The 57671-nt window shown below is 64.1% G+C and carries 44 protein-coding genes and 1 pseudogene (1 of these 45 running past the window's edge); 30 read left to right on the forward strand and 15 right to left on the reverse strand.

What is annotated here, in order from left to right:
* Positions 1-55: 55 nt before the first annotated feature.
* Both pobA and C8N35_RS15815 read left to right on the forward strand, forming a co-directional pair.
* Positions 56-1225 (forward strand): 4-hydroxybenzoate 3-monooxygenase, encoded by a 1170-nt coding sequence (pobA, locus tag C8N35_RS15810; protein WP_107990684.1) that lies wholly within the window; start codon positions 56-58, stop codon positions 1223-1225.
* Between the two features lie 141 nt (positions 1226-1366).
* Positions 1367-2125, forward strand: a complete 759-nt coding sequence (locus C8N35_RS15815; protein ID WP_107990685.1) for an SDR family NAD(P)-dependent oxidoreductase — start codon at positions 1367-1369, stop codon at positions 2123-2125.
* Between the two features lie 243 nt (positions 2126-2368).
* On the opposite strand, the gene C8N35_RS15820 is transcribed toward C8N35_RS15815, so the two are convergent.
* Complete coding sequence (locus tag C8N35_RS15820; RefSeq protein ID WP_146177416.1) at positions 2369-3388, reverse strand: coiled-coil domain-containing protein; 1020 nt, start codon at positions 3386-3388, stop codon at positions 2369-2371.
* Positions 3389-3993: 605 nt separating this feature from the next.
* Positions 3994-4614, reverse strand: coding sequence for a DUF1134 domain-containing protein (locus C8N35_RS15825; protein ID WP_245926818.1), 621 nt, complete (start codon positions 4612-4614; stop codon positions 3994-3996).
* Positions 4615-4830: 216 nt separating this feature from the next.
* On the opposite strand from C8N35_RS15825, the gene C8N35_RS15830 reads away from it, so the two are divergent.
* The 8 genes and pseudogenes from C8N35_RS15830 to C8N35_RS15865 all read left to right on the forward strand — a co-directional run.
* The gene (locus C8N35_RS15830; RefSeq protein WP_107990687.1) at positions 4831-5478 is read left to right on the forward strand and encodes a YHS domain-containing (seleno)protein; all 648 of its coding nucleotides are present in this window, start codon (positions 4831-4833) and stop codon (positions 5476-5478) included.
* A 151-nt stretch (positions 5479-5629) separates the two neighbouring features.
* On the forward strand, positions 5630-6268 hold the full coding sequence (gene chpT, locus C8N35_RS15835) for a histidine phosphotransferase ChpT (RefSeq protein ID WP_107990688.1): 639 nt from the start codon (positions 5630-5632) through the stop codon (positions 6266-6268).
* A 142-nt stretch (positions 6269-6410) separates the two neighbouring features.
* A complete protein-coding gene (locus C8N35_RS15840; protein ID WP_107990689.1) occupies positions 6411-9173 on the forward strand; it encodes a hybrid sensor histidine kinase/response regulator in 2763 nt (920 codons plus the stop codon).
* The gene (locus C8N35_RS15845) at positions 9170-9670 is read left to right on the forward strand and encodes a chemotaxis protein CheW (protein WP_107990690.1); all 501 of its coding nucleotides are present in this window, start codon (positions 9170-9172) and stop codon (positions 9668-9670) included. The genes C8N35_RS15840 and C8N35_RS15845 overlap by 4 nt, the downstream gene beginning before the upstream one ends.
* Positions 9671-9713: 43 nt before the next feature.
* Positions 9714-10079, forward strand: a complete 366-nt coding sequence (locus tag C8N35_RS15850; protein WP_107990691.1) for a response regulator — start codon at positions 9714-9716, stop codon at positions 10077-10079.
* A gap of 23 nt (positions 10080-10102) precedes the next feature.
* Positions 10103-11275: a protein-glutamate methylesterase/protein-glutamine glutaminase gene (locus C8N35_RS15855; RefSeq protein ID WP_170122123.1), complete on the forward strand. Its 1173-nt coding sequence runs from the start codon at positions 10103-10105 to the stop codon at positions 11273-11275.
* Entirely contained in the window at positions 11272-12144 is an 873-nt protein-coding gene (locus tag C8N35_RS15860; RefSeq protein ID WP_107990693.1) for a CheR family methyltransferase, read from the forward strand. Before C8N35_RS15855 ends, C8N35_RS15860 begins: the two co-directional genes overlap by 4 nt.
* A 796-nt stretch (positions 12145-12940) precedes the next feature.
* Positions 12941-14935 (forward strand): annotated as a pseudogene (locus C8N35_RS15865) (methyl-accepting chemotaxis protein); the annotation flags it as partial.
* A gap of 327 nt (positions 14936-15262) precedes the next feature.
* Here the strand turns inward: C8N35_RS15865 and ctrA are convergent.
* The gene (gene ctrA / locus C8N35_RS15870) at positions 15263-15958 is read right to left on the reverse strand and encodes a response regulator transcription factor CtrA (RefSeq protein WP_107990695.1); all 696 of its coding nucleotides are present in this window, start codon (positions 15956-15958) and stop codon (positions 15263-15265) included.
* A 379-nt stretch (positions 15959-16337) separates the two neighbouring features.
* Between ctrA and fliI the strand changes: the two genes are divergently transcribed.
* Together fliI and fliJ are read left to right on the forward strand one after the other, a co-directional pair.
* Positions 16338-17660: a flagellar protein export ATPase FliI gene (gene fliI / locus C8N35_RS15875; protein ID WP_107990696.1), complete on the forward strand. Its 1323-nt coding sequence runs from the start codon at positions 16338-16340 to the stop codon at positions 17658-17660.
* 31 nt (positions 17661-17691) lie between these two features.
* Positions 17692-18105, forward strand: coding sequence for a flagellar export protein FliJ (gene fliJ, locus C8N35_RS15880; protein ID WP_107990697.1), 414 nt, complete (start codon positions 17692-17694; stop codon positions 18103-18105).
* A gap of 79 nt (positions 18106-18184) precedes the next feature.
* Here the strand turns inward: fliJ and C8N35_RS15885 are convergent, their stop codons facing one another.
* The 5 genes from C8N35_RS15885 to C8N35_RS15905 all read right to left on the reverse strand — a co-directional run bounded on the left by C8N35_RS15885 (position 18185) and on the right by C8N35_RS15905 (position 24877).
* Complete coding sequence (locus C8N35_RS15885) at positions 18185-18616, reverse strand: paraquat-inducible protein A (protein WP_107990698.1); 432 nt, start codon at positions 18614-18616, stop codon at positions 18185-18187.
* Between the two features lie 88 nt (positions 18617-18704).
* A complete protein-coding gene (locus C8N35_RS15890) occupies positions 18705-20546 on the reverse strand; it encodes a diguanylate cyclase domain-containing protein (RefSeq protein ID WP_170122124.1) in 1842 nt (613 codons plus the stop codon).
* 575 nt (positions 20547-21121) lie between these two features.
* Positions 21122-22435 carry an NAD-dependent dihydropyrimidine dehydrogenase subunit PreA gene (gene preA / locus C8N35_RS15895; protein WP_107990700.1) on the reverse strand — a complete coding sequence of 438 codons (1314 nt, stop codon included), beginning with the start codon at positions 22433-22435 and terminating at the stop codon, positions 21122-21124.
* Between the two features lie 14 nt (positions 22436-22449).
* Positions 22450-23802 (reverse strand): NAD(P)-dependent oxidoreductase, encoded by a 1353-nt coding sequence (locus tag C8N35_RS15900; protein WP_107990701.1) that lies wholly within the window; start codon positions 23800-23802, stop codon positions 22450-22452.
* A gap of 433 nt (positions 23803-24235) precedes the next feature.
* Positions 24236-24877, reverse strand: coding sequence for a TetR family transcriptional regulator C-terminal domain-containing protein (locus tag C8N35_RS15905; protein WP_107990702.1), 642 nt, complete (start codon positions 24875-24877; stop codon positions 24236-24238).
* Between the two features lie 494 nt (positions 24878-25371).
* On the opposite strand from C8N35_RS15905, the gene aptA reads away from it, so the two are divergent.
* The 14 genes from aptA (at position 25372) to C8N35_RS15970 (ending at position 41035) form a co-directional block, all read left to right on the forward strand.
* Positions 25372-26691 carry an omega-aminotransferase AptA gene (gene aptA / locus C8N35_RS15910; protein WP_107990703.1) on the forward strand — a complete coding sequence of 440 codons (1320 nt, stop codon included), beginning with the start codon at positions 25372-25374 and terminating at the stop codon, positions 26689-26691.
* 388 nt (positions 26692-27079) lie between these two features.
* Positions 27080-28348: a Zn-dependent hydrolase gene (locus C8N35_RS15915; RefSeq protein WP_107990704.1), complete on the forward strand. Its 1269-nt coding sequence runs from the start codon at positions 27080-27082 to the stop codon at positions 28346-28348.
* The gene (locus C8N35_RS23705) at positions 28345-28905 is read left to right on the forward strand and encodes a hypothetical protein (RefSeq protein ID WP_146177417.1); all 561 of its coding nucleotides are present in this window, start codon (positions 28345-28347) and stop codon (positions 28903-28905) included. The genes C8N35_RS15915 and C8N35_RS23705 overlap by 4 nt, the downstream gene beginning before the upstream one ends.
* 412 nt (positions 28906-29317) lie before the next feature.
* A complete protein-coding gene (locus tag C8N35_RS15920; RefSeq protein ID WP_107990705.1) occupies positions 29318-29794 on the forward strand; it encodes a GNAT family N-acetyltransferase in 477 nt (158 codons plus the stop codon).
* The gene (locus C8N35_RS15925) at positions 29791-30273 is read left to right on the forward strand and encodes a hypothetical protein (protein ID WP_107990706.1); all 483 of its coding nucleotides are present in this window, start codon (positions 29791-29793) and stop codon (positions 30271-30273) included. Before C8N35_RS15920 ends, C8N35_RS15925 begins: the two co-directional genes overlap by 4 nt.
* Positions 30274-30318: 45 nt before the next feature.
* A complete protein-coding gene (hydA, locus tag C8N35_RS15930; protein ID WP_107990707.1) occupies positions 30319-31776 on the forward strand; it encodes a dihydropyrimidinase in 1458 nt (485 codons plus the stop codon).
* Between the two features lie 10 nt (positions 31777-31786).
* Positions 31787-32284 carry a hypothetical protein gene (locus C8N35_RS15935; RefSeq protein ID WP_107990708.1) on the forward strand — a complete coding sequence of 166 codons (498 nt, stop codon included), beginning with the start codon at positions 31787-31789 and terminating at the stop codon, positions 32282-32284.
* Positions 32285-32428: 144 nt separating this feature from the next.
* Positions 32429-33217 carry an ABC transporter ATP-binding protein gene (locus C8N35_RS15940; RefSeq protein WP_170122135.1) on the forward strand — a complete coding sequence of 263 codons (789 nt, stop codon included), beginning with the start codon at positions 32429-32431 and terminating at the stop codon, positions 33215-33217.
* A 438-nt stretch (positions 33218-33655) separates the two neighbouring features.
* The gene (locus tag C8N35_RS15945) at positions 33656-34537 is read left to right on the forward strand and encodes an ABC transporter permease (RefSeq protein WP_107990710.1); all 882 of its coding nucleotides are present in this window, start codon (positions 33656-33658) and stop codon (positions 34535-34537) included.
* An 8-nt stretch (positions 34538-34545) separates the two neighbouring features.
* Positions 34546-35703, forward strand: a complete 1158-nt coding sequence (locus C8N35_RS15950; RefSeq protein WP_245926819.1) for an ABC transporter permease — start codon at positions 34546-34548, stop codon at positions 35701-35703.
* Positions 35704-35747: 44 nt separating this feature from the next.
* On the forward strand, positions 35748-36749 hold the full coding sequence (locus tag C8N35_RS15955) for an ABC transporter substrate-binding protein (RefSeq protein ID WP_107990711.1): 1002 nt from the start codon (positions 35748-35750) through the stop codon (positions 36747-36749).
* A gap of 180 nt (positions 36750-36929) precedes the next feature.
* The gene (locus C8N35_RS15960) at positions 36930-37355 is read left to right on the forward strand and encodes a BLUF domain-containing protein (protein WP_170122125.1); all 426 of its coding nucleotides are present in this window, start codon (positions 36930-36932) and stop codon (positions 37353-37355) included.
* A 229-nt stretch (positions 37356-37584) separates the two neighbouring features.
* Positions 37585-38790: a ferredoxin reductase family protein gene (locus C8N35_RS15965; protein WP_170122126.1), complete on the forward strand. Its 1206-nt coding sequence runs from the start codon at positions 37585-37587 to the stop codon at positions 38788-38790.
* 220 nt (positions 38791-39010) lie between these two features.
* Complete coding sequence (locus C8N35_RS15970) at positions 39011-41035, forward strand: bifunctional DedA family/phosphatase PAP2 family protein (RefSeq protein WP_170122127.1); 2025 nt, start codon at positions 39011-39013, stop codon at positions 41033-41035.
* Positions 41036-41211: 176 nt separating this feature from the next.
* Here the strand turns inward: C8N35_RS15970 and hpaR are convergent, their stop codons facing one another.
* Positions 41212-41730, reverse strand: coding sequence for a homoprotocatechuate degradation operon regulator HpaR (hpaR, locus tag C8N35_RS15975; RefSeq protein WP_146177419.1), 519 nt, complete (start codon positions 41728-41730; stop codon positions 41212-41214).
* Between the two features lie 464 nt (positions 41731-42194).
* Here hpaR and C8N35_RS15985 point away from each other — a divergent pair, with 464 nt between their 5' ends.
* From C8N35_RS15985 to C8N35_RS15995, 3 genes are all read left to right on the forward strand, one after another.
* Positions 42195-43424 (forward strand): lytic murein transglycosylase, encoded by a 1230-nt coding sequence (locus C8N35_RS15985; protein ID WP_245926820.1) that lies wholly within the window; start codon positions 42195-42197, stop codon positions 43422-43424.
* A 461-nt stretch (positions 43425-43885) separates the two neighbouring features.
* The gene (locus tag C8N35_RS15990) at positions 43886-46498 is read left to right on the forward strand and encodes a PAS domain S-box protein (RefSeq protein ID WP_146177420.1); all 2613 of its coding nucleotides are present in this window, start codon (positions 43886-43888) and stop codon (positions 46496-46498) included.
* A 180-nt stretch (positions 46499-46678) separates the two neighbouring features.
* Positions 46679-47371, forward strand: coding sequence for a fumarylacetoacetate hydrolase family protein (locus C8N35_RS15995; protein WP_107990718.1), 693 nt, complete (start codon positions 46679-46681; stop codon positions 47369-47371).
* Between the two features lie 161 nt (positions 47372-47532).
* On the opposite strand, the gene C8N35_RS16000 is transcribed toward C8N35_RS15995, so the two are convergent.
* From C8N35_RS16000 to C8N35_RS16015, 4 genes are all read right to left on the reverse strand, one after another.
* The gene (locus C8N35_RS16000) at positions 47533-48363 is read right to left on the reverse strand and encodes an ABC transporter permease (RefSeq protein ID WP_210203562.1); all 831 of its coding nucleotides are present in this window, start codon (positions 48361-48363) and stop codon (positions 47533-47535) included.
* A gap of 7 nt (positions 48364-48370) precedes the next feature.
* The gene (locus C8N35_RS16005; RefSeq protein ID WP_107990720.1) at positions 48371-49138 is read right to left on the reverse strand and encodes an ABC transporter ATP-binding protein; all 768 of its coding nucleotides are present in this window, start codon (positions 49136-49138) and stop codon (positions 48371-48373) included.
* A gap of 302 nt (positions 49139-49440) precedes the next feature.
* Complete coding sequence (locus C8N35_RS16010; protein WP_210203555.1) at positions 49441-50466, reverse strand: ABC transporter substrate-binding protein; 1026 nt, start codon at positions 50464-50466, stop codon at positions 49441-49443.
* 302 nt (positions 50467-50768) lie between these two features.
* Positions 50769-52259, reverse strand: a complete 1491-nt coding sequence (locus C8N35_RS16015) for a glycosyltransferase family 39 protein (RefSeq protein ID WP_107990721.1) — start codon at positions 52257-52259, stop codon at positions 50769-50771.
* A gap of 225 nt (positions 52260-52484) precedes the next feature.
* Here C8N35_RS16015 and recQ point away from each other — a divergent pair, with 225 nt between their 5' ends.
* On the forward strand, positions 52485-54341 hold the full coding sequence (gene recQ, locus C8N35_RS16020) for a DNA helicase RecQ (protein WP_342753510.1): 1857 nt from the start codon (positions 52485-52487) through the stop codon (positions 54339-54341).
* Positions 54342-54698: 357 nt separating this feature from the next.
* Here recQ and C8N35_RS16025 read toward each other — a convergent pair whose 3' ends face one another.
* Entirely contained in the window at positions 54699-56072 is a 1374-nt protein-coding gene (locus C8N35_RS16025; protein WP_107990722.1) for an aspartate aminotransferase family protein, read from the reverse strand.
* A gap of 117 nt (positions 56073-56189) precedes the next feature.
* A protein-coding gene (locus C8N35_RS16030; protein ID WP_107990723.1) for an NAD-dependent succinate-semialdehyde dehydrogenase crosses the window boundary here: on the reverse strand, positions 56190-57671 show its 3' portion. Its footprint extends 12 nt past the window's final position; only the last 1482 of its 1494 coding nucleotides appear in the window; the start codon falls outside the window, past its right edge; the stop codon is at positions 56190-56192.

The following is a 57671-nucleotide window of genomic DNA, read 5'->3' on the forward strand; positions in this document are numbered from 1 at the left end:
ATCTCGGCTCAACTGCGCACACATGCGTCGGCAGGCCGACAGGGGAGGAAAATTCATGCGTACCCAGGTCGCCATCATCGGCGCGGGCCCGTCCGGCCTGCTGTTGTCGCAGATCCTGCACAATGCCGGCATCGACAGCGTCGTTCTCGAGCGCAAGTCGCTCGACTATGTTCTCGGCCGCATTCGCGCCGGCGTTCTCGAGCAGGGGCTCGTCGACATGCTGGACGCCGCGGGTGTGGGCGAGCGCATGCATGGCGAAGGCTTCGTTCACGACGGCACAGAACTGTGCTTCGACGGCACCCGCCACCGCATCGATTTCAAGGCGCTGACCGGCAAGACCGTGATGGTCTACGGCCAGACCGAGGTCACCCGCGATCTGGTCGATGCGCGCCGTGCCGCCGACGCGCAGCTCGTCTACGAGGCCGAGGGCGTCGAACTGCACGATTTCGATACGACGAAGCCCTGGGTCACCTATCGCAAGGACGGCGTGGAGCACCGCATCGACTGCGATTTCATCGCCGGCTGCGACGGCTATCACGGCGTGTCGCGGGCAAGCGCGCCGCAGGATTCGCTGAAGACCTTCGAGCGCGTCTATCCCTTCGGCTGGCTCGGCATTCTTTCCGAGACGCCGCCGGTTTCCGATGAACTCATCTATGCCCGCCACGAACGAGGTTTCGCGCTGTGCTCCATGCGCTCGGCGATGTTGTCGCGCTACTACGTGCAGGTGCCGCTCGACGACAAGGTGGAGGCATGGTCCGACGCGCGTTTCTGGGACGAATTGCGCCGCCGCATCGACGACAAGGCCGCCGATACCATCGTCACGGGTCCCTCGATCGAGAAGACCATCGCGCCACTCAGAAGCTTCGTCGCAGAGCCGATGAAGTTCGGCCGGATGTTCCTGGTGGGCGATGCCGCTCACATCGTGCCGCCGACGGGCGCCAAGGGGCTCAATCTGGCGGCATCCGACGTTCACTATCTGTCGAGCGCGCTGATCGCTCACTACGGCAGCGGCGAGGGCGAACTGATCGAGCGGTATTCGGAAAACGCGCTGAGGCGGATCTGGAAGGCGGAGCGATTCTCCTGGTGGATGACCAATCTCATGCACACCTTCCCTGAAGCATCCTGCTTCGACGCCAGGATGCAGGTGGCCGAACTCGACTATGTCACCTCGTCGCGGGCCGGCGCCGCCGCGCTGGCGGAGAACTATGTCGGACTTCCATACTGACAAACCGGCGCATCCGCCGACCCGCGATGCGATCTGTCGGCTATGTCATTGGTGTATAATGACTATCCGAAACAGAATTTCCGCAATCGACGTTTGTCACGTAGGAGCGTTTCCTGAAACCAAGCACAGGAGACGTCACACATGGCTCGTCTGGAAGGAAAGATCGCCCTCGTCACCGGCGCCAGTTCGGGGATCGGAGAAACGACTGCCCGGGTCTTTGCGCGCGAAGGGGCTACCGTCGTGCTCGTGGCGCGCCGTGAAGCGCGGCTTGTGAAGGTGCGCGACGAGATCGCCGCGGCGGGCGGCAAGGCCGATTACGTGGTCGCGGACCTCACCGGGCCATGCGCCTGCGACAGGGTCATCGATACGGTCATAGAGCGCTTCGGCCGCATCGACGTGCTGGTCAACAATGCCGGTATTCCCGACAAGCACATGCCGACGACGCGGACCACGGACGAGTTGTGGAACCAGGTGGTCGCGGTGGACTTGACCAGCGTGTTCCGGCTTTGCCGGGCGGCGCTGAAGCACATGGAGGCGCAATCGTCGGGCAGCATCATCAATATCTCGTCGATCGGTGCACGCGGTCTCGCCGGGGCGGCCTATTCCTCGGCCAAGGCCGGAGTGATCGCGCTGACGCGCAACATCGCCATCCAGTTCGCGGGAAAGGGGATCCGCTGCAACGCCACGCTGCCGGGGCCGACGCCGACGGAACTCAACACGCCGGAGGCGCTGGCGACGTTCGATCCGCAGATGCCGGGGATCACCGCGCGCCACTTCGATCTGAGTGTCCCGGAGGCAACGACGGGCGATCAGGCGGCCGCGATCCTCTTCTTCGCCAGCGACGAGTCGAAGGCGATCACCGGCCAGTGCCTGACGGTCGACCACGGCGCAACGCTTTAACGGCGGCAGTGCCGACGGCGGGGACAGCGGATCGACCGCCCCAATCCCTCAACCGTCATTGCCCGGCGCAGTCCGGTCAATCCACGCAGGTGTCTGGTCAATCCAAGCAGCCGTCCGGGCGAGGGCGGAGTGGGGATGATGGACGGAACAGGGGGCAGGCGGGCGTGCTGGCGGTCGATCCGCTGTCATGCCCTTGCCTTTTCACGAGGTTCCGATCATGAGGCTGTGGTCACGAGACTGCGGTCAGGACGCTCCGGCGCGGGCCTTGGCGGGGCCCTTCTGGTCGCCCGCCCGGGCGCGCAGGGCGCGGATGCGGTCGGCGAGGCTGTTGCCGCCGGGCGTGCCGCCGCCGTTCAGGATGCGGTCGGTCTGCGATCCCTCGCCCTCCATCGCCGCCGTCAGGGCGACGATCTCGGCTGCGAGACCGGTGATCTGGTCGCGCAGCAGATGGTTCTCGCGTTCCTCGCCGGCGTTGAGCCTGTCGAAACGGCCGCGAAGCTGATCGTGCTCGACCGACAACCGGTTGAGCTCCTCGGCAAGCGCGTTGTTTTCCGCTTCCAGCGAGGCCAGCACGCCTTCGACGTTGTCGCCGGAGACGCCGCGCAACGCTTCCAGCTGCAGCGACAGCCGCGTGATCTCGGCCTGCGACTCGACCTTCTGGCTTTCCAGATCGAAGATCATCGATTCCATCTTCTGCAAGGCGGTGTCGGCGGAGGTGCGGGGCCTTGGCCCTTCGTGCGGCCGGGCCTTCTCCAGGTCCTCCAGCTGCCGGCGCAAGCCGTCGAGCTCACCTTCCAGGCGCATGATCCTGCTGGCGTCCGCCGTGTGGCGCGCCTTGTGGCCGGCGATTTCCTCTTCGAGCTCGACGACCGTCATGTTGATGCCGGCGGAATGCACGGCCGCGACATCCTCGGAACGCGCGAGTTCGGCGGCACGGGTCAGTTCGGCGATCTGCTTGCCGCGCTGCACCAGGGTGCGCTCGGCTTCGCGCAGGCGCGCGGACAGACGCGCGACCTCTTCCTGCCTGGTCACGATCTCGGCGCGCAGGGCCGCCTCTCGATCCTCGAGCTCGCGCACGTTGCGGGCCTTTTCGTCGCGTTCCAGAACCGCGGTCTTGAGTGCCTCGCGGGCCTCGGTGACGTCGAGTTCCTGCCGGATCATGCGTTCCTTCAGGCCCTCCGCGCCGAGTTCCAGCCGGCGGGTCTTGACCGCGTATTCGGCGCGCAGCTGATCGCGCGCGGCGCGCGCTTCGGACAGTGTCATGGGGGAGGTGGCTTCGACGGAACGCCGCGTCAGCCGCACCGCGCGGCGCCACAAGGCGGGCCCGAGAACCAGCATGAGGAGCCCTGCGGTCAAGAAACCGAGGGCAAAATACATCGCCGCGTTGATCACGATCCGGTCCCGTCTGCGCCGTTTCTGCCGGCCGTTGACAAGTCCCGGCCGTTGACAAGTCTAAGACCCAATACCGGAAGTTGTCCGGCCCGCCAAGTCCCGCGCCCTGTCATTCATATGCCCTTGTCGGGGCTTTCCTACCACAGGCAACGCGGTGTGGGGACGCCGAACAAGCGTCATCCGGTGCAAAAAAATCCGGCGACGCTCCGTCTCGCCGTCACGGCGCAACCGGCAGCGACCGCTCGCACAGTTGCTTCCCAGGCGATATCCCGTTCCCCGGCAATATCCCGTCCCTAAGCGTGCCGATTTTTGTCGCCGATGCAATGGCGAGGAATGCGGATCGGGCCAAAGCGAAAAAAAGCGACCGCCGGGCAAGGGCAGCGCGGCCGATCGCGAAGGGAAAATTGCAGGTCTTGGGCGCTCTGTGCCGGCTTCGCCGCCGGCCAGTGCCGGGCCGGTGGCGGGTTACAGCGCTGTCAGAACGGGTTCCAGGTCGGTTTGTTGGTGAATTTCAGGTAGCCGACATTGATGCCGAGCCGGGCGCCGACGCCGGCGCGGATGGGCACCACATAGATCTCGTTGTTGGACAGGACCGTCATGCCGAAGCCGCCGACCAGATAGGCGGAGCCGTTGACGCCGACATAGCGGCGGAAGATCGCGTCGACCGAGGGCAGGTTGTAGACCAGCATCATCACGCGGGCGCCGTCGCCGCCGAAATCCCAGCCGATCGAGGGGCCCTGCCAGAACACCTTGTGGTTGCCGGCGTTGCGGGTATAGAGCTCGCCCTCGCCGTAGCGCGCACCGGCGACGATGGCGCCGGAGCCTTCCTCGCCCAGAATATAGCCGTTGGGCTGGCCATACTTGGAAACGGCGTTTTCCACGACCGAGGCAAGCCCGCCGGCGGCCTTGCCGAAGAAGCGGTGGCCGGCGTCGACGACCTCATCCTGGGAATAGGACTCGCTGCCGGGAGGGGCGTTGTCGCCGTAGGTGGCCTGAGCCTGGCTTGTGGCGGGCGCAAGCGCCGCGGCGAGGATGGCGGCCGCGAACAGCGCCGGCGCGGAAAGACGCGTCACCATTTTCCTGATCGGCAGAAACATTCACGAAACTCCTTTGTGCCCAGTTCGGGAACTCGGTGCTGGGTGGCTGCAGCACGCGGATCTTACCACGGCGTGCCGGCGGGGCCGGATCAATGGTATATGGTCCGCACGAACGCGATTGCCGGGGGTCTTGCGAAGGACCCGTCGGCGGGGCACGGGTGCGAATCGATGACAAAGTCTAGTCGAAATCCGGCAACGTTTGGGCCACAGGCCAAATTGCCCGTCGTAATCGCGATCTGCGGCTTCTGGCTCGCGGCCGGCGGGCTCGTCACGGTGAGTGCCGCGCCCGGGGTTCGGGCGGCGGAGGCCGCGATCGGCGCGGTGGCACAGGTGACGACGACACCCGCGCAGGAGGCGGACGGAAAGAGCGACGGCGAGACGGCCCGCAAGCCCGCCAACACGGGCGATACCGATACGGGCGATGCCGAAGGGAAGGGCGCAGGCCATACGATCCCGCAGCGCTACGTTCTCGTCGATCCGGCGACGGGGCTCGCGATCGGCGGCTACGATCCCGTCGCCTATTTCGTCGACCGGCGCCCGCGGCTGGGCAAGCCGCGTTTCGAATTCGTCTGGTCGCGGACGATCTGGCGCTTCGTCAACGAGGGCAACCTGGCCGCCTTCAAGGACGCACCGCAGGTCTATGCCCCGCAATTCGGCGGCCATGATGCGAGCGCGCTCGCCGAGGATCGGCTTTCGCCCGGCGACCCGAGGGTCTGGGCGATCTACCACCAGCGGCTCTATCTGTTCTATTCGCCGGCCCGCCGATTCTCCTGGCTGGTGGCGCCCGACAGCTATTTGCGCCGGGCCAACGAAAGCTGGGACAAGCGGATCAACTTCAAGATCCGGATCGACATGCGTCCGTAAGCCGGTTTGGTGCGGGGCACGCGGCGCGGGAGCCGGGAATTCCCCCGGCTTGGCGGTGTGGCGACTTGGCAGGGCGGAAGTGTCGGTGTAACCCTCGTGAAGCCTGCGCCGAATCAGGTGAAACACGACAATCCACGGACCCGAGGTTTTCATGGCCAAGCCGATTGACCTGTCATCGCTCGATCTCGCAGCGCTGATCGCCAGCCGCGTGTGCCATGACATCATTTCGCCCGTGGGCGCGATCACCAACGGTCTGGAAGTGCTCGACGAGGAAAACAGCGAGGACATGCGCGAATTCGCCATGGACCTCATCCGCAAGAGCGCCAAGCAGGCCTCCGCCAAGCTGCAGTTCGCCCGTCTCGCCTTCGGTGCGGCAGGTTCCGCCGGCGCGGAGATCGATCTGGGCGATGCCCATTCGGTTTCCGCCGGCTACATGGAGAACGAGAAGGCGAATCTCGTCTGGAACGTTCCGCGTCTGCTGATGGGCAAGAACAAGGTGAAGCTCTTGCTGAACCTGCTGCTCATCGCCAATCAGTGCATCCCGCGCGGCGGCACGATCAACGTGGAAATGACCAACACGGACGCCGCCAAGCCGATCTTCCGGCTGACGGCGGAAGGACTCAACGCCCGCATCCCCACGATGATCGCCGATCTGATCAAGAACGAGGATGTGGAACGGATCGATGCGCACGCGATCCAGCCCGCTTACGCCGGCCTTCTTGCAGACGACAGCAACATGTCGATTTCGATGGAAAAGATGGACGATTCGGTAATTATAACAGCCGAGTAAATCCTTATTCCAGAAGCACGATTACCCACCCCTGCTTCAACCTATCTTAACTTATTACGCCGACACTTGGCGACGCGGACAACCAGTCCGTGAGCCAAGCTGTGGGCTCTTTTGCCGTATAGTATGTGGGTGGGCACCAGACATGGACGATCTGCTTCGTGAGTTCCTGACAGAGACCAACGAGAGTCTGGACGTCGTAGACGTGGAGCTCGTGAAGTTCGAGCAGGAACCCAACAACGCGACGATCCTCGATAACATCTTCCGTCTCGTTCATACGATCAAGGGGACCTGCGGGTTCCTTGGTCTGCCGCGTCTGGAAGCGCTGGCACATGCCGCTGAGACACTGATGGGCAAGTTCCGCGACGGAGCGCCTGTCACGCAGGCGGCCGTGTCGCTGATCTTGTCTTCGATCGACCGCATCAAGGGTATTCTCGCCGAACTCGAGGAAGCCGAGGGCGAAGAGCCCACGGGCTCCGACGACGACCTTATCAAACAACTCGAATACATGTCGGAGCACGCCTTCGACGATGCCCAGGGCGGCGGAGCTGCAGCGGCGGAAGCCGAAGATGCGCCCGCGACCGGGGCCACGGCATCCCATGATGCCGATGCCGCGGCGATCAAGCCGCTCGACCAGTCTCTCGAACGCGAGCTGCGTCCGGGCGAGGTTTCGCTCGACGAACTGGAGCGCGCCTTTCAGGAAACCGCGATCGAGATCGAGCTTCCCGAACCCAAGCCCGAGCCGGAACCGAAGGCGACCGACGTCGCCTCCATCTCGGAAGGCGGCAAGAGCGAGGACGCCCATCACGAAAAGGCGCCCGGCGACAAGAAGTCGTCGGTGTCCAACCAGTCGATCCGCGTCAATGTCGAGACGCTGGAACACCTGATGACGATGGTTTCGGAACTGGTGCTGACGCGCAACCAGCTTCTGGAAATTGTCCGTCGTCACGAGGACAGCGAATTCAAGGTTCCGCTGCAGCGGCTCTCCAATGTCACGGCCGAGTTGCAGGAAGGCGTCATGAAGACGCGGATGCAGCCGATCGGACATGCCTGGCAGAAGCTGCCGCGCGTGGTGCGCGACCTTTCCCAGGAACTGGACAAGCCGATCGAGCTGGAGATGATCGGCGCCGATACCGAGCTTGACCGCCAGGTGCTGGAGCTGATCAAGGATCCGCTCACCCACATGGTGCGCAACTCCGCCGACCACGGCCTGGAAGGCCCGGAGGCCCGCAAGGCCGCCGGCAAGCCGGAACAGGGCACGATCACGCTCGCCGCCTATCACGAGGGCGGGCACATCATCATCGAGGTCAAGGACGACGGCAAGGGTCTCGACGTCGACGCCATCAAGGCGAAGGCGATCAAGAGCGGACTTCACACCGAGGCCGATCTGGAGAAGATGACCGACGCGCAGATCCACAGGATGATCTTCGCGGCCGGCTTCTCCACCGCCGCCAAGGTGACCAGCGTGTCCGGCCGCGGCGTCGGCATGGACGTGGTGCGCAACAACATCGAGCTGATCGGCGGATCGGTGGATCTGAAGTCGGTGCCGGGCAAGGGCACGAGCTTCATCATCAAGATCCCGCTGACGCTCGCCATCGTCTCCACGCTGATCGTGGAAAGCTCCGGCGACCGCTTCGCCATCCCGCAGCTTTCGGTGGTGGAACTGGTACGGGTGCAGAACAATTCCGAGCACCGCATCGAGCGCATCAAGGACACGCCCGTCCTGCGCCTGCGCAACAAGCTGCTGCCGCTGCTGCATCTCTCCTCGCTGCTTGGCATGGAGACGGTCGCGAACGCGGACGAGGCTCTCGACCAGGACAACGGCTTCATCGTCGTCATGCAGGTCGGCAGCCAGACGTTCGGTGTCGTCGTCGACGGCGTCTTCCACACGGAGGAAATCGTCGTCAAGCCGATGTCGACCATGCTGCGCAACATCGCGATGTTCTCCGGCAACACCATTCTTGGCGACGGTTCGGTGATCATGATCATCGATCCCAACGGCATCGCCAGCGCCATGGCGAGCCATGCCTCCTCCGCGCTTGCGGAACAGGACGAGGAAGAACACGACGAGCGGAAGAAGTTCGTCGATCATCACGCGACCACGTCGATGCTGCTGTTCCGCGCCGGTTCGGCCGAGCCCAAGGCGGTGCCGCTGTCGCTGGTCACGCGCCTGGAGGAATTCCAGGTCTCCGAGATCGAGCGCTCCAACGGCCGCGATCTGGTGCAGTATCGTGGCGCGCTGATGCCGCTCGTCTATATCGAGCCGTCGCATGCGCACCGCACCGAAGGCACGCAGCCGATGCTGGTCTTCTCCGATAGCGGCCGCTCCATGGGGCTGGTGGTCGACGAGATCGTCGACATCGTCGAGGACAAGCTCAATATCGAGGTCGGGTCCGACCAGCCGGGTATCCTCGGCTCCGCGGTCATCAAGGAGAAGGCGACGGAGATCATCGATCTCGGTCACTACCTGCCGATGGCCTTCGAGGACTGGTTCGTGCGCAAGGAAATGGCGAGCGAGGCGCTGACGAAGTCACTGCTCTTCGTCGATGACTCGGCCTTTTTCCGCAACATGCTGACGCCCGTGCTGAAGGCGGCGGGCTACGACGTCACGGTATGCGACAGTGCGCGGGCCGCGGTGCAGGTCCTGCAATCGGGTCGGAAGTTCGACGTCGTCGTTTCCGATATCGAGATGCCGGAAGTCAACGGCTTCGAGTTCTGCGAGGCGCTGAGGCGCGATCCGCGCTTCCGCTCCATTCCCGTCCTGGCGCTTTCGTCGCTGGTCACCCCGGCGTCCATCGAACGCGGCCGTCAGGCGGGCTTTGACGACTATGTCGCCAAGTTTGACCGGCCCGGCCTCATCGCCGCGCTCAAGGATGTGCTGACGAACGAGACGAGGGCTGCAGCATGAGAGACGACCGAAACCAGAAAGCTGCCGCGGGAACCGCATCCGGCTCGGGCAACGAGGCCATCCAGTACGTCACCGTCGTCATTGGCGGTCAGCTGTTCGGTCTGAAGATCAGTCAGGTGCATGACGTCTTCGTGCCCGAAAGCGTGACCCGGGTGCCGCTGGCGCAGCCGGAAGTGCAGGGTGTGCTGAACCTGCGTGGCCGTATCGTCACGGCGATCAACATGCGCCGCCGGTTGTCGCTGCCGCCGCTTGAAGGCGGCCAGACGATGATGGCGGTGGGGATCGAGTACAAGAGCGAGTCCTATGGGCTCGTCATCGATACGGTCGGCGAGGTTCTCACGCTGGCGGCCAACTCTCGTGAGCCGAATCCGACCAATCTCGATCAGCGCTGGGCGGAGATTTCCGCCGGCGTGCATCGTCTCGACGGCCAGCTGATGGTCATTCTCGATGTGGAGCGCCTTCTCGGCGCCATGATGAGCGAGCCCATTGCCGCTTAACGGAGCCGTAACCCGGCGCGCCCCGTGATCAGGAGTTCTGGTGATGAAAACATGCCTCGTGGTCGATGATTCCAGCGTTATCCGAAAGGTGGCGCGGCGGATCCTGGAAGACCTCGACTTCTCCATCGCCGAGGCCGAAGACGGCAAGGCGGCTCTGGAGAGCTGTCGCAAGGATATGCCCGACGCGATCCTTCTCGACTGGAATATGCCCGTCATGGACGGGCTGGAATTCCTGACCGCGCTGCGGCAGGAAGAAGGCGGAGATCGTCCGACCGTGGTTTTCTGCACCACGGAGAACGATGTGGGCCACATCGCCAAGGCGATCCGGGCAGGCGCCAACGAATATATCATGAAGCCTTTCGACCGCGAGATCGTCGAGGCGAAGTTCCAGGAAGTCGGCCTTCTCTAGGGGCTTCCCAGCAGGAATCTGACATGGCTACAGCGACCCAAGCTGCCGCTCCGCCTGCCGGGACGGTAACGGACCCTATTCGCGTAATGGTTGTCGACGACAGCGTCGTCATTCGCGGCCTTATCAGTCGCTGGGTGGACGCCGATCCGGCGCTTGCCGTCGTGGCCTCCCACCGCAACGGCAAGCTCGCGGTGGACGATATCGAGCGGTCCAACCCGGACGTGGTCGTCCTCGATATCGAAATGCCTGAGATGGACGGGCTGACGGCCTTGCCGCTGATGCTCGCCAAGAAGAAGAACCTCGTGGTCGTGATGGCCTCGACGCTGACCCGCCGCAATGCGGAGATCAGCCTCAAGGCCCTTTCGCTGGGCGCGCAGGACTACGTGCCGAAACCCGAATCCTCCTCCTCGATCTCCACGTCCGTCGATTTTCGGCGCGAGCTGATCGAGAAGCTGAAGAGCCTCGGGCCGAGGGCACGCAGGGGCGCCGGCTTCGCGCGCCGGCCGATGCGGGCGGAGACGGCTGCCGGCCAGCAGGTCGGCAATGCGGCGGTGGCGGCACGGCCGGGCGCGATCGTGCGCCCCGCCTTCACGTTGCGCAACTATTCGTCCGCAAGGCCGCGTATCCTGGCGATCGGGTCGTCCACGGGCGGACCGCAGGCCCTTCAGCAGCTTTTCCGCGACATCGGCAGCACGATCAACGACATCCCGGTCGTGGTCACCCAGCACATGCCGCCGACCTTCACCGCGATTCTGGCCGAGCATCTGGCCAAGGCCGCTCTGCGTCCGGCCGCGGAAGCGCAGGACGGAGAAGTGCTCAAGCCGGGCCAGATCTACGTCGCTCCGGGCGGCAAGCATCTGGTGCTGGAAAAGGATGCCGGTGCCGCCAAGGCCCGGTTGACCGACGATCCGCCGGTCAATTTCTGCAAGCCCGCCGTCGATCCGCTCTTCGACAGTGTGGCGAAAATCTACGGCTCGGCGACGCTCGCCATCGTGCTGACCGGTATGGGGCATGACGGTGCGGCTGGCGTCAAGACGATCGCGGCGGCTGGTGGCAGCATCATCGCGCAGGATGAGAAGACCAGTGTTGTGTGGGGAATGCCCGGCGCCGCCGCCCAGACGGGGCAGTGCTCCGAAGTTCTGCCACTTGAAGAGATCGGTCCGAAAGTGATCCGAATCCTGGGAGGCCGGCGGTGACACCGACTGAATTTGAATTCCTCAAGACGTTCCTGAAAACCCGCTCCGGGCTCGTGTTGTCCAACGAGAAGCAGTACCTGGTGGAAAGCCGCCTGCTTCCGCTGGCGCGCAAGGGCGGGATCGCTTCGCTTTCCGATCTGGTCATCCGTCTCCAGAAGGGGATCGACCGGAAGCTGGAAACGGACGTCGTGGAGGCGATGACGACCAACGAGTCGTTCTTCTTCCGCGACAAGACACCCTTCGACAATTTCACCAACACGATGCTGCCGGCGCTTTTGAAAGCGCGTGGCGATCGCAAGCGCATCCGCATCTGGTGTGCGGCCGCCTCCACCGGCCAGGAGCCCTATTCGCTGGCGATGCTGCTGAAGGAAGCCGCCGCCAAGCTGGCCGGGTGGCGCATCGAGATCATCGGCACCGACATCTCCAACGAGGTGCTCGACAAGGCCAAGTCCGGCATCTACAGCCAGTTCGAGGTCCAGCGCGGCCTGCCGATCCAGATGCTGCTGAAATACTTCACGCAGAACGGCGACATGTGGCAGATCAATCCCGAGATCCGCGGGATGGTGCAATGGCGCATGCTGAACCTGCTGGAGAATTTCTCCTCCCTGGGCGAATTCGACGTGATCTTCTGCCGCAACGTGCTGATCTATTTCGACCAGCCGACGAAATCGGACATCCTGAACCGGCTTGCCAAGCTGATGTCGAGCGACGGGTATCTGGTGCTGGGCGCGGCCGAGACGGTGGTGGGCCTTTCCACGGCGTTCCAGCCGGTTCCGGGTCTGCGCGGCCTTTACCATCGCGGCGGCGTTTCCTCTCCCGGCGCGGCGCGCGCAGGTGTGCAGACGGGGTCGCGTCTCTTTGCGAGCTGAGCCCTGGTGGTACGGTTCAGATGGATGGTTCCCATCCGGCTCGGTCTATCCACGAGAGCATATTCCGTTCGGATTGAAGTGATCTGATCGACAAGAATATGCTCAAGGTATTGATCTTGAGCGGTTTCTTGTCGCTCAGGTGGTTCCGCCTGAGCGGATGGCGCTCCGGCCGCCTTGCTGCGAACTTGTGCGAAATACCGAAAACCCCGGCCTTCGCGGCCGGGGTTTTTCGTTGAGCGCCGCCACATCGTGTCCTCCGTCTCGTCGACACGATGGTGTGTGGCGCACGAGGATGCACGGGACACGAGGATGCACGGGGCGCACGCATGAGCGCCGACCTCCAGAGACCTCAAATGCCGCCTCCGCTTCGCCGTCTCCGCCGATTTTGTGATCGCGCGCGCGCGCCTTCGTGGCAAGTGCTGTTCCACCATCATCAGGAATATTTTCGGTGGATATGAGCATAGCAGAAATAACAATACGCATGATCATTGTTATCCATCCCATGGAAACATGAAGCAGGACGAAGAGGTATAGAATATAAAACTTGATAATACTGCATATTTTATGTTTATAGAAATAATTGTACAGTGAAAATTGCAAAATGAGAAGCAGATAGAATCCATTTTCTAAATATACATAAAATTAATGTTCTTATAAAACCAATAATTAAAACTTTTTTAATAATTATATATTTGAATTGCCTCGCGGAATAATTATTGCAGCGCGGGATTTCCGATCTTATTCAGTCTGATTTGGTCGTTTTCCTGTGCCACGGGATAGCGAAATGCTCAACAATATATCTATCAAGGTAAAGCTGTTCGGGGGGATCGGCTTTCTGGTTCTGGCGCTTGTCGTCATGGTCATGTTCAACTTGTTTGGTCTGGATCGGGTCTCCGAACATTTCGGAGAGTACAGAAATCAGACCAATGAAAGCCTCAATCTTTCCAGCGCGACGCGCGCGATGGTCGAAACCCGGATGTGGGTGTTGAAGTTTGGCGATCTGGGGACGGACGAGATGGCCAATGAAGCAGACAAAACGCTTCAGCAGGTCATCGATGCCACTCAAGAGGCGAAGTCCCACTTTACCGAACAGCGCTGGATCCTGCGCACCGACAAGATGCTCGACGATCTCGCGACCTACAGAAACGATTTCAAGGAATTTGTGGGCGTTTACCGGGAGATTGACGCGCACAAGGCCCACTATGTCAAAAGTGTCGAGACGCTGCGTGCTGCCCTGAAGGAATTGTCGGAAGGGGCGAGGAAGCAGGGCAATGGCGAAGCCGTGTTCGCGACCGGTCAGGCGCTCGATGCGCTTCTGGAAAGCCACATGCTGGGCGTGCAACTGATCGAAACACCGAAGCAGGCCTATCTTCAGGACGCGCTGGAAAAGGTGAGCGAGGTTTCCTCGCGTATCGCCGGTCTGGCGGCGACGATGGCGGACCCCGGCCTTCGTGCCATGGCCTCTTCCATGGACGGCGAGATCAAGGCGATCGGCACCGATCTCAACGGGCTCTACGCTCAATCCAAGGAGCGCGACGCGATCTGGGATGGCCGTCTTTCGGTCGTTGGACTGCGCCTGATGACGACCTTCAATACCATGCTCGCGGAGTACAAGGTCAGCCAGGATGCGGTGAGCGAAAAGACCGAACAGCGCATCGCCTCCATCACCTCCTCGGTCACGAGTGTCGGGATCGTGTTCTCGCTGATCGGTGCGGCGCTCGCCCTCTACCTGGGGTTGACCCTTTCGCGTGCCATCATCCGCATCACGCGGACGATGATGGAACTTGCGGCGGGCAACAACCACGTCGACGTTCCGGGTCTCGGCCGGAAGGACGAGATCGGCAAGATGGCGGACGCCGTCGGTGTGTTTAAAGCCAACGCGATCGAGAAGATCCGTCTGGAGCAGGAGCAGGCGCACCGCGAGGCCAGTGCCGACGCCGAGCGCAAGGCGCTCATGGCGAAGATGGCGGACGAGTTCGAGCATGCGGTGGGCGGTATCGTCAACACCGTGGCCGGTGCGGCGACGGAGCTGCAGGCCGCCGCCGAAACCATGAATACCGCCGCCGCCGACACCAACGACAAGGCGACCACCGTCGCGGCCGCCTCGGAAGAGACGACGAGCAACGTGCAGGCGGTCGCCACGGCGTCGGAGGAGATGGCGGCGTCGGTCGAGGAGATCGGCCGACAGGCGAGCGAAACCGCGAACCGGGCGAAGGTGGCCTCGACCGAAGCCCAGACCATGGTGGAGAAAGTCAATCTCCAGCAGGCCGCCGCGCAGCATATCGGCGATATTGTCGGGCTCATCAAGGACATCGCCGAGCAGACCAACCTGTTGGCGCTCAACGCCACCATCGAGGCGGCACGTGCCGGGGAGGCCGGCAAGGGCTTCGCCGTGGTCGCCTCCGAGGTGAAGGAACTGGCGACGCAGACCTCCAAGGCCACCCAGGAAATCGCCGATCAGATCGGCGATATCCAGAACGCCACGCAGAGCTCGTCCGCGGCGATCGGTGCGGTTTCCCAGGCAATCGAGGAACTGAACTCCATCAGCTCGGCCATCGCCGCGGCTGTCGAGGAGCAGGCCACCTCCACCCAGGAAATCGCCCGCAACGTCCAGATGGCGGCGCTCGGCACGCAGGACGTGTCCACCAACATCGCTCTGGTTTCCGAAGCCGCGGCCACGACGGGCTCGGCGTCCGCCCAGGTGGAATCGGCGGCGGGCGAGCTGTCGAAGATGTCGGAGAACCTGCGCGAGGAAGTGAGCCGCTTCCTGGAGACGGTGCGCGCCGCCTGAGGCGACGCCCGACCCGATCGCGAAGGAACGAAAGGCCCGGCCACATCAACCGGGCCTTTCCGCGTTCAAGGACGGTTCGTCACGCTGATCAGGCGGGCGAGACGCGCGAGGTGGACGAGACGGGAGAGACGGTGGAAAAGCCCGGCCGACGCGCACAATGTCCGGCCCTCAGGGCTGGCAATGGCCGCGAACCGGGAACCGGTTCCCCAGCCAAGGCCCGGGCGGCGGGAAAGCGGATGCTGTTTCAGCCACGCCGGAGAGCGGACGCAAAAAAGCCCGGACGATGCCGGGCTCTTTGGTCGATATTTGGTTCGCGCGGTCCGCTAATCAGGACGCGACGCGCTCCTCGTCGGGTTCGCGCAGCACGTAGCCACGGCCCCACACCGTCTCGATGTAGTTGCGCCCAGCGGTTGCCGCCGCAAGCTTCTTGCGCAGCTTGCAGATGAAGACGTCGATGATCTTCAGTTCCGGCTCGTCCATCCCGCCATAGAGATGGTTCAGGAACATCTCCTTGGTGAGCGTCGTGCCCTTGCGCAGGGAGAGCAACTCGAGCATCTGGTATTCCTTGCCCGTCAGGTGCACGCGCTGGCTGCTAACCTCGACCGTCTTGGTGTCGAGATTGACCGTCAGGTCGCCGGTCGTGATGACCGACTGCGCATGGCCCTTGGAACGGCGGACAATGGCATGGATGCGAGCGACGAGCTCGTCCTTGTGGAAGGGCTTGGTCATGTAGTCGTCGGCGCCGAAGCCGAGACCACGAACCTTGTCCTCGATGCCGGCCAGACCCGAAAGGATCAGGATCGGCGTCTTGACCTTGGAGACGCGCAGGGTTCGAAGGACTTCGTAACCCGACATATCCGGCAGGTTCAGGTCAAGCAGAATGATGTCGTAATCATAGAGCTTGCCCAGATCGATGCCTTCTTCGCCAAGATCCGTAGTATAGACGTTGAAGTTTTCGGACTTGAGCATCAGCTCGATGCTCTGGGCCGTAGCGCCATCGTCTTCTATGAGCAGTACTCGCATGCCAATTTCCTCGTCTTGCCTATTCTGGGCAAACCGCACCAACCTAGGTAGGCGATCGCGGCGAATGACTGCTGCTAACCGCGTCTCGAAACCTCGAGGCCCTAGTTAACAAATTCCGATTCGCAGCGGAAGCGTTTTGATACGTAAGCTATGAAACTGACGAGAATTTCTTGAAATTCCCGGCGAATTCCCGCCCGTTGCTATCGACAATCCACATGAGGAATTGCCTCTAACCGATTCAACGGACTCACAGCTTCGACGCTTCGGCCTATAAAGGTTCCCAATCTGTGAACATCCTCTTCAATATGATTAACCAGAACCGTAAACGATCGGTTACCATTTCCATTAACCGGCATATTCGGTCCCTGGAGCGGCGCTTGTGCAATCTTTGATCAACGAAATCGAATCACTGGACGCGGTCGAAGTCTATGGACGGGTCGTCGGCGTGCAGGGACTGCTCGTCGAGATAGCGGGCCCCGTGCATGAGATGAGCGTCGGCACGCGGCTGGCGATCGAGGGGGGCGCCGCCGACACGGTTCTCGCCGAGGTCGTCGGTTTCCGGGACGAACGCGCGCTTTGCCTGCCTTTTTCGGGATTGCAGGGCGTGCGCATGGGCTGCAGGGCGGTGCTCGTGGAGCGCGAAAGCGTGGTGCGCATGTCCGACCAGTGGCTCGGCCGGGTGGTCAACGCCATGGGCGAGGCGATCGACGGCAAGGGCGAACTCGCACGCGGCGGCGAGGCGCGGCATCTGCGCTCCAGCCCGCCGCCGGCCGCCGACCGGGCGCGTGTGGGCGGGCCGATCGACCTGGGCGTCAGGGCTCTTAATACCTTTGTGACATGCTGTCGCGGCCAGCGCATGGGCATCTTCGCCGGCTCCGGCGTCGGCAAGTCGGTGCTTCTTTCCATGCTGGCCAAGAACACGGCCGCCGACGTGGCGGTCATCGGACTGATCGGCGAACGCGGACGCGAGGTGCAGGAATTCGTCCAGGACGATCTGGGCGAGGAGGGATTGAAGCATGCCGTCGTCATCGTCGCGACGTCGGACGAGAGCGCGCTTATGCGCCGGCAGGCGGCCTATCTGACGCTGGCGACGGCGGAATATTTCCGCGACGAGGGAAAGTCCGTCCTGTGCATGATGGATTCGGTCACCCGTTTCGCCATGGCCCAGCGTGAGATCGGACTGGCCGCCGGCGAGCCGCCAACCTCGAAAGGCTACACGCCCACGGTCTTTACCGAATTGCCGCGGCTTCTGGAGCGCGCCGGTCCGGGGCTCAACGGATCCGGTTCGATCACCGGTCTGTTCACCGTGCTGGTGGAGGGCGACAATCATAATGAGCCGGTGGCGGATGCGGTGCGTGGCATTCTCGACGGTCATATCGTGATGGAGCGCGCGATCGCCGAGCGCGGGCGCTATCCGGCGATCAACATCCTCAAATCGGTTTCGCGCACGATGCCGGGCTGCGTGAAGCCTGCCGCCCTGCCGGTCATTCGCGAGGCCAAGCGGCTGATGTCGACCTATGCCGACATGGAGGAACTGATAAGGCTCGGCGCCTATCGCCGGGGTTCGGATGCCACCGTGGATCTCGCGATCGAACGCCACGATGCGCTGGAAACCTTCCTCGGCCAGGGCAAGGGCGAGGCATCCACACTGGATGAGGGTTATGGTGAACTCGCCAACCTTTTGGAAATGAGTTTGGGGTAGGGTCTCATTTCATTAGGGGGAGTAGTGCCCGATGAAGTCCAGAGAGAGCATCATTCGGTTGAAGCGATTCCAGGTCGACGACAAGCGTCGGCAGGTGTCGCAGATCGAGGCGATGATCGCCGATTTCGACCGTATGGCGAAGGAACTTGACGACCAGATCCTGTCCGAGCAGGAGCGCGTCGGCATCACCGACGTGGCGCATTTCGCCTATCCGACCTTCGCCAAGGCGGCGATGCAGCGCCGCGACAACCTGAAGGCTTCGGCCGAGGAACTGCACGGACAGCTCGAACGCGCCCAGGACGAACTGGCCGAGGCGGTTGAGGAGCTGAAGAAGATCGAGCTGATGGAAGAGCGCGATCAGGAGCGTGAACGCGAAGCCGCCGACGAGGCCGAACAGGCCGAACTCGACGAAATCGCCGGCCGCAATCACGCCTTCGGCAACTGAGCAGGCGTACGTCCGCAATTTCTTGTGCTCTGCGGCGAGCAAGGGTCGGCATGTCCGGCCCTTTCGGCGTTGGGCGGTGCTAACGGTTTCGGCACAGCAGAGCGGCAATCGCCGTCGACACGGTGGCGAAGGCGTAGAACCATAGCCCGGGCTGGGTCATGGCGGTGGCGAGCCCGCTCGATTTCGCGGCAAACACCACCAGCGCCACCACCATCACGTCCATCATCGACCATTTGGAGACTGCGCCGAGCAGGGTGAGGAAATGCCCGCGCCCGCCGAGCGCGACCATGTGCAGAAGCACGAGCTTGATCGCGGGAAAGAGAATCGAGAAGCAGCCCACGAGGATGGCGAGCGCCCGGTCGCCCTCGCGGTCGAGCCCGCTCACCACCTGGATGAGCGACGGCGTTTCCTGAAAGAAATAGAGTTTCTCGAAGGAAATCAGCGGCAACGTCAGGCCGAGCGCGAAGGAGAAGGTGGCGAGCGGCAGGATCAGAGCGAGGATCAGGCGCATGGGGTTTGCCGCTCGCGGGATCGGGAAAATCGTTCCTTTTCGTGTGGCACAGGCCGGTCACGGCGGCAAGTGCGCGCGCCAAGGCGCGTCACGAATACCGCTTCACGGCCCGGTAGCCGCCATTGTCGCCGTCGCCGCCATTTTCGCTATTCTCGCCGACAACCGCGTAACTGCCCGGAGCCTTGCGCTTGGCCGTGTACATCGCCTTGTCGGCGGCACGCAGCAGCTCGCTCGTGGTGCAACCGTCGCGCGGGGCTTCGGCAATGCCGATGCTGGCGGAAATGAGAATCGGTTCATCCTCAAGATCGTAGGGTTGCGAAATCTCCCGCCCCAGGATTTTGGCAAGCCGCTTCGCGTCCGACGTTTTCGAGCCGGCCGGCAGGATGACGGCGAATTCGTCGCCGCCAAGCCTGGCAACCATTGCTTCTGCGGGCAGGTGCTTGCGGAACCGTTCGGCAACGCGTGCCAGCAGGACATCCCCGGCATCGTGGCCACGCGTGTCGTTCACGCTCTTGAAACCGTCGAGATCGATGAACATCAGCACGCATTGCGTTCCCTCATCGCGCGCGCGCATCAATTCGCCGTTGAGCCGGGTGTTGAACAGCGCGCGGTTCGGCAGATCCGTCAGGGTATCGAAATGAGCCTGGCGCCAGACGGCCTCCTCGGCCTCGACGCGGGCACTGACATCGCGCGTCACGATGATGTAGCGTTCGGAGAAGTCGCTGTCTTCGAAACGGCTGCCGCCGACATCGAGCCAGTAGGTACTGCCATCGGGTCGCGCCATCTGGCAGCGCACGGTCTTGTGACCTGCGAGAAATTCCGGATCATCCAGCGACACCCCGGCCAGGAACTCGCCTATATTCGCACCGATGACCTTCGATTTCGGGTGGCCGCTGCGTCTGTTGACGGTCGAATTGCAATCGAGGATCTGGCCGTCCGCATCCAGCACGATGAGCCCGTCGTTGGAGGCCTCGATCAGGCTGCGCAGATACGCCTTGTCGCGCAGATTGTTCGCGTGCATGCGGTCGAGCGCCGAACCGACCATCGCCAGGCGTTGCACCGTGTAGCGCCCGAACGCGTAGAGGATCAATCCGACCACGGCCACCAGCAGGGTCAGTTCCAGGAGATGGAAGGCGCCGCCGAGATGGGTGTTCCAGACGATGGAGCCGACGCGGTGGCCGTCGCCATCGCGGATCACCACCTCGTTATTGCGGGATGAGGCCTCGTGTTCGATGGCGGCGATATCGTCCAGACCGAGTTCGCGGGCTATTGCCGCCAGACGGGCCGTGTCGAAGCGTACGGCCACGATGAGGACAGGCGCCGGATCGCCCGCCTCAACCGGCCGGCCTTCCAACTTCGGCGCGATGGGGCTGGCGGCGGTGAAGTAGGGGGCACCTCCATGCCAGAGCCATCCGGTGCGGATGTTTGAAAGCGAACCCGATGAGGCGCGGTGGTCATCGTCGCGCCAGACGATCCCCGTCATCCCGGGAAAGATCTCGGCCGGATCGAAAATGTCGCCGGCGCCGTCGTCGGCATGGGCGAGGATCTTCGTCCCGAGCACGATCGTCATTGCCGCGTAGCCTTCCAGTTCCAAGAGCGGAGGCAGGGGATTGACCTCGCTTCGAATGCCGCCTTGCGTCGCCGCGCTGGGGATATCGATCCCGCTCCAGGGAAGGTCGAGCAGGATGCGGGCCTTGCTCGTCACGTGGTTCAGATACGAGGCGACCAGATCGCGCTGCTGCTCCTGGGTCTCGCGATACTGGTTGAAGACCTCGTAGGCGAACAGCACGGCGATGAGGATGAACTCGACGAGGAAGATCGTCCGCTTCAGGCGCGCCAGATCGCGCAGCAGCCCCGCCGCGCTTGGCCGGTCCTTGGTCTTCAACCCAGGTGAACGGGCCGCAGGTCGCAACTGTCTCCTCAAGACCATGATCTGGTACCCGGTCAGCGTGTTCCGTAATGTGTTCCCTAACCGCAAGTCTCTCGCCGGCATGCTTTGAGGAACAATGTGGCGGAACGACAAAGTTCGTGAAGCGCCTATTGTCGAGGCAACTCCTGAAAAAATTCACTAAAATGGATGTTTGATATTTGTTCTACTTATTGAAAACAAAAGAATATTGTCATTTTTAACCAGGTTGATTGCTCCGGGAATCGAATTCAACCACGCGCGCGCGAAGACTATCGAGGGTCTTGTCAGGGGAGACGTCTTTGTGGGAACACTGAGGGCGGACCAGGCAGAAAGCTGCATCCTCCCTCCAGATGATCCACCCCGGCGAGAGCATCAAACGCAGCTGTTACCGGGGCCCCGCTTTGTCCGGGGGATTCGCCTTCTTCTCATCGCGTGCCGCGGCCGGCAATGGATTGCCCGGACTGCGCCGGGCAATGACGGGGGAGGGGGCGCGGCGGCGGGGCGCGGGCGCGTTTGGTCCTGGCCTGCGCGGGGATGTTATCGAGGGTGGCGTGGGTGCTTTGGCCTTGCCCTTACCGCACCGGCACAGTCACCCGTTACTGCGCCGGCACCGCCACCCGGTTCGGGTTGTTGGGGTGCGTCGTCCAGTTGGCGTATGTCGGTTCCACCGTGCGGCCGGTGCGCGGATCGACCATGCCGGGCGTCATCGCCTCCATGGTGATGCAGCCCTCCACCGGGCAGACGTTGACGCACAGGTTGCAGCCGACACATTCCGCGTCGATCACCTCGAACCCCCGGTCGCCGTTGATCGTCGTGGCGATCGCCTGGTGGGAGGTGTCCTCGCAGGCGATGTGGCAGCGCCCGCACTTGATGCAAGTCTCCTGATCGATCTTCGCCTTGGCGATGTAGTTGAGGTTGAGGTACTGCCAGTCGGTGACGTTGGGCACGGCGCGGCCGACGAACTGATCGATGGAGGCATAGCCCTTCTCGTCCATCCAGTCGGAAAGCCCGGAGATCATCTCCTCGACGATCTTGAAGCCGTAGGTCATCGCCGCCGTGCAGACCTGCACGTTGCCGGCCCCCAGCGCCATGAATTCGGCTGCATCGCGCCACGTCGTCACCCCGCCGATGCCGGAGATCGGCAGGCCGCGGGTTTCCGCATCGCGGGCGATTTCCGCCACCATGTTGAGCGCCATCGGCTTCACCGCCGGCCCGCAATAGCCGCCATGCGTGCCCTTGCCGTCGACGGCGGGTTCCGGCGCCATCGCATCGAGATCGACGGAGGTGATCGAGTTCACCGTGTTGATCAGCGACACCGCGTCCGCCCCGCCCTTGTGGGCCGCGCGCGCGGGCTGACGGATATCGGTGATGTTCGGTGTCAGCTTGACGATGACCGGCATGCGCGTGTGTTTCTTGCACCAGCGCGTCACCATCTCGATGTATTCGGGCACCTGACCGACGGCCGCGCCCATGCCGCGCTCCGACATGCCGTGCGGACAGCCGAAATTCAACTCCACGCCGTCGGCTTCCGTCTCCTCCACGAGCTTGAGGATACTGGCCCAGTTCTCCTCCTCGCAAGGAACCATCAGCGAGACCACCAGCGCCCGGTCGGGCCAGTTCTTCTTGACCCGCTTGATCTCCTGCAGGTTGAGCTGCAAGGGGCGGTCGGTGATCAGCTCGATGTTGTTGAAGCCGGTAAGCTGGCGGTCCTTGCCATGGGTCGCGCCATAGCGCGGACCGTTGACGTTGACGACCGGATCGCCGTCGCCGAGCGTCTTCCACACGACACCGCCCCAGCCCGCCTGAAAGGCGCGCACGACGTTGTATTCCTTGTCGGTGGGCGGCGCGGAGGCCAGCCAGAACGGGTTCGGCGACTTGATACCGACGAATGAATTGGAAAGATCGGCCATGGTCCTTTTCTCCCCTAAAGACCAAACGAACGGTGGATGGCGTCGGCGGCCCGTTTGCCGTCGGCAACGGCTGCGACCGTCAGGTCCTCGCCGCCGGCCACGCAATCGCCACCCGCCCACACGCCATCAACCGACGTGCGGCCGTCCTCGTCCACTTCGATGCGTCCACCTTCAAGCTTGGGCACGGCCCCCAGAAGCGGCGCATCGAGGAAGGTCTGGCCGATCGCCTTGAAGACCTGATCGACCTCGAGGCGCAATGTTTCGCCGGTGCCTTCGAGCCGCCCATCGTCGCCAGGCCGGGTGCCTTCCAGCACGATGGAGCTCACCCGTCCATGCGCGCCGATGAGGGCGGCCGGGCGCATCCAGTGGCGGATGACGACGCCGTTCGTCAGCGCCAGTTCCTGCTCGTAGGGGCTCGCCTTCATCTCGCCCGCGCCGCGACGATAGGCGATGGTCACGTCCTCCGCGCCCAGCCGCTTCATCTGCACGGCGATATCGATCGCGGTCATGCCGCCGCCGATGACGACGACGCGCCGGCCCACGGGCAGCGTGGCGAGATCATCGGCCTGGCGCAGCCGCGCGATGTAGTCGACCGCGTCGAGCACGCCCTCCATCTCCTCGCCTTCGAGCCTCAGCGCATTGACGCCGGCAAGCCCCATGGCAAGGAACACCGCATCGTGTTTCACCTTCAGGTCGGCCAGCGTGAAATCGCGACCCAGGGCCTTGCCCGCCTCAACCGTGATACCGCCGACCGACAGAATGAAATCGACCTCGGCCTGCGCGAAGCCGTCCACCGTCTTGTAGGCGGCGATACCGTATTCGTTGAGCCCGCCGAGTTTCTCCTTCGCGTCGTAGATGGTGACCGCATGGCCAAGCTCGGCCAGCCGGTGGGCACACGAAAGCCCCGCCGGGCCGCCGCCGACGATGGCGACGGTCTTGCCCGTCTCGGGCGCGCGGGTGGCGAAGCTCTTCGGTCGGGTCTCCAGGAAATGATCGGTCGCGTGGCGCTGCAGGAGGCCGATCTTCACCGGCTTGCCCTCGGCCTCCATGCGCACGCAGGCCTCCTCGCACAAGGTCTCCGTCGGGCAGACGCGGGCGCACATGCCGCCCAGAATGTTGCTCGCAAAGATCGTCTTGGCGGAGCCCGTGTCGTTGCCGGTCGAGATCTGGCGGATGAACAGCGGAATGTCGATCGAGGTCGGGCACGCCTGCGTACACGGCGCGTCGAAACAGAAATAGCAGCGGTCCGCCTCCACCACCGCCTCGTGCGCGTCGAGCGGGGGATGCAGATCGGTGAAATTGTCCAGATACGCTTCGGCGGGCAGGCGGCCGCACGCAATGTCCGGACCGGACGCAACGTCGGTCATGGAACCTCCTCGTCGCGCGGCCCCGTCGCACCGGACAGGGGGCGGAGCGCCGCGCGTTTCCCATTTTCATCGAACACGCGCAGGAAAAGGCCCCATCTCGCTCGGGGCGCTCCGCACCATGTTCCCGTCATTCAGGTGGTCGTTTCGACCCTTCTCGTGTGGCGGAAGGGTTCGTAACGTCAGTTTCGATGTTTTTTGACCAAATAGTCAAATCCATTTTGACGTCGCGAGCGCCGCAATTTCGGGCAGGGACGGGGGAAACTGCACGTTTGGCGTGCGTTTGTCTCGCGAAGGGAACGGATGGCTCCCCCGGGGGAGGTTGATGCCTTGCGGGGCCGGGCGGCGAATTCCATTCTCGCCCGCAAAGGAGAGAGAAGGGCGCAAGACGTTGGTGCTCGGGGAAAACAAAGAACGGCGTGGCCGGGCGGCACGCTCAGGGGATGAGCGCTTGCAGGAACAAGGCCTTCAGCGCGGCCTCGGCGTCCTTGTGGAAGCCGGGTTCGGCGATGGAACGTCCGGTGATCGCGCTGATCTGGGTTTCGAAGTCGGCATAGTGCTGCGTCGTCGCCCAGATCATGAAGACGAGGTGATAGGGATCGACCGGCTTCAACCGGCCTTCATCGATCCAGATGCGGATGACGCCGGCCTTGGCGTCGACCAGGTCCTTCAGGGGGCCTTTCAGCACGTCCATCATCGCCGGGGCGCCTTCCAGCACCTCGTTGGCGAAGAGGCGCGAGGCCTTGGGGTTCTTCGCGGAATGATCCAGCTTTCGGGCGATGTAGTCGCCAAGTTCGGCGGCCGGGTCGCCGGCGACGTCGAGCGCGCGCAGGGGTTTGAGCCATTCGTCCAGAATCTCTTCCAGAACGGCCTTATAGATCTGCGCCTTGGAGGGGTAATAGTAGAGCAGGTTCGACTTCGACATGCCCGCTTCGCGGGCGATCTCGTCGAGCGTGGTGCCGCGAAAACCGAAGCGGGAAAAGATCTCCAGCGCGGCGGCGAGGATACGGTCGCGGTTGACCGTCTGGATACGGGTCGCCTTGCGCGGCCTTTTCCGGGCGGGCTCATCGAGGCTCATCGGTATCCACCATCGACATTCATCATCATCGGGTCGCGACCTCCTCTCCTCTGTCCCGCGGCAAGCCCTGTCGGTCCTCTGCTATAGCGCGTTTTTGTGCGCGGTTTCACCCAATTGCCGCAACGCGCTGCCGCGATGGTGCCCTCGCGGCTCGAAAAAACGCCCATTTTTCGCGCGCTTGCGTCGCCACAACAAGGAAAACCCGGACTTTGGCCGTGATTGCTTTTGCATCGGGCTGGATAGAAAATGACCTTGACCGCGCTTGCGCGGCACTCCTATCGTTATCTTGACCAATTGGTCAGAAATCGCAACGTGAGACATCGGCCAAGTCTTGAAACTCGCGCAGGGTTTCAATGAAGATTGCGGGTATCGGAGCGTTCATTGCGGGATGTGCGCCTTCGAAATACGCGCAAGGCGGACAAGGCAATGCGAGGCGGGGTCTGACCCATCACGCGTGACCGCCTGGAAAGGCGGCGCGTTCGCTCGGAGGAATCATGTCGCAGGCCGTCACCAACAATCTCGAAGCCTTCTGGATGCCGTTCACGGCGAACCGGCAGTTCAAGAAGAACCCGCGCATGCTGGTGGGCGCGAAGGACATGCACTACACCGCCGCCGACGGCCGCCAGATCCTCGACGGAACGGCGGGCCTGTGGTGCTGCAACGCCGGCCACGGGCGGCCGAAAGTGGTGGAAGCCATCCAGAAACAGGCCGCCGAGCTCGACTACGCGCCGGCCTTCCAGATGGGCCACCCGAAGGCGTTCGAGCTGGCCGCGCGGCTTTCCGCCATGATGCCGAAGCCGCTCGACCATGTGTTCTTCACCAATTCCGGTTCGGAATCGGTTGAAACCGCGCTGAAGACGGCGATCGCCTATCACCGCGCCAAGGGCAATGCCGCCAAGACCCGTCTCATCGGCCGTCAGCGCGGCTATCACGGGGTGAATTTCGGCGGCATTTCGGTCGGCGGCATTTCCGGCAACCGCAAGATGTTCGGCTCGCTTCTCACTGGCGTCGACCACATCCGCGACACGCATGACATCGAGCGAAATGCCTTTACCCGCGGCCAGCCGGAGCATGGCGCGGAATTCGCCGATGACCTGCTGAATGTCATCAAGCTGCATGACGCATCCACCATCGCCGCCGTGATCGTGGAGCCGATGGCGGGCTCCACCGGCGTGCTGATCCCGCCCAAGGGCTACCTGGAGCGGCTTCGCAAGATTTGCGACGACAACGACATCCTGCTGATCTTCGACGAGGTCATCACCGGCTTCGGGCGACTGGGCTCGGCGTTCGCGGTCGATCATTTCGGCGTGGTGCCGGACATGGTGACGACGGCCAAGGGCCTCACCTCGGGCACTGTGCCGATGGGCGCGGTGTTCGTTTCCTCCTCGATCTACGAGGCCTTCATGCAAGGGCCCGAACACATGATCGAGTTCTTCCACGGCTACACCTATTCCGGCCATCCGCTGGCCTGCGCCGCAGCACTCGGCACGCTCGACACCTATGAGGACGAGGGACTGATGACGCGCGGGGCGGAGCTTGCCGACCACTGGGCCGATGCGCTGCATTCGTTGAAAGATCATCCGCACGTCATCGACATCCGCAACATGGGGCTGATCGGCGCGGTGGAGCTGGAGCCGATCGCCGGCGAGCCGACCAAGCGGGCCTTCTCCGCCTTCCTGAAGGCCTTCGAGGAAGGCCTGATGATCCGCACCACCGGCGACATCATCGCGCTGTCGCCGCCGCTGATCATCTCCAGGGCGCAGATCGACGAGGTGTTCGGGATCTTGGGCAAGGTGCTGAAGGCGATCGATTAGAGGGGGCGGCATTCCCCCTCGGTGTCATCCCCGCGAAGGCGGGGATCCAGTAACCACAGGGTGTGGTTGTCTGGCACGGCAATAACGAGTGACGCGGCCTCGGAGAGAACCGGCCGGCCGCGCCGTTTACTGGATCCCGGGTCAAGCCCGGGATGACAATTGCGGGTGGGGCGGTGATCGGGGGCAATTGGGTCCCCGACCGCGGTTGCTTCCCGGCAGGCTTCAAAGCGCCCCGCCATGAGGGCGCGCGACAACGCGACGACTGGCCTTTCGGGCGAAACCCGCGGCAAAAGCGGGAGCCGATCGGCTGGACCAGAACTGAAGAGAGCGGAACAGAGTGCGGCGCGCCAGCGCCGGGGATGACATCGGCGATCAGGGGGACTGACGTATGGCCGCAACTACCGGAGCACCGGGCGAGAACCTGCGGATCAACGCCGACAGGCTGCGGGACAGCCTGATGGAAATGGCGAAGATCGGGCCGGGCGTCGCCGGCGGCAACAACCGCCAGACGCTGACCGACGCCGACAGCGAGGGCCGCAGGCTCTTCCAGAAATGGTGCGAGGATGCTGGCATGACCATGGGCGTCGATACCATGGGCAACATGTTCATGACGCGGCCCGGCACCGAGCCGGATCTGCCGGCGGTCTATGTCGGCTCCCATCTCGATACCCAGCCCACGGGGGGCAAGTATGACGGCGTTCTCGGCGTTCTCGGCGCGCTGGAGATCTGCCGCACGCTCAACGATCTGGGCATCAAGACCAGACATCCCATCGTCGTCACCAACTGGACGAACGAGGAAGGCACGCGGTTCGCGCCCGCCATGCTGGCCTCGGGCGTCTTCGCCGGCCAGCACGAGGAGGCCTGGGCCAAGGCGCGCGAGGACGCCAAGGGCCTGAAATTCGGCGATGAACTCAAGCGCATCGGCTGGCAGGGCGAGGAGCCGGTGGGCGCGCGCAAGGACAAGATCAAGGCGTTCTTCGAACTCCACATCGAGCAGGGGCCGATCCTGGAGGCCGAGGGCAAGGATATCGGCGTCGTCACCCACGGCCAGGGGCTGTGGTGGCTGCAGGTGACCGTGACCGGCAAGGACAGTCACACCGGCTCCACCCCGATGCCGCTGCGCAAGAATGCCGGTCTCGGCATGGCGCGGATGACGGAGCTCGTTCACGAAATCGCCATGGGCCACCAGCCCAACGCGGTGGGCGCCATCGGCCATTGCGACGTTTATCCCAATTCCAGAAACGTCATTCCGGGCAAGGTGGTCTTCACCGTCGATTTCCGCTCGCCCGACCAGACCATCCTCGACGGCATGAAGGCACGCTTCGAGGTGGAAGCGCCGAAAATCGCTCAAGACCTGGGTCTTGGTATTGAGATCGAGGTTTCCGGGCATTTCGATCCGGTGACCTTCGATCCGGGATGCGTCAAGGCCGTGCGCGATGCGGCGGAGCGGCTGGGCTATTCGCACCGCGACATCGTGTCGGGCGCCGGGCACGACGCCTGCTGGATCAACCGCGTGGCCCCGACCTCGATGGTCATGTGCCCCTGCGTCGACGGGCTCTCGCACAACGAGGCGGAAGAGATTTCCAAGGACTGGGCGAAAGCGGGCGCCGACGTGCTGTTTCACGCGGTGGTGGAGACGGCGGAGATCGTGGGGTGAAGACTGGCTGGATCCGGCGCGAGCTGAAGATCTTCTGGTGGCGGATCTTGTTGCCGACCACGATTTTTCTTGGAGGAACAGCCTATCTCATCAGTTTGCTGTTTTGGGATGGGCCGGACCGATTGCGGCCGTTGATACCGGCGGGAATTCAGACGGGACAAGCCGTCTATTATAACAGTGAATGGTTCCATCCAAGGTACGGAAGTTGTGTGGTTGCGGTGTTCGCTCTGGAGGCAGAATTTGCGGAACGTTTGCGCAGGGAAGGGGCGGGCGCTCTCGTTAATCCGGAATCTTTGAGACCCGATCTCGATGAGCGAGGTAGTGAAACCAGGGGGTATTCTGCCTGGCAAGGAGGACCTGTAGCGATGAGCGATACCGATATGACAGAGCGAAATATCTCCCTTGCGGCAGGATGCATGAGAAGCAGTGTCGAGTATTCCCGCATCTACGCAAAATATGCACACGGTGAGCGCGGTTTTTACTCCAAGCACACCAGTGGGACGATTGCGATTATTGCTCCGGTTGAGGGACTTCTCTTTTTGGCGCCCGAACCGTGATCCAAGGCCGGCCGCAAAGCAGATCCATGACCTTTCCCCTCCTTCATCGCCATGGCGTCCCGATCAGGTCGGGGATGATGAAGGAGGGTTTGGCGGCAGGTGCCGTCGGTCCGGTGGTTGCTGGATCCCCGTCTTCGCGGGGATGGTAGGGGGGGATGGGACGTGACGACGGTGTGCCGGGCGTCCGTTTACTCCTCGATGTCATCCCGGCCGCAGCGAAGCGGAGAGCCGGGACCCAGTAACCGTTGGGTTCGGATGTCTGGCGCAGGAATGGCGAATAACGCGGCGCTGGAGAGAACCGGTCGGCTGCAACGGTTACTGGGTCCCGGGTCAAGCCCGGGATGACAAGTGAGGTTGAGGTCGGGTTCCGTGCCATGCCGCACGGACGCCAGAGGACAACGGGAGGTACCTTGTGACGACTAATCTCGCTATCGCAATCGAGCCGGTGAACCAGCCCAAAATCGTCGAGCTGATCGCGTTGTCGGACGCCTATTCGCTGGCGCGGTATCCGGCTGAGGGGCATTTCGGCACGGATATCGAAGGGCTTTCCGGCGACGATGTTTCGTTCGCCGTGGTGCGCGACGGAACGCGGGCGATCGGCTGCGCGGCGCTGAAATGGAACGGCGACGGGACGGCTGAGCTGAAGCGGCTGTTCGTGCGCGACGAGGGGCGCGGCCGGGGCGCCGCGCGCAAGGTGATGGCGTATCTGGAGGATATGGCGCAGGCGCGGGGCGTCACGCGGATCGATCTGGAAACCGGGCCGCTCAACACCGAGGCCGTCGGGCTTTACGGGGCGCTCGGATACGCCGAGTGCGGGCCTTTCGCTCCTTACGAGGCGAACCCGTACAGCCTGTTCATGACGAAGACGCTGGAAGAGGGCACATCATGATGGACGAAGGGAGGCAGGCTAGTGTTCCTTGCGTCGTCTCGACGAAAGACGGCAGGTCGGTCCGTCTACCGCGCGGATGTTCCCTCTGGTTCAACGGCTATTCGGCGCCACGAAAATCAGCCGAAGACGGTCTTCCGCGCTTTCATATTCGGCGCCTTGATCCGCCCCCGACACCTGAGCCGCGCCAGATTCAGGTCGACTACATTGACGATGATGTCGTCGTGCGCGGTCCGTTTGGAGTTTGCCCGGTTCAAGCGGATGGTCTGGTTGATGGCGACGATTTCTATTTTCGCGCACGCGGAAACTACTGGTCGCTCTCAATCGGAGGCAACGTTCTGAAGGCTCCCGATTGGTACTACGAGGAAGATTATGGCGTCAGGTTTGAGGCGGGCGGGATGTCGATGGACGAAGCGCTCCAGTGCATTCTAAAGGCCGCTCGTCTGTTTCGCAGCGGTGCCGCAACGATGGAAATGAAGTGACATTCAACAAAGTCACTCGACAGCACAATCACCAGAGGAACAGACATGGCATCGAAAGTCATCAAGGGCGGCACGGTCGTCACCGCGGATCTGACCTACAGAGCGGACGTGAAAATCGAGGGCGACGTGATCGTCGAGATCGGCCCGAACCTGTCCGGCGACGAGGTGCTGGATGCGACCGGCTGCTACGTCATGCCGGGCGGGATCGATCCGCACACGCATCTGGAAATGCCCTTCATGGGCACCTATTCGACGGATGATTTCGAAAGCGGCACGCGGGCGGGGCTTGCCGGCGGCACGACCATGGTGGTCGATTTCGCGCTGCCCAACCCCGAACAATCGCTGCTGGAAGCGATCCAGCGCTGGGACAACAAGTCGACGCGCGCCAATTGCGACTATTCCTTCCACATGGCGATCACCTGGTGGGGCGAGCAGGTCTTCAACGAGATGGAGACCGTGGTGCGCGAGAAGGGCATCAACACCTTCAAGCACTTCATGGCGTACAAGGGCGCGCTGATGGTGGATGACGACGAGATGTTCGCCTCGTTCTCGCGCTGCGCCGAGCTTGGCGCGCTGCCGCTGGTGCATGCGGAAAACGGCGACGTGGTCGCCCAGCTTCAGGCCAAGCTGATGGCCGAGGGCAATAACGGCCCCGAGGCGCATGCCTATTCGCGCCCGGCGGAAGTGGAGGGCGAGGCCACCAACCGCGCCATCATGATCGCCGATATGGCGGGCGTGCCGGTCTATATCGTGCACACCTCCTGCGAGCAGTCGCATGAGGCGATCCGGCGCGCCAAGCAGAACGGCATCCGGTGTTATGGCGAGCCGCTCATCCAGCACCTGACGCTGGATGAGAGCGAGTATCAAAGCGGCGACTGGGACCATTCCGCCCGCCGGGTGATGTCGCCGCCCTTCCGCAACAAGAAGCATCAGGACAGCCTGTGGGCGGGGCTTCAGGCCGGCACGCTGCAGGTGGTGGCGACCGACCATTGCGCTTTCACTACCGATCAGAAGCGCTACGGCGTGGGCGACTTCACCAAGATCCCGAACGGCACCGGCGGACTGGAAGACCGGATGCCGATGTTGTGGACCTACGGGGTTGGCACGGGGCGTCTGACCATGAACGAGTTCGTCGCCGTGACATCGACCAACATCGCCAAGATCCTCAATATCTACCCCAAAAAGGGCGCCGTGCTGGTGGGCGCGGATGCCGATCTCGTCGTGTGGGACCCGGCGAAGGAAAAGACGATCTCGGCCACCTCGCAGCAATCGGCCATCGACTACAACGTCTTCGAGGGCAAGCCGGTGAAGGGCCTGCCGCGCTACACGCTGACACGCGGACATGTGGCGATCATGGACGGCGAAATCCGCACGCAGGAAGGCCACGGCAAGTTCGTGGCGCGCGAGCCGTTCACTGCGGTCAACCGGGCGCTGTCGCAGTGGAAGGAAGTGATGGCACCGCGGAAAGTCCAGCGGGCGGGCATTCCGGCAAGCGGCGTCTAGCGGCGGGCGGATGGCAGGCGGGGAGGCTGCTGCGGAACTTGACGCGCGCTGCGCCGTCCTGCGGCACGTTCTGGCCTATCTGGCGGCGGTGTTCGTGGTCGCCGTCGCGCTGTCGGTGGTCATCCACACGATGCTCACCTTCGAGCGTTTCGGCCCGCCGCCGCCCTTTTCCGCGCTGGGGCTTCGCCAGTTCCTGGAGCTTGCCAGCGCGATTGCGGGGCTTGGCTGGATCGGGGTTGCGCCGGTCACGTGGGTTCTGCTCGCCAGGGGGTGGCGGGGCTGGCCGGCCTTCGCGCTGGCGGGGCTCGGTTACGCCGTCGCGCTCGCGGGTATCGCGTTGTTTTCGGCGGGGAGGGGAATGGCGGTTCGCGATGCCCTCTATCTTCTGGCGGTCCTGTCGGGCGGGCTTTCAGTGATCCTGGTGCCGGCCAATTTCGTCTACTGGGCGCTGGCGATCCATTCCGCGACGCTCGGGCTCTGGCCGCGAATTTGCAGGAAGCGGAGGTGAGGTGAGCCCCTTGGAAATGAAGCGGCAGGCCCCTTTCGAGAACAAGGCGGCGTTGGTCCGCGCAACCGGTGAAATGGGAACGACAACGTGACGACGAGTGCAGCACAAAGCCGGACACCGGCGGGCGCGGGAGAGGCTCGCGGCCTGGCGGCGCGTGCCAGCGTGATCGAGGCGAGGGATCTCTCGCTCACCTTCGAGACCTCCGACGGCCCGGTTCACGCCCTGTCGAACATCGCGCTTGATGTGGCGCGCGGCGAGTTCGTGTCGTTCATCGGGCCGTCGGGCTGCGGCAAGACCACGCTTTTGCGCGTCATCGCGGATCTGGAACAGCCGACATCCGGGCGTATCACGGTCAATGGCGGCACGCCGGAGCAGGCGCGGCTCGACCGCTCTTACGGCTATGTCTTTCAGGCGGCAGGGCTCTATCCCTGGCGCACGATCGCCGGCAACATCGCCCTGCCGCTGGAGATCATGGGGTTTTCGAAGGCCGAGCGGCAAAAGCGCATCGCAAAGAACCTGGAGCTGGTGAACCTCTCAGGGTTTGAACGCAAGTTCCCCTGGCAGCTTTCCGGCGGCATGCAGCAGCGCGCCTCCATCGCCCGCGCGCTGTCGTTCGATCCCGATCTGCTGCTGATGGACGAGCCCTTCGGCGCGCTCGACGAGATCGTGCGCGATCACCTGAACGAGCAGTTGCTGAAGCTCTGGGCGAAGACGGAGAAGACGGTGGTCTTCGTCACCCACTCGATCCCCGAAGCGGTGTTCCTGTCGACCAAGATCGTGGTGATGAGCCCGCGTCCGGGGCGGATCCACGACATCATCGAGAGCGACCTGCCGAGGGAGAGGGATCTGGATATCCGCGAAACGCCGGAATTCCTGGAGATCGCGCATCGGGTGCGCGAAGGCTTGCGTGCGGGGCACAGTTATGAGGATTGAGGGCGTGCTTTGGGTTGCGCAAGGGGCGGTTCGTCCTCGCTGTCTGCCTCCACTCGATGTCATCCCGGCCCCATTTATTAAGTTTGGGCCGGAATTCAGCATCCCGCGGCGGGGGCCGATGCGTTCGATCAACGATGCCCGGCGCAGTCCGGGTGATCCAATCGGGCGTGCGACGCATCGGGGCGGCGCTGGATTGCCCGGACTGCGCCGGGCAATGACGGTGGAGAGAGCGGGCCGGGATGACATCGAATGTGTGGCTGGCTTTGTTCGTTTGCGGCTGGCGCCAATCACCTCTCCCATGGGGAGAGGTCGACGCAAAGCGTCGGGTGATGGGATGGGATGTTTCGTGGATACGGATGACCCGACACCCCTCACCCCAGCCCTCTCCCCAAGGGAGAGGGGGCTAGTTCGGGATTTGCTGGAGCGGAGGGCCGCCGCATGACCCGCCTCTTTTCCGGCCGCACCGGCCCCGTGTTCGTCGTCGTCCTCGCGATCATCGCGATCTGGTATGCGGCGGCCGTGTATCTCAACGCGCCGTTCCAGCGCGATACCTATGCACGCGCCAAGCAGGCGGATGTACCGGTGACGCAGCTGGTCACCGATACGCTCAATCAGGACCGGCCCGTTCTGCCCGCGCCCCATCAGGTGGCGGAGGAGATCTGGCAGACGACCGTGATGAAGTCCGTCACGTCGAAGCGCTCGCTCGTCTATCACGCGGGCGTCACGCTTTCCTCCACGCTTCTGGGCTTCGTCATCGGCACGGTGCTGGGCGTTCTGCTCGCCGTCGGCATCGTGCACAGCCGCGTGCTCGACAAGTCGCTGATGCCGTGGGTGATCTCCTCGCAGACGATCCCGATCCTGGCGATCGCGCCGATGATCATCGTGGTCTTGAACGCCATCGGCATATCGGGGCTCCTGCCCAAGGCGTTCATCTCCACCTATCTGTCGTTCTTTCCCGTCACCGTGGGCATGGTGAAGGGGCTGAGATCGCCGGAAATCCTGCATCTCGACCTCATGCGCACCTACAACGCCTCGAAGACCCAGGTGTTCTGGAAACTCCGGTTTCCCTACGCGGTGCCCTACCTCTTCACCTCGATGAAGGTGGCGGTGGCGGCCTCGCTGGTCGGTGCCATCGTCGGCGAATTGCCGACAGGCGCGGTCGCCGGGCTCGGCGCGCGGCTGCTTTCGGGCTCCTATTACGGGCAGACGGTGCAGATCTGGTCGGCGCTGATCGCGGCCTCCGTCATGGCCGCCGTGCTGGTGGCGCTGGTCGGGATCGCCAACGGAATCGTGCTCAAGCGGATGGGGATGGCGCGATGAGGGGGACCATGGAACGGGCCCTGCCGATGGCGGCCGGCGCGGCTGCGGTGTTCGGGCTGGTGCTGCCGCTGTTTGCCGGCGAGGCCGGGACGGTTTCGACGTGGAGCGAAACCGGCGTGCTGGTCTTCGCGCTCGCGGTACTGGTGATGGCGGGGGAGAATTTGCTCGGGGTCGTGGCGCAAGGGAAGGGGGTGTCGGGTGCCTCCTGGTTCCAGGGTCCCTCCGGCGACATGATCATCGCTGTCATTGCCCATTTCGGCGCCTGGGTTCTGCTCTCCGCGCTGGGCGGTCATTCTGGCGAGGCCGCAGGCGGGTTCTGGGCGCTGTTCATCGCCGCCTGGCTGACGGGCTGGCTGTTTGTCCAGCGGCTGGCGAACAGGAAGTTCGCGTCGAAGGCGGTCCAGCGGCTCGCGGGCATCGCGATCCCGCTGCTCTTCGGCGTGTGGGTGCTGATCGCCTGGCAGGCGCTCGTCACCGGCTTCGGCGTGCCGAAGGTGCTGCTGCCGGCGCCAAGCGAAATCTGGGTGCGGCTCATCCATGGTTTCCCGACGCCGCTGTGGCCGGATTTCCGCCAGACCTTCCTGAAGGCCGTGCTGATCGGCTACGGCTTGGGCTGCGGGTCGGGCTTTCTTGTCGCGCTGCTGGTCGTCCGGGTGGATTTCCTCAGGCGCGGGCTGCTGCCCGTCGGAAACCTCGTTTCCGCGCTTCCCATCGTCGGTGTCGCGCCGATCATGGTGATGTGGTTCGGCTTCGACTGGCAATCGAAGGCCGCCGTCGTCATCATCATGACCTTCTTTCCGATGCTGGTGAACACGGTCGCGGGGTTGGCTGCCTCCGATCACATGCAGCGCGATCTGATGCGCACCTATGCCGCCTCGCACTGGCAGACGCTCGTGAAGCTCAGGCTTCCGCAGGCGCTGCCTTTCATTTTCAATGCCCTGAAGATCAATTCAACATTGGCTCTGATCGGGGCTATCGTTGCGGAATTTTTCGGGACGCCGACGGTGGGCATGGGCTTTCGCATCTCGACCGAAGTCGGCCGCATGAATGTCGACATGGTCTGGGCCGAGATCGCCGTCGCGGCGCTCGCCGGCTCGCTGTTCTACGGGTTGATGACGCTGTTGGAGAGGGTTTTCACGTTCTGGCATCCATCGTTCCGCACATAAAACAAAAGGGACGGGTTTGCCGAAACCAGAGGGAGAATGAGGACATGAGGAAAGTATTGTGGGGTGCCGTGGCACTGGCGGCCGGGTTCGGCATGGCGAATGCGGGTGTATCCGGGGCGCAGGCCGCGGACGCGGTGACGCTGCAGCTCAAATGGGTCACCCAGGCGCAGTTCGGCGGCTATTACGTCGCCAAGGACAAGGGGTTTTATGAGGACGAGGGCCTCGACGTCACGATCAAGCCGGGCGGCCCGGACATCGCGCCGCCGCAGGTGATCGCGGGCGGCGGGGCCGATGTTGTTGTCGACTGGATGCCCTCGGCGCTGGCGTCGCGCGAAAAGGGCGTGCCGCTGGTCAACATCGCCCAGCCGTTCAAGAAATCCGGCATGATGCTGACATGTCTCAAGGAGAGCGGCGTCAAGACCCCCGACGACTTCAAGGGCAAGACGCTGGGCGTGTGGTTCTACGGCAATGAATATCCGTTCCTGTCGTGGATGGCACATCTGAAGATCCCGACCGACGGCGGTCCGGACGGCGTCAAGGTGCTGAAGCAGGGCTTCAACGTCGATCCGCTTTTGCAGAAGCAGGCGGCCTGCATCTCCACCATGACCTACAACGAATATTGGCAGGTGATCGACGCCGGCATTTCCGAGGACGATCTCGTCGTCTTCAAGTACGAGGACCAGGGCGTCGCGACGCTGGAAGACGGGCTCTACGTGCTGGAGAAGAACCTCGACGATCCCGCCTTCGTCGACAAGATGGCGCGTTTCGTGAAGGCGTCGATGAAGGGCTGGGAATATGCCCGCGAGCACCCGGACGAGGCGGCGGACATCGTTTTGGAAAACGACGCCACCGGCGCGCAGACCGAAAAGCACCAGCGCCGGATGATGCGCGAGATCAACAAGCTGACCGAGGGCTCCGACGGCGCGCTGGATGAGGCCGATTACAAGCGCACGGTCGAGACGCTGCTGTCGGGCGGTTCCGATCCGGTCATCACCAAGGAGCCGGAAGGCGCCTGGTCGCAGGTCGTCACGGACAAGGCGCTGTGAAGGCAGCTTGATGTGAAATGCCTGAATGGCGGGCGCTGTGTGGAAAACAGCGCCCGTCGTATTCTTCCTGATCCTGTATGTCGTTGCGGCAGCGGGAGATATTGCGTAATCCATTCGTGCTTTCGGTTGAAAGCGCCATTCATTTTCGAATCCGCCAAGGACGCCATGGATCTTGTACGGTTGATTTACACCAGCGTTGCCGTGCGTGAAATGCGGTCCGAAGACCTTGATGACATTCTCGCGGTTTCGCTGTCACGCAATGCTGCGATGAACATTACCGGGCTGCTTGTCCACTACACCGAGACGAGCGAGTTCATGCAGCTTCTGGAAGGCGCGCGGGATGACGTTCTCGCGCTCTTTCATGGTTCCATAGCGAAAGATCCGCGCCATCGTTCGGTCGAGATCTTTCACTTGGAAGACGGCGCTGAGCGGCTTTGCCCGGATTGGCGGATGTCGTTCTGCCTCGAACGCCACGGCGGACTGAAGGAGCGGACCGGACTATCCGGGTTCGTTCGTCACGGCGAGCTTTCCGACATGCGTGCCGGGTTCGCCCGCCGCCTGATGATCGCCTACCGCGAAGAGATCATGCGCCGCGACACCGTGTGATGCCACCCGCTGCCGCGCCCCACAGCGCGGCGTCCGTGAGAACTGGCGCTGCTGTCGCTAGGTCATATTGTATCTTTGAAATGTATCAGGGCGCGGATAGCATGACGGCATGAATCCGTTCCTTCTCATCGCCTTGTATGTAGCCGTGACACTTGCGCCTCTGGGTCTTTCCCTCTGGTCGGGGAATGGCCCGCGCAGCTTCGGTGATGAGCTGGCGTCGGGGGCGGGAATGACTGCGCTGGTCATTATCCTGGTGGAGTTCGTCCTGTCCGGCCGTTTCCGGCTGATCTCGCGGCGTATCGGATCGGACGTGACGATGCGGATGCACCAGTTGTTCGCCCGCACGGCGCTCGTCCTCGCGCTGCTGCATCCCTTCCTCTATCAGGCACCCTTCGCGCCGGCCCGTCCCTGGGATACCGCGCGCGCCGAAACGCTTTTCTACCGGATCGACTTCCTGACGACAGGGACCATCGCCTGGGTGCTTCTCATTCCTTTCGTGCTGCTCGCGGTCGCGCGCGACGGCCTGCCGTTTCGATATGAAGTCTGGCGGGCGCTGCATGGCGGCGGCGCGGCGGCGATCGCGGCCGCGGCCGGTTATCACGCCCTTGTCGGCGGTCGCTATTCAGCCGATCCCGTGCTGGGTGCCTTCTGGCTGGTGCTGATCGCGGCGGCTTTCGTCTCGCTGGCCGTCGTCTATGTCGTGAAGCCGCTGGCGCAGCTTCGCCATCGCTACCGCGTGGTGGCGGTGACGCCGGTCGCGGAGCGGACGTGGGAGGTCGATATCGTGCCCGAGGCGCAGGGGGCGGGCATGGATTTCAAGGCCGGGCAGTTCGCCTGGCTCAACATCGGCCACAGTCCGTTCTCGCTTCGCGAAAATCCGTTCTCCATTTCCTCCGCTCCGGCCAATCGGCGGCGCATCTCCTTTCTGATCAAGGAGGTGGGGGACTTTACCCGCACGCTCGGTGCCGTGCGGCCCGGCACGATTGCCTATCTCGACGGACCGCACGGGCACCTGACCATCGCGGCGCGCAAGGAGCCGGGTGTGGTGCTGATCGCCGGCGGCGTCGGGCTGGCACCGCTCATGGCGATCGCTCGTCAGGCACGCGCGTCGGGCGATCCGCGACCGTTCGTGCTCCTCTATGGCAACCGGAGCGAGCGCCAGATCGCCTGTCGTGGGGAGCTGGACGCCATGGCGCGCGATATGGCGTCCTTCACGGTGGTGCATGTCCTGAGCGAGCCGCCACCCGGCTGGCAGGGCGCGCGCGGCCTTGTCACGCGGGAGGTGATCGCAGATGCCTGCGGCGGGACGATCCGGCCGGACTGGCTGCATGTCCTGTGCGGCCCGGCGGCGATGATTACCGGCGTGGAACGAACGCTGCGGGCCGGCGGCGTGCCCGCCCGAGCCGTCCTGTGCGAACGTTTCACCTATGACTGAGGAGCCTCGTGCGTGACATCGGATCAACGCCATCTGGCCGTTTATGCCGGGTTCACGGCCATTCTGGTCGCCGCTCTGGTGCTTTTCGCGATGCGATAGAAAATGCCTCGCGTATTGGTCTGTAAATTAACTTCGAAACCCGTTAGATACCGCTTGCGGCGGGCTTGTTCCGAGTCCGCTCTTCTCCATGCGCAAGGCGGCGGGATCGCAAGGCTTACCCATGAGCTTCACACTGGATCTGGCGAATTGGGTGATCGCTTATCTCGGCCAGAATCCGCACCTTTCCATCGCCGTCGTGTTTCTTATCTCGATGGGCGAGGCGCTGCTCATCATCGGGCTGTTCGTCCCCTCCACCGTGGTGCTGGTGGGGGCGGGAACGCTGGTGGGGGGCGGCAAACTCGATTTCTGGCCGATCTTCGTCGCCACGACCTCCGGCGCCATTCTCGGCGATGCCGTGTCGTACTGGGCCGGGCGGTTCTACGGCGCGCGGCTCAAGCGCATGTGGCCGCTGTCGAAATACCCCGGGCTGGTTGAAAAGAGCGAGCTGTTCTTCTCCGATCACGGCGGCAAGTCCATCGCCATCGGCCGCTTCGTTCCGGGCGTGAAGGCCGTCATTCCCGGCATCGCCGGCATGATGGGCATGAGCCACACCCGCTTCGTCACCATCAATGTGCTGTCGGCCTTCGTCTGGTCGCTGACCCATCTCCTGCCCGGTGTCTTCATCGGCAAGGGGCTGGCGGTGGCGAGCCAGGTTTCGGGCCGCTTCGCGATCGTTCTGTTCGCCCTGATCGGCGTTGTGTTCATCGCCGCGTGGCTCATCCGCGTCGTCGTCATGAGCGTGATCCCGCTGCTCATCCGCCTTCAGACGCGCCTCGTCGACCATGCGGCGTCCCGGCCCGGCCGTATCTGGCAATGGCTGGCAGAGACCTTCGCCCCCGACAATCCGCGCGCGCTGCGCGTCGTGGCGCTGAGCGCCGTGCTGGCCGCCGGCGGTATCGGCTTCGCCTCGCTGCTGGAGGATCTGGTCGCGCGCGATACGATGATCTACGCCGACCTTTCCATCGCCAATCTGGTGCAGTCGGTGCGCAACACGCCGGCCGACCGGGTGATGGTGGCGATCACCATGATGGGCGACGGCACGGTGCTGATCGCGCTGGGGGCGGTGATCGTGGTCTGGCTGCTGGCGCGCAAGGCCTGGACGATCGCCGGCGCGGCGGCTGTGACCATGGCGTCGGCAGCGCTGTTCGTCCCTTTCATGAAGCTGCTGCTGCAGCGCGCCCGGCCGACCGAGATCTTCAGTGGTGCCGACATCTATACCTTCCCCTCCGGCCACGCGACGCTCGCGACCGTGGTCTTCGGCATCCTGGCGGTGCTGATCGGGCTTGGTGTCGGGCGCTGGGGCAAGGCGGTGATCTTCGCCTGTGCGGGCGCCATCATCGTGGCGATCGCCTGTTCGCGCATCTATCTGGGGGCGCACTGGCCTTCAGATGTCGCCGGCGGGTTCCTGTTCGGCGTGTCGATGACGGCGGCCTTCGCGCTTGCCGTGGAGGCGACTCGGCCGGAAAAGATCGCGCCGGTGGTGCTCGGGGCGGTTTCGCTGGTCGTCTATGCGATCGTCTCGCTGGTCTACGTCGCCAACGGCCATGCCTCCGCGATGCTGTTCTACAGCGCGCCGGTGCATGCGACCGTCGTCACCGATGCGCATTGGCGCGAGGTCGGCTGGAAGACGTTGCCCGCGCGGCGGATCGAGCTCACGGGCGAGACCGGCGAGCCGTTCATCGCCCAGTGGGCGGGCCCGGTGGAGACCCTGAAGACGCTGTTGCATGACAGTGGCTGGGAGATCGTTCCCACCTGGTCCTGGGTCGACGTGCTCGCCTATTCCGACGGGCGCAACCGGATCGACGCGCTGCTGCCGCGCCCCTCGCTGCATGAAGGCCGGCTGGCCAACCTGAGCGCGACCAAGTCGGCGCCGAAGGATCACGGCCGCCTGGTTCTGAGAGCCTGGCAGACGGATACGATCGTGACCGGAGAAAACGGAGAACGGCGACCGCTGGTGCTCATCAGCCTGACGCTGGAGCGCAAGAAGGAACTTCCGATCATCGCGCTGCCGCACGACGTGCCCGCGCCAACGCGCGACGTGGTGGGCGTGCTCTCGCTGCTGGCGAAAGCGGGCAAGGCGGAAACGGCCCCCAACGATCAGGGGTCCAGGCGCCGCCCGCCGCTTCTCGTGCATGTCGCCCTCTGAAGCGATTTCTTGCGTATCGTCCCACGCGGCGATCGCGCGATCCCCACGCGGTCAGCCGGGGCAGGCCGTCGCAAGGGGGAGAGCCAGGCGGTTGCCACGGCGCGGCACGCGTTTCCTCGTGCCGTGAAGCACACTAGCGGCCGCGCGAGATCGAAAGTCGCCGGCATCGCGGGCAGTCACTCCGCCAGGCTTTCCTTGGGCGCACGGCGTTTTGTTCTGAGCGCCTCGATCATGCGCTCGAGCACATCGTAGGCCTCGTCCAGCAGATCGTAGCCGATGTCGGAAGCGATGGAGCTGTAGAGGCGTTCAGATTCGGGGGCGAGCTGGTTGAAAAGAGTTCGCCCCTTCTGCGCGATGGTGACGATGACGCGACGCTGATCCGCCTTGTTCGTCCGCCGGTTGATGATACCGGCCGCATCCAGCTTCGGCAGGATGCGCGACAGGCTGGCGGGATGAATGCCGCACACGTCGCTCAAATCGAGGATCTCGCGCGATTCGACTTCCATGAGCGCCCGGATGATGCGCCATTGCTGGTCGGTCAGCCCGTGCGCATGCAGATGCGGCCGGAACCGCAGCATGACCTCCTCCCGGGCCGCCATGAGTTGCATGGGCAACGACTGATGAAACGGGCGCAGAAAGAGATCCTTGCCGCTTTCACCGGTTTCCTGACTGGACTTCAATTCACTTGCCGTCAATTGGATCGCCTTGTGTCTTGTTCAATCCTACAAAGCTGCGGCGATGGGAAGTCGTGCCAGTTTCGGTCAATTTTTTCCGGGCGGTGCAAACTGCCCTTGCTTATTAGCTTAACTAATTAAATGAAATGATCCTGTAGATTCATCTCGTACTACACCTGATAGAATAGGACGGATGTCGCCCATGTCAAAAACGATTTTGAACGGTGCAGACGTTCTTGTCGCCTTCCGCAGCGACTCCGGTGCGTGGCATGTGGAAAATCCTTGCCGCGCCGTGGCGAAGTGCGCGCGCGTGCCGGCTGTTGTTCGCCGCGTTCGTCGCCGGGGGGAGGGGCGGGCTTGCGGTGCGCGGCGGGTCGTGGCAGTCAACGAAGCGGTCTGAGGGGGCCTGCTTCGCAATATCGGTAACAGCCTCGCCGGTCTCAGGGCCGGCAAGATCCGCGACATACATCACCACGGAGTGCGCAATGCGGCGACTTGCAAAGACGATTACGGGCCTTGCCGTCCTGGCAGCCGGGACGCTGGCCGCGGCCGGCGGGACAATGGGCGGAGCCCAGGCAGCCGGATGCCGCAATACCGGCGATTTCGGCCGTTGGCTTGAGGATTTCAAGACCGAGGCCCGGACGCAGGGGATTTCCGCGCGCGTTATTTCCTCCTCGCTCGATGGTCTTCGATACGACCCCTCGATCGTGCGCAAGGACCGCGCCCAGAGCGTGTTTTCCCAGAGCTTTCTGGAATTCTCCAACCGCATGGTTTCCGGCTATCGGATGAAGCAGGGAACTCGGCTTCTGAAGCAGAACGCCTCCGAGTTCCGCGAACTGGAACGCAAATACGGAGTGCCGGGACCGGTCATCGTCGGTTTCTGGGGGCTGGAAACGGATTTCGGCGCGAATATCGGCAATCTGCCGGTGATGAATTCCCTGGCGACGCTCGCCTTCGACTGTCGGCGCCCGGACCTCTTTCGCGAGCAGCTCATGTACGCGCTGAAGATCGCGCAGCGCGGTGACCTGAGGCCCGACCAGATGATCGGCGCATGGGCGGGCGAGCTCGGCCAGCTTCAATTCCAGCCCAAGGACTATTTCGAGCTCGGTGTCGACTACAACGGCAATGGCCGGGTCGATTTGCTCAAGGAAGTTCCCGACGTTCTGGCCTCGGGCGCGCGACTGATCCAGAGCCACGGCTGGCGGGCGGGCGAACCGTGGCTTGTGGAGGTGCGGGTACCGCGCTCCATGCCGTGGGTCGAGGCGGGACTGGAAACCCACCATGGGGAAGCGAAGTGGTCGGGGTGGGGCGTGACCGCGCGAGACGGTTCGCCGCTGAAGTCGACCGGTCTGGAAGCGTCGCTGCTGCTGCCCATGGGCCGCAACGGGCCGGCCTTCCTCGCCTATCCCAATTTCGACGTCTATCTGCAGTGGAACCAGTCGCTCGTCTACGCCACCACGGCGGCCTATTTCGCAACACGGCTCGCCGGCGCCCCGCCGCGTTTCGCGGGCAATGGCGATGTCGATGCGCTGAGCTTCAACGAGATCAAGACGCTTCAGCATATCCTGCAGAACCGGGGCTACGACGTGGGCGGCGTGGACGGAATGATCGGCGCCAATACGCGTTCGTCGGTGCGCGACGTGCAGGCAAAGCTCGGCCTGCCGGTCGACGGCTACCCCACGAAGGACCTGTTGCGGCGCCTCGCCGGCCAATAGGCCCGGCAGGGCAAGGAGACGAACGAGCCGGCAAGAACGCCCGTTTGCGAATGAGGTTGATCGGCTGGCGGCATTCGCCGCCTGCCAATGAGGTTGGTCGGCTGGCGGCATTCGCCGCCTGCCAATGAGGTTGGCCGGCTGGCGGCATTCGCCGCCTGCCAATGAGGTTGGTCGGCTGGCGGCATTCGCCGCCTGCCGGTGACGTTTCCGACGTGTGTTGCCATCGCCACGGGGCGCGGTTGTGCGCCGCGAATACGCATATGTAACGATATCTGACGCCGCGTGCGGGTGTTATCGTTAACCTCGTGAGTTGTCATTAGGATCGGGGCATGCGCAGGCACGATCCGTCGCGGTTGTCGTGAGCCGGATCGGTGGTCTTCAGGCTGATTCCGCATCCCCAGATCATCGCGCGGCGTGCCCTTGAGTATCCGGCTATCCCCCGCAGCGAGCGGACGACCGGCATGCTTGGCAGGTATAAAGGCAGCGTCGCCAACAGGATCATCCTCTGGATCGTTGTCTTTTCGATCGTCGCCTGCGCGATGGTGACGGCCGTGCAGGTCTACTTCGAGCAAAAGAACCACATCGCCCGCATCGAGGCCGAAATCGCCGGTATCGAGCGTTCCTATACAAGCAGCGTGCGCCGGGCGCTGTGGATACAGGACATGGCCCAGCTGCAGATGCTGGCGGAGGGAATCGCGGCAGCGCGGGAAATCGCCTTCGTCAGCATCAATGAGAACGGCAATCCGGTGGCGACGGTGGGCAGACGGCCGGCCGATGGCGGCGTCGTCTGGGAAACGCCCATCACCTTCGAGCATCGCAACGCCATCATCGAGATCGGCCGGCTGGTGATCGTCGGCGATCTGGCGCGCGCGCGCGAGCAGATATTGTGGCTGGCGTTGCGGATGCTGGCGACGAATGTCGCGATCACGCTGTCGATCGCGGTCTTCGTCTATTTCATTTTCTCACATCTTGTGACGCGGCACCTGAGCGCCATGGCCGAGCAGTTGAGCCGGATGTCGGGCGACGATCTGGAAACCGTGCTGCGGCTTGATCGCGCGCGGGCGAGCGGGGCGGGGGATGACGAATTCGACCTGCTCGTTTCCGCTTTCAACGGCCTGCGGGACCGCTTGCGCGAAACCCGGGGCAAGTTCAAGAAGGGGCAGGAGGAACTGAGGTCGAGCGAGCGGCGCTACCGCGCCATTCTCGACGAGATGCTGGATACCTATTACCGCACCGACAATGCCGGTGTGGTGACGATGGTCACGCCCTCGATGTATGATTTGGTCGGCTGGCGACCGCAGGACGCGATCGGGCGCAAGGCGGTCGATTTCTACGTCGATCCAGACTGCCACGCCCGGTTCATCGAGTCGTTCAAGATGCACGGCGGTTCGGTCCGCGCCTTCGAGGCGGCGATGCGGCACCGCGACGGGCGCATCGTGTGGATTTCCACCACGGCGCGGATCTATCGCGACGATGATGGCAACATCGCCGGGATCGAAGGGATCGCCCGCGATATCACCGAGCAGCGCGCCGCGGCGGAGGCGGTCAGGCGCAGTCACAACCAGCTCCGGCTCGTCTCGGACTCCGTGCCCGCGCTGATCCTCTATGTCGATGACGTGCTCAAGATCCGCTTCGCCAACCGGGAGGCCGCGAAGTGGCTTGCCCGCGACGTCGAGGAGATCGTGGGCAGCGATATCGATACCGTCATGGACAAGACGTGGGTGGACCGGATCCGCCCGCATTGGGAAGCCGCTCTGATCGGCGAGTTGCAGGTGGTATCCGATACCTTCGTGGCGCCCGATGGCAAGGAGCGGCGGCTGGAACTCAGGCTGGTGCCGCACGCGCAGGCTGATGGCACGGTGGAGGGGTTCTTCGCCCTCGGGCTCGACATGACCGAACGCCTGATGCTGGAGGAGCGGCTGCGGCAGTCGCAGAAGATGGAATCGGTGGGCCAGCTCACCGGCGGCGTCGCACACGATTTCAACAACCTGCTCGGCGTGATCCTCGGCAACGTGGAGTTCCTGATCGAGGAGCCGGAGATGGATGCCGGCGAGCGCGCGCCGCTTCTGGCCGCCATTCAGCGCTCGGGCGAGAGAGGCGCGCGGCTGACGCGGCAGTTGCTGGCCTTTTCGCGCATGCAGCCGCTGGAACCGAGCACGCTCAATCTGGATCGCGACCTGAAGGAGTTCGTCTCGATGCTGCGTCCCACGATCGGCGACGCGGTGACGGTGACGATGCATGCCCAGCCCGGCCTGTGGCCGTGCATGGCCGATCGCGGATTGCTGGAACTTGCCATCTTGAACCTGATGCTGAATGCGCGCGATGCGATGCCGGAAGGCGGCGAGGTGATGCTCACGCTCGCCAATGCGGATGTGAACGACAAGGGACAGGCAGCCGAGATCGGGCTGGAGCCCGGCGACTACGTGATGATCGCCGTTTCCGACTCCGGAAAGGGTATCCCCGCGGAAATGCAGCCTCATGTCTTCGAACCGTTCTTCACGACCAAGGATGTCGGGCGCGGGACAGGGCTCGGCCTTTCGATGGTCTACGGGTTCGTTTCCCAGTCCGGTGGGCAGGTGACGCTGGAAAGCGAGATCGGTGCGGGCACGACGATTCGTCTCTACCTGCCGGTCGCGCATCTGGTGACCCTGACGGCGGAAGCGGATGCGAATGCGGCGGGCGCGAAGCGCGGCATCTGCGGGCGCAGCGAACGTATTCTCGTGGTGGAGGATGACGCGGATCTGCGCGCCCTCACCGCGACGATGCTCGATCGTCTCGGCTACAAGGTCATGCTTGCCCATGACGGGCCGAGCGCGCTGGATCTTCTGGAAAGCGGACTGCTGCCCGATATCGTCTTGACCGATGTGCGCCTGCCCAACGGCATGCTGGGACCGCAGGTCGTCAGCGCGGCGCGCGAAATCGAGCCGGGTATCCGGGCGATCTACATGACGGGCTTCGCCGACCGCACCCAGGTGGCCAGTGCGGATCTCGACGGCAACGACATCCTGATCAAGAAGCCGTTTCGTTCCGACGATCTGGCCCTCGTGCTGGAGCGGGTCCGCACAAGTGACTGAGGTCTGCGTGGGGCGGGTTGACAGAAAGGGCCGGGCAGGTATCGCGGTGCCCTTGCGCGCCGCTGTCATCTTCTGGCACTGATGGTGCCCGGCAAGGCTCGTTCCGCCTCGCCGGCACATGCCCCGCCTCGTGGCTTCCGCCGTTCAGCCCGCCCTCTTCAGCCAGAGTTGAGATCGCCCATGACCGAGACCGGTTTCGTCATTCTTCCGCCCGTTGTGCCCATGCTGCCGGTCAAGGGGAGGGACGAGACGTTTCCCGTGCGCCGTATCTACTGCATCGGCCGCAACTATGCCGCCCATGCCATCGAGATGGGGCATGACCCGAACCGCGAGCCGCCGTTCTTCTTTCAGAAGAACCCCGACAACATCGATACCTCCGGCCGCTTTCCCTACCCGGTGAAGAGCGCCGACGTTCACCACGAGATCGAGATGGTGGTGGCGCTGAAATCGGGCGGCACGAACATTCCCGTCGACACCGCGCTCGACCATGTCTTCGGCTATGGCGTCGGGCTCGACATGACACGGCGCGACCTGCAGGGCGAGGCCAAGAAGCTCGGCCGGCCATGGGAGATCGGCAAGGCGTTCGAGCATTCCGCGCCGATGGGGCCGCTGGTGCGGGCCGAAGAGATCGGCCACCCGGGCGCGGGCAGGGTGGACCTGAAGGTCAACGGCCAGCTGCGCCAGGAGGGCGATCTCGACCAGCTCATCTGGAAGGTGCCGGAGATGATCGCCTATCTGTCGGAGTATTTCGAACTGGCGGCGGGCGATCTCATCATGTCCGGCACGCCGTCCGGCGTCGGCGCGGTCGTGAAGGGCGACGTCATGGAAGGCGCGATTGAAGGCGTCGGTGGGATCCGGGTGGAGGTGGTGTGAGGAACCGGGTGCCGCCGAGGCCGTGATGCCGCGATCTTTCTTCCGTCATTGCCGGGCGAAGTCCGGGCAATGACGCGCATACCGGGGCCCCGGACTTCGCGGCGGGATGGCCGCGGAGAGACGGGGTGCGGTTGAGAAATGCGCCCCGCCTCTCGTGATCCTCAAGTCCGCCAGCGCAGGAAGTACTTCTCCGCCAGCCCGATCAGCCAGGCGATGATCAGGCCCAGCACCGACAGTATGGCGACGCCGGCGATGAGCTGGTCGGTGGCCATCAGCGAGCCCGCCATCAGGATGTAGGCGCCAACGCCGTATTCCGCGCCGATCATTTCCGCCGCCACCAGCAGCACGATGGCGATGGAGATCGAGATGCGGAAACCCGACAGGATCGCCGGCATGGCGCCGGGGATGACGATCTTCCTGACGATCGATGTCCATGACAGCCCGAACGACTGCCCCATGCGGATGAGTGTGCGGTCGACGTTGTCGACGCCGGAATAGGTGGAGATCACGGTCGGAAAGAAGGTGCCGAACAGGATGGTGGCGACCTTCGAGCCCTCGTCGATGCCAAACCAGATGATGAAGAGCGGCAACAGCGCGATCTTGGGAACGGGGAACAGCGCGGAGACGAGCGGTTGCAGACCGGAACGCGCGACCGAGAAGAGCCCAATCGCAAGCCCGGCGACGATGCCGAGCGCGGTGCCGGCCGTCCAGCCGATGACGAGCCGCTGCAGCGAGGCGCCGAGATGTTTCCACAAAAGGCCGGAATGGACGAGGTTCATGAACGCGGTCCAGGCCTCCGATGGCGCGGGCAGCACCAGCGGGCTGATCCACCCCGTGTCCGAGCCGAACTCCCAGATGGCGATCAGCACGATGAAGACGAGCGGCCCGGCGATGCGCACCGGCTTGTAGACGAAACCGCCGCCGCGAAAGGGAACCGGCCGCGCGATGGGGGCCGCGTTCTGCTCCGCCTCGCGGATATCGGCGTTTGTCATGGTGGTCTCAGACATCGGCAAGCTCCCGGTCTGCGGCGCGGGCTTCCTCGCGCATGAGGTCCCACAGGTGGTGCTGTTTCACCTCAAGCTCGTGGACGCGGTCCTTGCGTTCGGCGAGCGGCATGTCGATCTCGACGATCTCGCGGATACGCCCCGGGCGACGTGACAGAACGACGATGCGGTGGCCGAGGCGCACCGCTTCGGCCAGATTGTGGGTGACGTAGACGGCGGTGAACGATTCCCGGGTCCACAGGTCGACGAGATCGTCCATCAGCAGTTCGCGGGTCTGGCTGTCGAGCGCCGACAGCGGCTCGTCCATCAGCATGACGGCGGGCCGCACGGAAAGCGCGCGGGCGATCGCCACGCGCTGCTTCATGCCGCCGGAAAGCTGGCGGGGCAGCGCCTTGGCAAAGTCGGAAAGGTTGGTGCGGCGAAGAACGTCCTCGACGATCGCGCGCTGCTCCGCCTTGGGAAGCTTGTGGTCTTCAAGCGCCAGCGAGACGTTGCCCTCCACCGTGCGCCAGGGCAGCAGGGCGAAATCCTGGAAGATGTAGGTGAGCGGATTGAGCGAGGCGGCCGGCGGCTCCCCGATCTGCAGGATCTGGCCGGAACTCGGCCGCTCCAGCCCGCCGATGAAGCGCAGAAGGGTGGACTTGCCGCAGCCCGATGGCCCGATGAGGCAGACGATCTCGTCCTTCTTCACGGTGAGCGAAATATCGTCCAGCACATTGGTGGCGCCATAGTGATGGCTGACCTGGTCGAGCTTGAGGTCCATCGACCCTATCTCCTTGCGAGGCGCTGCGGCTTTCGGCTTGCGATCGCGGAATTCGATATGCCCGGCCCTGGCCCCCGGCGGTTGTCATTCCCGCGAAGGCGGGCCACGGCAACCGCCGGATCGGCGGCGGGGCAATGAAAGACGGCTTCAGGAATGCAGGATCCCCGCCTTCGCGGGGACGACACCCATGCGGATGCGCCGATGTGCCCGTTTTGCGGACGGGGGACGCCGGGCGATCCGACGTCCCGAACAAGTGCGCGTTCTAGTTCGTCATGGGGCTTTGAACCGATGCCGTCCGCGGTTCAGTAGGTTTCCACGAAGCTCGGGTCGACGAGCTTGTCCAGCGTGATGCTCTCGGGTGCGAGGTTCTCGGCCTTGAACCAGGCGAGCTGGTCCTTGACGCTGGTCAGGTCGAGCCGGGCGTCGGGGTTGAGACGCATCGCACCGTTGATGATCGATTTGGACGCCTTCTCGAAGGGCTGGTCGGCGTAGACGTATTTGTGGATCAGCTCCGCCATCGCCTTCTCGCCGTCGGCACCTTGCGTCTTGTCGACGAGGGCCGCGTTGAAGTCGGCCGCGCCCTTGGAATAGGCGGCGAGGAAACGCTTGACGAGGTCGCGGTTCTCGGTGGCGATCTTGGTGGAGGTAAAGACGGTGGTGACCTGATAGTCGGGGATGAAGTCCGCGACCATGCCGATCTTCTTCACCGCGCCTGCCGCGATCAGCGCCTTGGCGATATGGGGCTGGATCGACCAGGCATCGATCTGGCCGGACTTCAGGGCTCCGATGACGGCGCCCACCTTCTGCATCGGCTTCACCTTCATGTCCTGGAGCGTGAAGCCTTCCGCGTCGGCGATCTTGGCGGCCATGTAGTGGAAGGAGGAACCGGACTGGGTGATGCCGAAGGTGCGGCCCTTGAGCTTGGAGGGATCGGTGACGCCTTCATCATACGCCTTGTTGGAGACGATGATGATCTGGCCGTCGATGCCCTTTTCCTCGTGCAGCGCGCCGCCGATGACCTTGACGACGCCCTTGTCGGCAAGCCCGATCAGGCCGCCGGTGATGGCGGTGACGCCGAAATCGACGTCACCGGAGGCAATGGCGACGGCCATGGGCTGCGCGGCCTGGAAGAACTTGAACTCGACGTCGAGCCCCTGTTCCTTGAAGTAGCCGCGCTCATAGGCGACGAAGCTCGCGGCATGGGAGGTAAAGCGCAGGGCACCGAGCGTGACCTTGTCGGCGGCCGAGGCCGGTACCGACGAAAGGGCGGCAAGCGCGAGGCCCGCGGCTGCGGCGCGCATCAGGGTCTTGCGGATACTGAATGTCATGCTGGCATTTCCTTCCCATGGAGCATCGTCTGTTGTCGCGCAAACGGGGCCCGGTGATCGGGAAGCACACATGCGATGGAGGGAGCCGTTTTCCGGTTTTCCCATAGCCCGCACGCGCGCGGGCCAAGGGCATCCGCAGCGCTGATGCCTTGGGCTATAGCGCGCGCAGGCGTACGCGGTAAACCTGAATCATCCCGCAAAACGCGGTTCTGCGCCCCGCGCGCCGAGGTGACGCAGCGCGAGGTGCCTATCCGAGAGGTCTGGCCGGTGAAAAGCCGGCGTCAGGGGGCAGGGGTCAGGCGTCAGGGGATCAGGGCGGGACGCGGCGGATAGATCGCGTAGCGAATGATGAGCGGGCGCGAGCCGGCGCCGGGGATTTCCACATCGCCGATGGAGCGGGGCTCCATGCCGGGCTGCGAGGGCGGCGGATCCTTCGGGAAGCCCACGATAAGCAGACCGTCGCGGGCGATGTCCTCGCGCGTCACCCAGGGTGAATAGGTGAGATCGCGGTCGGCGACCAGGGTCGGGCGATCGGCGCTGCCGGCCGCCACGAGCCCGGCGAGCCAGGTGTCGCCGCCGACATAGCGCAGCGGGCGCTTGGTCGCCGCGCGCCAGGCGGCGGTGACGGAGCCGGCGATCGCCGGCATCGGAGCGCCGTTGCGCGGCGGCTTCTTGCCGAGCGCCCGCGCCACGGGAACCTGTGCCGAGAAGGCGACCGGCAGCAGGATCAGCAGCACCGTGCAGCCGGCCAGCAGTCTTTTCACCACGCCGTCGACAAGGTGGCGGGAGAGAAGTGCTGCGACGAAAAGGCCGGAGGTGGTGAACATCGGTGCGCCCCACATGTCCTTCAGCCCCGCACCGGTGAGTGCGGCGCCGGCCGCCGTCAGCAGCACCGGCGCCAGCGTGGCGATGGCGAGAAAGCGGATGGCGGCGGACGGTGCCCGCGTGTGCGGTTGTTCCGGCTCCCGCTCGCGACGCAGCAGCGGCAGAAAGGCGAAGGCGAGCGGCACCAGCATCGGGGCGTGGTCGACGAGTTGCGCGAGCAGGAAGCGGAGCGGGCGCCACGCGCTGTCGGCGGCCCGCGCACTGCGCGCCTCGGCATAGGCGATGGGCATGAAATCGGTCTGGACGAGCCACACCAGATGCGGCAGGGCAACGAGAACGGCCAGCGCCGCGCCTGCCCAGGGGCCCCGCGTCAAAAGTGCCCGCCGCAACCCCGCCTCGGCAAGGATCCAGACGGCCAGCACCACGTAGAGCACGACGACTGAGTATTTCGCGTAGACGCCGACCCCGATTGCGAGCCCGAGGCCGAGCCAGGGAAGCAGGCGGCGCGGATTGTCCAGAACAACGGCAAAGAGCCAGAAGCACGCCGCCCAGATCGGCATCTGCACCACGTTGTGGTTCAGTTCCGGGGTGGGCCAGGAGAAATAGTAGACGCCGGTGGAAAGCGCCGTGCCGATGAGGGCGTCACGCGCGCCCAGCAACCGATTGCCCAGCAGGAAGACGAAGACGAAGGTCAGCGCGACGAGAAGCTGGCTCGCCACCATCGGGCCAAGGATCGGTTCTCCCGACATCATCCGCGCGGCCTCGGCGATCCAGGCGGGCAGGGGCGGATGCTTGTAGTAGCCGAGTTGCCAATGCTCGCCCCATGCCAGCATTTCGACCACGTCGAGCGTGGGAGCGCGGCTGGTCATCGCCGGCAGGACGCTCCAGAAGGCGACCTGCATCAGGCAGAGAAGGAAGAGCCCCTTTGCGGGACGCTCAAGAACGCGCTGAGCGAGGGAGGAGAGCAAGGGGGCGAGGCCTCCATGGGACCAATAATCTTTGCCGGGGCACACGGATGGCGCGAAACCGGTCGCGCTGCGCTCAGACGATCGACCCGCGTTATCGGGCTCGCAAGATGAGAAAGCAAGCCGCAGAACGATTGCGCGCGGCGGGCGAACGCGCTACCCGAGGGGCTGCGGCTGATTTGATGGGAAGTGTTGAGAGGTTCTGGGCGCGTGGACGGGAACGGGCAGGTGCAGCAGGTGGACGCGACAGACGCGACAGACGCACCGGGGCGATTCCGCGGACCGCTCGATGTTCTGCACGATATCTTCGGCTATCAGGCCTTCCGGCCGGGCCAGAGCGAGATCATCGACCTGTTGTGCGGGGGCACCTCGACGCTCGCCGTGATGCCGACGGGCGCGGGCAAGTCGCTGTGCTACCAGATCCCGGCGATCCTGTCGGAGCGCGCGACCGTCGTCATCTCGCCGCTGGTGGCGCTGATCGATGATCAGGCCGCCGCGCTGAGAGCCAACGGGGTGAATGTCGCCGCCATCCATTCCGGCCTTTCGCGCGAGCGCAATGTCGAGGAATGGCGCGATTTCGCCGCAGGACGCTCCAAGCTGCTCTATCTCTCGCCCGAACGGCTGATGACGCCGCGCATGCTGGCGGCGATGGGGCGAATCGGCCCCGGCCTCTTTGTCATCGACGAGGCGCACTGCATTTCCAAATGGGGGCCGAGCTTCCGCCCCGAATACGAGCAGCTCGCGGCACTCGGCCAGCATTTCCCCAATGCCACGATCGCCGCCTTCACCGCGACCGCCGACAGCGCCACGCGGGTCGATATCGCCGACAAGCTTTTCCACGGCCACGGGCGGACCATCGTGCATGGGTTCGACCGGCCGAACCTCCAGCTCGGCGTTCAGCCCAAGACCAACTGGCGCCGCCAGCTGATGGAATTCCTCAATGGCAAGGAGGGGCTTTCCGGCATCGTCTACTGCCTGTCGCGGCGGCTGACGGAGGAAGTCGCGGACTATCTGTGCGAAGAGGGCGTGAAGGCGATCGCCTATCACGCCGGCCAGCCGTCCGACCAGCGCCGCGAAAGCCAGGACCGCTTCATGAGCGAGGACGGGGTCGTGATGGTGGCGACCATCGCCTTCGGCATGGGCATCGACAAGCCGGATATCCGCTTCGTCTGCCACCTCAACCTGCCGGGCTCGATGGAGGCCTATTACCAGGAGATCGGCCGCGCGGGGCGCGATGGCCAGCCGGCCGAAACGCTGATGCTCTACGGTCTCGACGATATCCGCATGCAGCGCCAGTTCATCGAGAACGACGGCGAGGACGGCGAGCACAAGCTGCGCGAGCACAAGCGGCTCGACGCGCTGCTGGCCTATTGCGAGGCGTCGGGCTGTCGGCGGCAATCGTTGCTCGCCTATTTCGACGATACCACCGGGCCTTGCGGCAATTGCGACAATTGCCTGCATCCGCCGAAGGTCGTCGACGGCACCGGCGAGGCCCGCGCACTGTTTCAGGCGATCGCGGCCACGGGGCAGTTCTTCGGGGCCTCGCACATCATCGACATCCTGCGTGGCGGCGAGACGCAGAAGATTTCGGAGCGCGGACACGACAAGCTGGACGTGTTCGGCATCGGCAAGGCGCGGCCCAAGGATTTCTGGCAGGGCTTCATCCGCCAGGCGGTTTCCGGCGGATATCTGGTCATCAACATCCAGAAATACGGCTGCCTTGAGCTGACACCGCGTGCCGATGCCGTGATGGCGGGGCAGGAGATCTTCGCGATCCGCGAGGAAGCCCTGATGCCGCGCGCGAAGTCGAAGCGCGGCGGGGAGCGCGCGGCGCGCGTACAGGCGGCGGCGGGCGATCTGTCGGAGCGCGACCAGCGGCTTCTCGCCGATCTCAAGGCGCTCAGGCTGGAGCTTGCGCGCGATCGCGGCGTTCCGGCCTATGTGGTGTTTCCCGATGCGACCCTGATCGAACTCGCCAAGGCGCGGCCGATGTCGGAAGCGCAGATGGGCGAGATCAACGGCGTCGGCCCGAAGAAGCTCGCCGAATATGCCGCGCCGTTTCTGAAGGTGATCGCCGCGGCGTGAGTGGAGGGCTGCGTTCCGCTTCGCCGCCGACGGGCAGATGAACGGCATCCGCTCCCGGTGACTTGCGGAAAGTTTGCGGCCCCTGCACGTGCCGCGGTACCCCCACCCCTGACCCCTCCCCTCAAGGGGGAGGGGGACGCCAGGCGCCAGCTCCCGGCAAACCGTTTTCCAAGCGAGAACGGAACACATGACGCCTGCGCCCCGGCCCACCTCCCCCTTGAGGGGAGGTCGAACGACCGTTTGGTCGTTCGGATGGGAGTAACGAACTCTCCGCCTGCCGTGGCCGTTCGCGGGGGACCCATCGCGCTTGCGGCGTTCAGGCAATGACGGTGGAGAGGGACGTGGCGCTTGCCCGTCTCAGCCTAGGATGTCGTTGACCGCTTCCACGGCCCGGGCCACGACGATATCGGCTTCTTCCCTCGTCAGGCACAGCGGCGGGGCAAATCCCAGGATGTCGCCCTGGGGCATGCCGCGCCCCAGCACGCCGCGCGCGGCCAGTGCCGCCGCCACGCGCGGGCCGACCTTTTCGGACACGTCGAAGAACACCCGGTCGTCCTTGTCCCTCACGAACTCGACCGCCGCCATCATGCCATCGCCGCGCACCTCGCCGACATTGGCGTGGCCTTCCAGCGCCGAGGCCAGTTCGGCGCGGAAATAGGCGCCGACCGTGCCGGCGTTCTCCACCAGCCCCATCTCGTCGATGAGCTTGAGGTTGGCGACGCCGGCGGCAGCGCAGATCGGGTGGGCGGAATAGGTCCAGCCGTGGCCGATCGGCCCCATCGCGTCAGAGCCCTGCACCAGCACGTTCCACATCTTCTCGCCGACGATGGAGCCCGACAGCGGCGCGTAGGCCGAGGTCAGCCCCTTGGCGATGGTGATGAGGTCGGGCCTCAATCCGTAATGGTCGGAGCCGAACATGGTACCGAGACGCCCGAAGCCGGTGACCACCTCGTCGACGACCAGCAGGATGTCATATTTCGCCAGCACCGCCTGGATCTTTTCCCAGTAGGTGGCCGGCGGCGGCACGATGCCGCCCGTGCCGAGGATCGGCTCGCCGATGAAGGCGGCGACGGTGTCCGGGCCTTCCGCCAGGATCAGCTCTTCCAGCTTCTCGGCGCAATGGGTCGCGAACTGCTCCTCGCTCATGGAGCGGTCCTCGCGGCGGAAATAGTACGGCGCCTCGGTGTGCAGGATGGGCGCGCGCGGCAGGTCGAAGGCGTTGTGGAAGGTGGCGAGCCCGGTGAGCGAGCCGGTCATCACGCCAGAACCGTGATAGCCGCGATGACGGGAGATGATCTTCTTCTTCTCCGGCCGGCCGAGAACGTTGTTGTAGTACCAGATCAGCTTGATGTTGGTCTCGTTGGCATCCGAGCCGGACATGCCGAAATAGACCCGGCTCATGCCGGCGGGCGCGCGGTCGATGATCATCTTTGCGAGCGTGATCGAGGCTTCCGTGCCGTGGCCGACATAGGCGTGGTAATAGGCGAGGTTCTTCGCCTGCTCCGCGATGGCTTCCGCGATCTCCTGGCGCCCGTAACCGACATTCACGCAGTAAAGCCCGGCAAACGCATCGAGGCTCGAACGGCCCTCGCTATCGGTGATGGTGACGCCCTCAGCATCGGTAATGATCCGCGTCGGCGTCTCGCCGCGCGCGTGCTGGCCCATGTGGGTGGAGGGGTGGAAGAAGTGATCGCGGTCCCACGCGGTCAGTTCGTTGGAACGGTCGAGCATGATGTCGTGTCCTCTTGGTTGGTGATGACGGGTATCGGATGGCTCGGTGTTGTTTCTGAAGGGGACTCCCACTTCTTTTTTGCGGGTTCCCCCTGCAAAAAAGACGCTCGGGCCGGTTCACGCGGCATCGCAGCACACGTATTTGAGCTCGGTGAAGGCCTCCAGCCCGTGGCGCGAACCTTCGCGGCCCATGCCGGATTGCTTGATGCCGCCGAAGGGCACCGGCGCGCCGGTGATCTTCACGCGGTTGATCGCGACCATGCCGAACTCCAGCGCCCGGGCCATGCGGCGCTGGCGGGCGCCGTTTTCGGTCACGACATAGGCGACGAGGCCGTAGTCGGTGGCGTTGGCCAGAGCAATCACCTCGTCTTCGCTCGCAAACCGCGTCACGGCGGCGACAGGGCCGAAGGTCTCCTCGCGCATGATCGCGGCATCGCCCGGCACGTCGGCCAGAAGCGTCGGCTCCACGAAAAGCGGCCCCGCGGGATGGATCCCGCCGCCGGCCAGAAGCCGCGCGCCCTTTTTCACCGCATCGGTGATGTGATCCCGGGCCTTCTTGACCGCGCGCGCATGCATCAGCGGGCCGATCTCGGAACCCTCCTCAAGGCCGTTGCCGACCTTGAGCGCAGAGACGGCTTCGGCAAAACGGGCGCAGAAACGATCGTAGATCGCCTCTTGCACATAGATGCGGTTGGCGGCGAGGCAGTCCTGGCCGGATGTCGCGAACTTGGCGTCGAGCGCGATCTTCACCGCGCGGTCTATATCGGCGTCGTCGAACACGATGAGCGGGGCGTGGCCGCCAAGCTCCATCACGAGACGTTTCATGGTCGGCGCGCAGCGGGCGGCGATCAGCCGGCCGATCTCGGTGGAGCCGGTGAACGACAGCGCGCGCACGCGTGCCGCCTCGCACAGGCGGCCGACGATCTGCGAAGCCTCGCCCGTGACCACGTTGAAGACGCCGGCGGGAAGGCCGGCGCGCTCGCCGAGTTCGGCCAGCGCCAGCGCGGAAAGCGGGGTCTGCGAGGAGGGATGGGCGACGACGGTGCAGCCGGCGGCAAGCGCTGCCGCCGCCTTGCGGGTCAGCATGGCTGAGGGAAAGTTCCACGGCGTGACGAGGCCGACGACGCCGAGCGGCATGCGTTCCACCGACATGTGCGCCCCGGGCAGGTGCGAGGTCACGCCCTCCACATTCACGCGTTTCGCCTCTTCGGCGAACCATTCGACGAAGCCCGCCGCATAGTCGATCTCGCCGCGCGCCTCCGTAACCGGCTTGCCCTGTTCCAGCGTCATGATCAGGGCGAGGTCTTCGCGGTGCGCGAGGATAAGGTCGTACCAGGTGCGCAAGGTTCGGGCACGCTCGCCCGGCAACAGGGCGGACCAGGAGGGAAAGGCGGCAGCGGCGGCGTCGATTGCGGCGTCGGTCTGGGCCGGGCCAAGGGCTGCGACCCAGGCGAGTTGCGCGCCGGTGGCCGGGTCCGTGACCTCGAAGCCGAGGCCGGTATCGCCGGCGGTCCAGGCGCCGTTGACATAGGCCAGTTCGCGCAGGAGGCGGCGGTCGGCGAGGCGATGAAGCGCGTCGTGACGGTCGCGGCGGGCATG

It is taken from the genome of Breoghania corrubedonensis (assembly GCF_003053845.1).
Classification (GTDB): domain Bacteria; phylum Pseudomonadota; class Alphaproteobacteria; order Rhizobiales; family Stappiaceae; genus Breoghania; species Breoghania corrubedonensis.

Bases quoted from the DNA above. Each gene is read 5' to 3' on its own strand.
- C8N35_RS15905 (WP_107990702.1), bottom strand. From the start codon at position 24,877: ATGAGCCTCGATGAGCCCGCCCGGAAAAGGCCGCGCAAGGCGACCCGT.
- fliJ (WP_107990697.1), top strand. From the start codon at position 17,692: ATGAAGTCCAGAGAGAGCATCATTCGGTTGAAGCGATTCCAGGTCGAC.
- C8N35_RS15945 (WP_107990710.1), top strand. From the start codon at position 33,656: ATGACCCGCCTCTTTTCCGGCCGCACCGGCCCCGTGTTCGTCGTCGTC.
- C8N35_RS15965 (WP_170122126.1), top strand. From the start codon at position 37,585: ATGACTGCGCTGGTCATTATCCTGGTGGAGTTCGTCCTGTCCGGCCGT.
- C8N35_RS15890 (WP_170122124.1), bottom strand. From the start codon at position 20,546: ATGGTCTTGAGGAGACAGTTGCGACCTGCGGCCCGTTCACCTGGGTTG.
- C8N35_RS15855 (WP_170122123.1), top strand. From the start codon at position 10,103: ATGGCTACAGCGACCCAAGCTGCCGCTCCGCCTGCCGGGACGGTAACG.
- C8N35_RS15955 (WP_107990711.1), top strand. From the start codon at position 35,748: ATGAGGAAAGTATTGTGGGGTGCCGTGGCACTGGCGGCCGGGTTCGGC.
- C8N35_RS15845 (WP_107990690.1), top strand. From the start codon at position 9,170: ATGAGAGACGACCGAAACCAGAAAGCTGCCGCGGGAACCGCATCCGGC.
- chpT (WP_107990688.1), top strand. From the start codon at position 5,630: ATGGCCAAGCCGATTGACCTGTCATCGCTCGATCTCGCAGCGCTGATC.
- C8N35_RS15825 (WP_245926818.1), bottom strand. From the start codon at position 4,614: ATGTTTCTGCCGATCAGGAAAATGGTGACGCGTCTTTCCGCGCCGGCG.
- C8N35_RS15970 (WP_170122127.1), top strand. From the start codon at position 39,011: ATGAGCTTCACACTGGATCTGGCGAATTGGGTGATCGCTTATCTCGGC.
- C8N35_RS15985 (WP_245926820.1), top strand. From the start codon at position 42,195: ATGCGGCGACTTGCAAAGACGATTACGGGCCTTGCCGTCCTGGCAGCC.
- C8N35_RS15995 (WP_107990718.1), top strand. From the start codon at position 46,679: ATGACCGAGACCGGTTTCGTCATTCTTCCGCCCGTTGTGCCCATGCTG.
- aptA (WP_107990703.1), top strand. From the start codon at position 25,372: ATGTCGCAGGCCGTCACCAACAATCTCGAAGCCTTCTGGATGCCGTTC.
- C8N35_RS16010 (WP_210203555.1), bottom strand. From the start codon at position 50,466: ATGACATTCAGTATCCGCAAGACCCTGATGCGCGCCGCAGCCGCGGGC.
- C8N35_RS15840 (WP_107990689.1), top strand. From the start codon at position 6,411: ATGGACGATCTGCTTCGTGAGTTCCTGACAGAGACCAACGAGAGTCTG.
- C8N35_RS15990 (WP_146177420.1), top strand. From the start codon at position 43,886: ATGCTTGGCAGGTATAAAGGCAGCGTCGCCAACAGGATCATCCTCTGG.
- C8N35_RS16000 (WP_210203562.1), bottom strand. From the start codon at position 48,363: ATGACAAACGCCGATATCCGCGAGGCGGAGCAGAACGCGGCCCCCATC.
- C8N35_RS15925 (WP_107990706.1), top strand. From the start codon at position 29,791: ATGATGGACGAAGGGAGGCAGGCTAGTGTTCCTTGCGTCGTCTCGACG.
- hydA (WP_107990707.1), top strand. From the start codon at position 30,319: ATGGCATCGAAAGTCATCAAGGGCGGCACGGTCGTCACCGCGGATCTG.
- pobA (WP_107990684.1), top strand. From the start codon at position 56: ATGCGTACCCAGGTCGCCATCATCGGCGCGGGCCCGTCCGGCCTGCTG.
- C8N35_RS16005 (WP_107990720.1), bottom strand. From the start codon at position 49,138: ATGGACCTCAAGCTCGACCAGGTCAGCCATCACTATGGCGCCACCAAT.
- C8N35_RS15815 (WP_107990685.1), top strand. From the start codon at position 1,367: ATGGCTCGTCTGGAAGGAAAGATCGCCCTCGTCACCGGCGCCAGTTCG.
- C8N35_RS15900 (WP_107990701.1), bottom strand. From the start codon at position 23,802: ATGACCGACGTTGCGTCCGGTCCGGACATTGCGTGCGGCCGCCTGCCC.
- C8N35_RS15950 (WP_245926819.1), top strand. From the start codon at position 34,546: ATGGAACGGGCCCTGCCGATGGCGGCCGGCGCGGCTGCGGTGTTCGGG.
- C8N35_RS15850 (WP_107990691.1), top strand. From the start codon at position 9,714: ATGAAAACATGCCTCGTGGTCGATGATTCCAGCGTTATCCGAAAGGTG.
- C8N35_RS15820 (WP_146177416.1), bottom strand. From the start codon at position 3,388: ATGACACTGTCCGAAGCGCGCGCCGCGCGCGATCAGCTGCGCGCCGAA.
- ctrA (WP_107990695.1), bottom strand. From the start codon at position 15,958: ATGCGAGTACTGCTCATAGAAGACGATGGCGCTACGGCCCAGAGCATC.
- C8N35_RS15935 (WP_107990708.1), top strand. From the start codon at position 31,787: ATGGCAGGCGGGGAGGCTGCTGCGGAACTTGACGCGCGCTGCGCCGTC.
- C8N35_RS15885 (WP_107990698.1), bottom strand. From the start codon at position 18,616: ATGCGCCTGATCCTCGCTCTGATCCTGCCGCTCGCCACCTTCTCCTTC.
- preA (WP_107990700.1), bottom strand. From the start codon at position 22,435: ATGGCCGATCTTTCCAATTCATTCGTCGGTATCAAGTCGCCGAACCCG.
- C8N35_RS15915 (WP_107990704.1), top strand. From the start codon at position 27,080: ATGGCCGCAACTACCGGAGCACCGGGCGAGAACCTGCGGATCAACGCC.
- C8N35_RS16025 (WP_107990722.1), bottom strand. From the start codon at position 56,072: ATGCTCGACCGTTCCAACGAACTGACCGCGTGGGACCGCGATCACTTC.